Consider the following 46362-nt stretch of genomic DNA (forward strand, 5'->3'; position numbering starts at 1 on the left):
CAGGACCGGGATGCCGAGACCTGGAGAGTTGATGAAGGCCGCGATCGTGACCATCGACAGCGCCGCCATGATCGATTGGTTGATGCCGACGATGATCGTGCGACGCGCCATCGGCAGCTGCACGTACAGCAGACGCTGCCGCATCGTGACGCCCAGGGAGTGCGTCGCCTCGAGCACGCCCTCGTCGACGTTGCGCACGCCTTCGGCCGTGACACGGACGACTGGCGGGAAGGCATAGATGAAGGTGACGATGACGGCCGGCGCAGCCCCGATGCCGAAGAACAACGTGATCGGCGCGAGGTAGACGAATGCCGGGAAGGTCTGCATGACGTCCAGCACAGGAGTGAGGATGGTGGTGACGCGGCGGCTGTTGCCCATCCACAGGCCCAGCGGAATGCCCAGCAGCATGATGAAGAAGACCGCCACGAAGGCGATGATCAACGTGTCCATGCTCTCCTGCCAATAGCCGAAGGTGCCGAACAGCCCGAATGCGACAGCCGTCAGCGCGGCCATCTTCGGGCCCGAGACGCTCCAGACGATCCAGATCGCGACCGCGACCACACCGAGCCAGCCGACCTCGGGCACGGGTCGTCCGGCCGGTGCGTCACTGATGAGCCCCTGGAGATTCTCGACGACGGCGTTCAGGAAGGAGCTGATCGAGTTCAGCCCCCCCATGACGGCGTTGTCGCCATTGCGGGCGGTGTCGATGGTGTCCTTGAAGTCATTGCCCCACAACGCAAAGGCCGAGAGGTCAGCGCGACCCTGCGTCAGCGTCTGCTTGCCGTTGAGAACGAACGACAGCGCGATGTAGAGGACCAGGAATGCGCCCAGGATCGAGCCGCGTCCGGGCATCCGGCGGCGCCGGGCACCGGCAACCGGGGTCTTCGGAGGCGGGGACGTCGGGGTCGTCGGGGACGATTCCGCGGCAGCGGTGAGCGTGTCGGCCATCAGACGGCATCGTGGTCCTCGGCCACGATGACTCGCATGATGTCGTCCTCGGTGACCACTCCGAGCAGCGTGTCGCCGTCCATGACCCTGACCGGCTTGTCCGAGTCCATGACGGTGCGGGCCGCATGCTGCACGATGGTGTTGAACGAGAGCGCAGGCCCGTCGAGCACCTCACCGGGCCGTGCGTCACGCATGACCCACTTGAGCGTCAGGACGTGCGCCTTCGGGATGTCGCTGACGAAATCACGGACGTACTCGTCGGCCGGGGAGCCCACGACCTCGTCGGGCGTGCCGATCTGGACGACCTCGCCGTCGCGCATGTTCAGGATTCGGTCGCCGAGCTTGAGCGCCTCGGACAGGTCGTGGGTGATGAAGACCATCGTCTTGCCCAGGTCTTCGTGCAGGCGCATGACCTCGTTCTGCATGTCTCGACGGATCAACGGGTCCAGCGCAGAGAACGGCTCGTCGAACAGCAGGATCGACGGATCGACCGCGAGGGCTCGACCGAGACCGACCCGTTGCTGCATGCCGCCCGAGAGCTGCTCGGGATACGACGTCTCGAAACCGGTCAGGCCCACGAGGTCGACGACGACCTGCGCCCGAGCAAGACGCTCGGCCTTCTTCTCGCCGCGAACCTCCAACCCGTACGCGATGTTGTCGATGACCCGGCGGTGCGGCAGGAGGCCGAAGTGCTGGAAGACCATGGCGACGCTCTTGCGGCGCAGGTTGCGCAGCTTGCTCTCGGACATCTTCGACACGTCGTCGCCGTTGATCAGGACCTCGCCGGTCGTGGGCTCGATGAGACGCGTCAGGCACCGTACGAGCGTCGACTTGCCCGAGCCGGAGAGCCCCATGATGACGAAGACCTCACCCGTCTTGACCTCGAAGCTGACCGACCGGACCGCGGCCGTGCACCCGGTCTTCTTCATCAGGTCGACACGACTGAGTTCTGCCTCGGCGCTTCCGGGGATCTTGCTTGCCTTGGGCCCGAACACCTTCCAGAGGTCGCGGACCTCGACGGCTGTCGTCCCGGGCATCGGCCCTGCTGTGGTCTGGTCTGTGGTCTGGGTCGTGGTCTGGTTTGTGGTCTGGCTCATGAAGCGATCCCCTTCGTGGCGGCACCCTCGTTGCGAGGATCACCGGGCGGGTGGAGCGGGTCGTTGTCGCGATAGCGGTAGAACGGGACGTCGGTCTCCGGCTCGAGTGGTTCGACACCCAGGATCAGGTCGGCAGCCTTCTCGGCCAGCATCATGACGGGCGCGTAGATGTTGCCGTTGGGGATGTACGGCATGACGGAGGCGTCCACGACACGCAGGCCGTTGACCCCGTGGACGCGCATCGTCAGCGGGTCGACGACACTCATCGGGTCGGTGCCCATCCGGGCGGTGCACGAGGGGTGCAGCGCGGTCTCGGCGTCCTTGGCGACCCAGTCGAGAATCTCCTGGTCGGTCTCGACCGAGGCACCCGGTGACAGCTCGCCGTCGTTGTAGGGGGCGAACGCGGGCTGGGTCAGGATCGTGCGGGCCGCCCGCACCATCTCGATCCACTCCTGCCGGTCGTTCTCGGTCGACAGGTAGTTGAATCGCAGCGCGGGATGCTTCAGCGGGTCGGTCGACGTGATCTTGACCGAGCCGCGACAGTCGCTGTACATCGGGCCGATGTGCACCTGGTAGCCGTGACCGTCCGTGACCTGCTGGCCGTCGTACCGGATCGCGATCGGCAGGAAGTGGAACATCAGGTTGGGGTAGTCGACCCGCTCGTTGCTGCGGACGAAGCCGCCAGCCTCGAAATGGTTGCTGGCCCCGACGCCCTTGCGCAAAAACAGCCACTGAAAACCGATCAACGGCTTGTAGCGATGCTTGAGGTAGGGCGCAATCGAGACTGGCTGCTTGGACCCGTACTGGATGTAGACCTCGAGGTGGTCCTGCAGGTTCTCGCCGACGCCCGGCAGCTCGACGAGCGGTGTGATGCCGAGCGGTGCGAGCTCCTCGGCCCGGCCGATGCCCGCGAGCTGAAGCAGCTGGGGGCTGTTGACAGCGCCACCACAGAGGATGACCTCGGTGGCGGAGACACTCTTGCGGCGTCGGCCGAACCGCAGGTAGTCGACGCCGGTGATCGTCGTGCCGCTGTGACGGAGCCCCGTCACCATGGCGAGCGTCTCGACCCGCAGGTTCGGACGCTTCTTCACGGGATGGATGTAGGCCCGGGCTGCGCTCAGCCGGCGGCCGCGGAAGATGTTGCGGTCGAACTTCGCAAAACCTTCCTGGCGATAGCCGTTGACGTCATCGGTCGGGGGGTAGCCAGCCTGCTTCGTCGCGGCGAAGAAGGCCTGGAAGAGCGGGCTCGTCGCGGGGCCACGCTCGAGCTTGAGCGGACCGTCACCGCCACGCCACCGGTCGGCGCCAGCGAGGCAGTTCTCCATCTTCTTGAAGTACGGCAGGCAGTGCGCGTACGACCACGTCTCCATGCCCGGATCAGCCGCCCAGCGCTCGAAGTCGAGCGGGTTGCCGCGCTGGAAGATCATGCCGTTGATGCTGCTCGAACCGCCGAGGACCTTGCCGCGGGCGTGGTAGACCGTGCGGCCGCCCATGAACGGCTCCGGCTCGGACTCGTAGCGCCAGTCGTACAGCCGGCTGCCGATCGGGAACGGCAACGCCGCGGGCATGTGGATGAACGGGTCCCAGCGGAAGTCGCTGCGACCTGCTTCGAGGACCAGAACCGAATTGGCGGGGTCGGCGCTGAGCCGGTTGGCGAGCACCGCGCCGGCCGATCCGCCGCCGACGATGACGTAGTCGTAAGACTTCTTCATGACGCACCATCCTGGGTGGCGGCACTGTCCGCCGGACCGGAGAACCAGCGTTGCGGAGCGGGCGCGATGTTGTGCCACACGTGCTTGGTCTCGCGGTACTCGTCGAGGCCCGCGAGGCCCAGCTCGCGTCCGAAGCCGGACTGTTTGTAGCCGCCCCACTCGGCCTGCGGCACGTACGGGTGATAGTCGTTGATCCAGACCGTGCCCATGCGAAGCTGGGCCGTGACCCGCTCAGCGCGACCAGCGTTGCTGGTCCAGACGGCGCCGGCGAGGCCGAAGATGGAGTCGTTGGCTATCTCGACGGCCGCGGCCTCGAGCTCGGCATCGGTGTCGCCCGTGAACGTCTCGATCGTGAGCACAGGGCCGAACGACTCGTCGTGTACGACGCTCATGCCCCGATGACATCCGCCGAGGATCGTCGGCAGGTAGTAGTAGCCGTCGGCAAGCGTCGGGTCGTCGGGTCGGGCGCCACCGCACAACAGCTCGGCTCCCTCGGCCAGACCTGCGGCGACGTAGGCCTCGACCTTGTCGCGGTGTGCGGAGGAGATCAGCGGGCCGGTCTCGGCGTCGTCGTCGAACGGTCCGCCCAGTCGGATGGCTTTCGCTCCGTCGACGAGTCGCGCCACGAACTCATCAGCGATCGACTCCTCGATGACGAGGCGTGCGCCAGCCGAGCAGACCTGGCCAGAGTGCAGGAAGACCGCGGTCAGGGCGAAGTCGAGAGCCGTCTCGAGGTCTGCGTCGGCGAACACGATGTTGGGGTTCTTGCCGCCCAGCTCGAGCGCCACCTTCTTGACCGTCGCAGCCGCCGTGGCCATGATGACCCGCCCCGTGGCAAGGCCTCCGGTGAAAGAGACAAGGTCGACGTCCGTGTGCTCCGTCAACGGCGCACCGGCAGCCGGGCCGGCGCCGAGCACGAGGTTGGCGACACCCGCAGGCACCCCCGCTTCCGTGAGCGTGTCCATCAGGAGCACCGATGTCGACGGCGACAGCTCGCTGGGCTTGAGGATGAACGTGTTGCCGGCCGCCAGGGCGGGCGCGACCTTCCATGATGTCTGCAGCAGCGGGTAGTTCCACGGTGAGATGAGGGCGCAGACGCCGACCGGCTCGTGGACCACTCGGCTGACGACGTCAGCGCGACCGGTGTCGACGACTCGACCTGACTCGGCGGTGGCAAGCGACGCGAAGTGTCGGAACACGCCGACCACGTCGTCGATGTCGTACTCGGACTCCACCAGGCGCTTGCCGGTGTCGAGGCTCTCGGCACGGGCGTACGTCGCCTTGTCCCGCTCCAGCAAGGCGGCGACGCGGTGGAGCGTTGCTCCCCGTTCGAGGGAAGAGACGCCAGACCAGCGTCCGTCGTCGAACGCGGCGCGGGCTGAGGCGATCGCGAGGTCCGTGTCCTTTGACGTGGCTTCTGACACAGCGGCAACCAACGAACCGTCAGCCGGGCAGCGGATCTCGCGGGTCGCACCCTCGATCGCGTCGCACCACTGGCCTTCGATGAACAGTTCTGCCACTGTGCCTCATTCCCGTTGATCTGCAGGAGTTGCGAATCACGCAACTACGATGTGTCCCTCGCAACACACAATCCTGCGCCCTAGGGGCCGGCGTCAAGGTCCTTAGACAATTCTTCTACCGTTTAAACGGTACTGACGGCTACAAAACATGGTGTTACGGCGTTGCTCAGCGGTATCCGAGCCGGCGGGAGACGTCGGCTGCTGACAACAACGTCCGCTCGACTGCGGCGTCGACCTTATCACTGGCAAAGCGGAATGTTGGTCCTGAGACCGAGAGGGAGGCCACGACATCGCCATGCACGTTGCGGATCGGGGCGGCCACCGCAGTGAGTCCCATCTCGAGCTCATCAACGACGATGACGTAGCCCCGGCCGCGAATCTCCTCGACCTCGGCGACCAGCACATCGACATCGGTCACGGTCGCTGGTGTGAAGACAGTAAGGTCGACGCCGACCTCAGCACGGATCTGCTCCTCGCTCAGACCTGACAGCAGTACCTTGCCGTTGGAGGTGGCGTGCAGAGGGATCCACTGGCCGACCCAGTTGTTGGACTGAATCGCTGCGGTCGCAGCGATCTGGTCGAGGTACAGCGCTGCACCGTTGTTGAGCACGGCGATGTTGATCGTCTCCCCCGTGTCGGCGGCGAGCACTCGTGCGAAGGGACGTGCCTCCTGCACGACATCGAGGCGGGCCGTCGTTGCCGCGGCGAGTCGCAGGATGCCGACGCCGAGTCGATACTTTCCCCGGTCAGCGGTCTGTTCAACGAGGCCTCGACCCTCCAAGGAAGCCACGAGGCGGAAGGCCGTCGACTTGTGGACCCCGAGCGCTGTGCCGATCTCTGTCACGCCGGCCTCGCCCGCGTCAGCGATCAGCTCAAGGATCTGCAGCGCACGGTCTACCGATTGGACCGGACTGGCGCTAGACTGCGATTCCGCCCTTTTGTTGCTCATGACGCGACGCTACCGCACGATAAACAACAAATCACATTCGTTTACCCCAGGAGTGATGTGACCAGTCTGACAGGCGCCGATCTCACGACGTACGTCCTCACGCTGACGTGCGCCGATCGTCCAGGCCTCGTGCGCGCGGTCTCGTCATTCCTCGACGAGCACGGCTGCGACATCGTCGAGTCGCAGCAGTTCGACGACGTCACCGGCGAAGAGTTCTACATGCGCGTGCAGTTCCGTGCGGTCGACGGCAAGGTCGGGGCCCTGCGCGAGGGCTTCGCCGACGTGGCCGCCCGGCACGAGATGACGTGGGCGCTGGTCGACTCCACGGTGCCGTTCCGCACGTTGATCATGGTGTCGAAGTTCGGCCACTGCCTCAACGACCTGCTCTACCGGCACTCCACCGGGACGCTCAACATCGTCATCCCGGCCATCGTCTCCAACCACCGCGATCACGAGCGCCTTGCCGACGCCTTTGACGTGCCGTTCTTCCACGTTCCCGTGACGGCGGACACCAAGCCCGCCGCAGAGGCCGAGCTGCTGCGGCTGGTCGACGACCTCGAGATCGACCTCGTCGTGCTTGCCCGGTACATGCAAGTGCTCTCGGACGACCTGACCAAGCAGCTCGACGGTCGGGCGATCAACATCCACCACTCCTTCCTCCCGAGCTTCAAGGGCGCCAGGCCCTATCACCAGGCGTTCGATCGTGGGGTCAAGCTGATCGGCGCGACGGCCCACTACGTCACACCCGACCTCGACGAGGGGCCCATCATCGAGCAGGACGTTGCCCGCGTCGACCACCGCACCACCGCCGACCAGATGGTTCGGGCAGGCCGCGACGTCGAGGCGACCGTGCTCTCCCGTGCCGTGCGCTGGCACGCCGAGTCGCGCCTGCTGCACGGCCGCAACCGCGTCGTCGTCTTCCCCTAAGTCGTGCGGGACTTGACCCAGTCGTGAAAGAGGGCGATGTGATGCTCGCTCGGCACGTGCACTCCGCCATCTCGGTAGACCCGTGACGACATCGCGGGCTGACAGCGCTCGCACGCTGCAAAGTCCTGCCGGTTGACCAGGTCGAAGAGCTCGACGGATGCCGTCAGGTCGGCACCGGAGTCGACGACGTCGGGCAGGTAGAGCCAGTCGCACTCCACCACGGTCAGATCGGGGCCCATCGGGAACATCCGGTGCAGGATGACGTGATCGGGGACGAGATTGATGAACACCTGCGGCTTCACCGTGATGGCGTAGTACTTGCGGTCGCGGTCGTCACCGATGCCCGGAAGGCTGTCGAGGCCGACCGAACCGTCGACGGTGAAGCCCTTGATCTCTTCACCGAATGATGCTCCGTGGTTGACGAAGAACTGCGCAGCCAGCCCGTCGGCGAACTCTGGCAGGACCTCGGTCAGCTCGGGGTGGATCGTCGCGCAGTGGTAGCACTCCATGAAGTTCTCGACGATGAGCTTCCAGTTGGCCTTGACCTCGTACCTGATGCGGCGACCGATCTTCAACGACGAGAGGTCGTAGGCGTCGAGGTTCGACATCGCACCGAGTCGGTCGAGGATCTCTTGCTCGACGGTGTGCTCGAACGACTCGGGCTCGTCTGCCAACGAGACCCACACGTAGCCCAGCCACTCGCGCACGTGCACCTTCTTGAGGCCGTACTCCTCACGGCCGACGTCGGGCATGCTCGTCAGGTTGGGCGCGGCGATGAGCTTGCCGTCGAAATCGTACGTCCACGCGTGGTACGGGCACTGGAACGAGCGCTTGGCCTGGCCCGAGTCGTCGGTGCACAGCTGGGCCCCTCGGTGACGACAGACGTTGAAGAAGCCGCGCAGCTCGCCGCGCCGGGACCGCGTCAGAAGGATCGACTCGCGTCCGACCTGCACCGTGCGGAACGAACCGGGATCGGGGATGTCGCTGACGTGGATCGCGCAGAACCACATGCTCTCGAAGATGCCGTCGCACTCAGCGTCGAACACCGCCGGATCGACGTAGTCACGGCCGCCGAGGGTGCGCAGGAGGCTCTCGCTGACGCGGTGGTCGGCGTGCGCATCCATGGCTTCTGATGTCGCGGTCACGTGCTCTCCTCTGACGAACTGGCGATGACGAAGAACTGGCTATCAGGGGGTGGCGATGAGCGGTCAGGCAGCAACGGGGTCGGCCGACAGCGAGCGACGCCACCGGCCGAAGAGCCTGGGCTGGTCCATCCCGAGCACTGCGACGGGCTGGCCGTCGCGCCAGTAGACGGCGAGCAGATCGGAGTCGTCGACGCTGCCGGCCTCGAAGGTCACGGTCTCGTCGCCACGGCGCCGCCCGGCGAACTGCAGTCGGACGCCGTACTGGTCGGACCAGAAGTAGGGAGCCGCCAGGACCGCAGCGGTGCTCGGGTCGTAACCGTTCAGGAGCGCGTCGACCACGAGCTTGGGCCGGTCACGCGAGTCGGTCCAGTGCTCGACCCGGTGGTGGTGGCCACGCGCAGGATCGAACCACGAGGAGCAGTCGCCGACGCCGAAGACGTTGGGCGCCGCGGTGCCACCGTGCGAGTCGCACAGGAGCCCCCCGGTGACATCGAGCCCGCTGCCCTCCAGCCAGCTGGTCGCCGGGGTTGCGCCGATGCCGGCCACGACGACATCGGCCTCGATGACCCGACCGTCGGCAAGCTCGACTCCTGTGACGTGGCTCGTTCCGAGCAGTCGGGTCACGGCCACGCCGCAGTGCATCGGGACACCGTGCCTGGTGTGCAGGCCGGCCACAGCCGCGCCGAGGAGCACGCCGAGCGGACCCAGGAGCGGGGTGTCGGATGCCTCGACGACCGTGACGTCGAGGCCCAGGTCGACCGCGGTGGACGCCACCTCGGCGCCGACAAAACCTGCTCCGATGACACACAGCCGGGCGCCGGGCAACAGTTCTTTTCGCAGCGCCTCGGCGTCGTCGAGCGTGCGGAGAGTGTGGACGCCTCGCAGGGACGTCGGCATGCGCCTCGCCAGCGAGCCCGTGGCCACGACGACCGCGTCGCCACGCAGGAAACGACCGTCGGCCAGCGTGACGGTGGAGGTGCCGGGGTCGAGCGCGATCGCACGCGAGCCGAGCTCCCACTCGATGCGCAGGTTGTCGTCGGTCTCCAGCGAGAGGTCTGTCTCGGTCGCCCGGCCCGCGAGGAATTCCTTCGACAGGGGCGGACGGTCGTAGGGCCGACGGACCTCGTCGCCGATCAAAACGACGGTGCCGTCGAAGCCGCTACGACGCAGGGCCCGCGCGGTCGCATGACCCGCGAGCGAGGCGCCGACGACCAGCACGGTCCGGGTCACGCGTCCACCGTCGTGCCGGGGGGCAGGTTGGGCGCCTGGGACGAGAGGGTCACGAAGACCTCCCCATCCTTGACCTCGACGACGTGGGTGCGGACCGGTCGCTTGGCGGGGGGCTCGTCGACCTCGCCGGTGCGCAGGTCGAACCGGGAGGCGTGCAGCGGGCACTCGACCCAGCAGTCCTCGAGCCAGCCGTCGGCCAGCGAGGCGTCCTGGTGCGTGCAGGTGTCGTCGATCGCGTAGAAGTCGTCGGTCTCGGTACGGAAGATCGCGATGGGCGGCACCACCGTGGTGATGCGCAGTCCCTCGCCGATGGGGACATCGTCGGTGGAGCAGATGCGCAGCATGCCTCAAGCGTGAGGCCCGAGCCGCTCCGCGTCAATCCTTCTTCAGGGTCCAATCCAAAATTTCTCATTTTCACGAAGAAGCACGGATGCTTTGCGATGGCAGAAGGAATCAACTATTTCTGCATTGCTCTGACTTTCATCATGTGAAACACTACATCCATGTTGTGGATCTCAGGAATGCGCTGATGGCGGGCACTCAGGCTCTCGACCGTGCGACGTCGCTCCTCCGGCTCGTCGTCGAGGCGCAAGACACTCTCAGCCACACCGACCTCGTGGCGGAGACCGGACTGCCCGGACCCACCGTGTCCCGCGTCATGCGCGCGCTCGAGGACGGCGGCCTGGTCGAGCGCGACCACAGCGGCGCCTACCGGGGCGGAGAGCTGTTCGCCCGGTACGCCGAACGGTTCGACCACGTCGGTGCGATGGTCGCGATGGCCAACCCCTTCCTCGAGGACGTCGCCGATGCCACCGGCGAGACCATCAACCTCGCGGTCCCCCGCGGCGACGACGTCGTGCACGTGGCACAGATCGATGCGGACTTCGTCGTCGGCGCCATCAACTGGCTCAACGTCGACGTGCCCGGGCACTGCTCGTCACTCGGCAAGGTGCTCTACGCCTGGGGCACCGTCCGCCTTCCCCGCGGGCACCTCGAGATCCGCACCGAGCACACCATCCGTACGAGGGCTGCCCTCGAGCGTGACCTCGCCGGGGTACGCACCCGCGGCTATGCCGTCACCCGCAGCGAGCTGGAGGAGGGGCTGGTCGCACTCGCCGCCCCGGTACGCGATTCGGCCGGGCAGGTCATCGCTGCGATGAGCGTCTCGGGGCCGGAGTTCCGTATCGGGGGGCAGGTCGAGGAGATCGCCACCCGGCTCGTGCGCGACGCCGACCGCCTCAGCGCCGCGATCCGTCGCCGCTCTCGCGCCTGAACCCTCCCGGGCACCGATCAGGGGTGGGCGTGCTCGACGGCGGCATCCGTGAGCCATGCAGCGAGGTGCCGGGCGAAGGATGCACGCGGATAGACGCGCCACTCATCTTGCGCGACGCGACCGATCGCGACCTGGGTCTGCGCCAGCGCACCCTGCACGCACCCGCCGACCGCGACACTTTCGAGGTCGATGGAGCACCCGTACGACAAGACCATGAGGGCATCGGAGCCCGACAGCACGAACACCGTGCGGTGGCTCGACACGTCGACGACGCTGCAGCCGGCGCCCACCACCGAACGCAGCTCAGCCACGAGCGCAGCCTCCAGCGCAGGAGCCGAGTCCGGCTCGGCATCCACGAGCCACCAGTCGGGTCCGAGCTGCCACACGTGGGCGTCGGCCACTGCTGCACCCGCGCCACCCCGGACGTCGATGAGAGTGCGGAACGGCACGTCGTACAGCTCGAGATCGGGCCCTGAGACAGCCAGCCTCGCGGCGCCGAGGGGGCTCCTGCGCATTGCCATCACGTCAACCGTCACGTCGTTCTCCTTCGGGGTCGTAGGGCACCGGGGCGACGACCCTGACTCGCACAGGCACGAGGCCGTCGACTGCGTCGAGCTCGTGGCCCATCCGGTCACGTCCGCCGTCGAGCAGGGCCAGCGCAAATGGACCGTCCAGTGCTGCCGACGCGTAGGCCGAGGTGATGTGTCCGTGCATCGCCACGGGGAACACGGTCAGGTCGGCGCCGGCGGTGACGAGCTGGGCACCTTCGGCGAGCGCCGTGCCACCGTCGACAGGCACCAGGCCGACGAGCTGCCGGCGGTCGTCCCGCTGGGCCTCGGCTCGCACCAGCGAGCGACTGCCGATGAAGTCGATGCCCTCGCGGACCTTCTTGGGTGAGATGGCCCAGCCCATGCCGAGGTCGCCCGGGGTCACAGTTCCGTCAGTGTCCTGCCCGACGATCGGGGACCCCTTCTCGGCGCGCAGCACGTGCATCGTCTCGGTGCCGTACGCCGTGATGTCGAAGGGCTTCCCCGCCGCGGAGACCGCGTCCCACAGAGCCGCACCCCACCACGACGGGACGTCGATCTCGTAGGCCAGCTCGCCGGAGAAGGAGATCCGCATGATGCGAGCGGGAATGCCGCCCACCTCCGCGTCTCGCCACTCCATGAAGCCGAACGCCTCGTTCGACACGTCGAGAGTCGGCGCGAGCGCTGCCACGACCTCCCGCGACCGTGGCCCCGCAACCGCGACGACGGCCCACTGCTCAGTGACTGAGGTGAATCGCACGTCGAGCTCAGGCCATTCCGTCATGGCCCACTCCTCGAGGGTGTCGAGCACCGTGGCGGCGTTGCCCGTCGTGGTGGTCATGAGCCACTCGAGCTCGGAGATGCGGGCCACCGTCCCGTCGTCGATGACCATGCCGTCTGGCCCGCACATCACGCCGTAGCGGATCTTCCCCACCTTGAGGTTGGAGAACAGCCCCGTGTAGATGCGGTTGAGGAACGTCCCCACATCGGCTCCATGACACACGATCTTGCCAAGGGTCGAGGCGTCCATCATGCCGACGCCGGTGCGCACGGCACGACACTCCCGCAGCACTGCCGCGTGGATGTCCTCGCCGGGCAACGGGACGTACCACGGACGCTTCCACTGGCCGACATCTTCCAACGGCAGGTCTGCCTCGACGTGCCGGTCGTGCATCGCCGTCACGCGCACGGGATCGGAGAGCGCACCCCGGTGGCGTCCGGCGAGCAGCGCGAACGAGACCGGCGTGTACGGGGGCCGGTACGTCGTGGTGCCAACCTCGGTGACGGGACGGCCCAGCGCCTCCGCCAGGACGCCGACGGTCAAGACGCCGTAGCCGCGGCCCTGGTCAGCACCGGTGCCGATCGTGGTGAACCGCTTGACGTGCTCGACGCTCGTCAGACCGGCGCCCTGGGCGCGGTGCAGGTCGGCAAGCGTCGCGTCGCGCTGCGGGTCGAGGTAGACCCGTGCCGCATCCTCGACCGGGACGTCGCCGACGAACCACGTCGCAGGTCTGGTGAGCGGCTGCGCGACGTCGCCGGTTGCCGCGCCGACGACCCGCAACGGGTATGCCGCGTTGGGCGGTGGCGTGCCGGGCACGAAACCTGCCACGGCGTCGGACCACACGAGCCGACCGCCGACCTGGCTGAACAGGTGCGCGGCCGGGTTGACGCCCCCGCTGACGGCCAGCAGGTCGACGTCGTACGTGACCTCGCCCGAGGACGTCCGGGCGTGCACGGTGCTCAGGGATCCCGACATGTCGGCGTCGGTGCCGACGACCTCGGCGCCCGTCTGGACCGTCACGCCGAAGGCTTCGAACGAGTCGACGAAGGGCTCGGCGACGGTGTCGCGGACGTCAAGCACCGCTGCCAACGCCACTCCGGCGCCGGCCAGTGCGAGCGCCGCCCCGAGCCCCCCGTCGTGCGCGGTCCACACCACGGCACGCTCACCTGGCAGCACCCCGAACCGTCGGACGTATTCGGCGGCTGCGCCTGCCAGCATGATGCCGGGGCGGTCGTTGTCGGCGAACACCATCGGCCGCTCGTGGGATCCGGTCGCGACGACGACCTCGCCGGCAGTGACGTGCCACAGCCGGCGACGTGCGACGTCGGGGTTCGGGGCGGCGAGATGGTCGGTGCGCCGCTCGACCGCGATGGCGTGATGGTGGTCGTAAAGCCCTACCGCGGTCGTGCGCGTCAGGACACGGGCGTTCGACAGGGCCTCGAGCTCGCCGACCTGCTCGGCCATCGTCTGCGTCATGTCACCGGTGTGCCACCCACCCAGCGCAGGCTGCTCGTCGATCAGGACGACCCTGACCCCGGTGCGGGCGGCGTCGCGGGCGGCCTCGATGCCGGCAACACCTCCACCGACGACGAGCACCTCGACGTGTAGCCACCGGTGGTCGTATCGGGAGTCGTCCACGCCGGGCGACAGCCGTCCCCGACCGGCGAGGCTTTCGACGGTGAGCCCGTCGTGGACCCCGAGCTCGGTCGCGCGCACCATCGGTTCGCCGGGCCCCGACAGCACCTGGACGAAAGCGTTCGGCTCCTCGGCGCCGAGTCCGACGAGGCCCCGTGGACGTCCGCTGTAGATGCCGGTCGACACCCGGCGCAGGTCTGCGGCGAGCATCGCCGAAGCGAGCGTGTCACCGGCGTACGCCTCGACATCTCGGCCGTCGACGGTGATCGTGACGGGCCGCGAACGATCGATCAGGTGCCCGCCCTCGGCGAGCCGGTGGCTCATGAGGTGCGCCCGACCGGTGCGATCTCGTTGGTCGCGGTGTGGCGGGTCACGACGAACCACTGCCGGCAGCCTGCGCGGTGCACCCACCGCTCGCGGAACCAGCCGCGGGGGTTGTCACGGATGAACAGGTAGTCGGACCACGCCTCGTCGTCCAGATCAGCGGGACGCTCGGGATAGTCGACCCCGGCCTCGCCGCCATAACCGAACTCCGTCTCGTCCCGGGGCCCGCAGAAAGGACAAGGAATGGACATCATGAGCGGATCCTTCGTTGGGAGTACCGAGGCAGGGGGAGGCGGACGATGGGCATCAGTGGGCCACCGCGGCTGCACCGTGTTCATCGATGAGCCGGCCCGTGCGGAAGCGGTCGAGGGCGAACGGCCCAGCCAGCGGGTGCGGACGACCGTGCGCGATGGTGTCGGCGTAGACCGAGCCGATGCCCGGCGTTGCCTTGAAGCCACCGGTGCCCCAGCCGCAGTTGACGTAGGCGTTGTCGAACGGCAGGTGTCCCACGATCGGCGAGGCGTCCGGAGTCACGTCGACGATGCCGGCCCAGGTGCGCAGCACGTGCGCGCGGGCGAAGATCGGGAACAGCTCGACCGCTGCGGCCATCTGCTCCTCGATGACGTGGAACGACCCGCGTTGGCCATAGCCGACGTAGGAGTCGACACCGGCGCCCATGACCAGCTCGCCCTTGTGGGCCTGGCTGACGTAGACGTGCACGGCGTTCGACATCACGACGGTGTCGAGCACCTGCTCCAGCAGCTCGGACACGAGCGCCTGCAAGGGGTGGCTCTGCACCGGAAGGCGTACGCCGAGCTGACCCGCCAGCACCGAGGAATGCCCGGCTGCAGCGAGTGCGAGCGTGCCGCAGGCGATGCGACCCCGGGACGTACGCACCGCGGTGACGGTGTTGCCGTCTGTCTCGAAGCCCTCGACCTCACAGCCCTGGATGATGTCGACGCCCAGAGCATGAGCACCACGGGCATAGCCCCACGCGACGTAGTCGTGCTTCGCGATGCCGGCACGGGGCTGGAAGGTGCCACCCATGACGGGATGGCGCGGCCGGTCGGTGACGTCGAGGATCGGCACGATCTTGCCGATCTCGTCAGCGTCCAGCCACTCCGCGTCGAGTCCGTTGAGCTGGTTGGCGTTGACCCGCCGCTTGCCCTCGCGCACGTCGCCGAGCGAGTGGGCCAGGTTGAGCACGCCCCGCTGGCTGAACAGCACCTCGGTGTCGAGCTCGGCCTCGAGCCCCTCCCACAGCTTGAGCGAGTGCTCGTAGATGCCGGCGCTCTCGTCCCACAGGTAGTTGGAGCGGATGATCGTGGTGTTGCGCGCCATGTTGCCGCCGGCGAGCCACCCCTTCTCCACCACCGCGACATTGGTGATTCCGTGGTTCTTGGCGAGGTAGTAGGCCGTGGCGAGGCCGTGACCGCCACCGCCGACGATGACGACGTCGTACGACTTCTTGGGCTCGGCATCGCTCCAGAGGAAATCGGGGTGGTCGGGCAACGTCGGACTCGTGGAATTGCTCATGCCTCAGCCCCGCAGCCGGGTCATCGTGGGGTCGAACAGAGGCTCGGCCGTCACGACGTACGGGAGCCGCTGGTCGAAGTAGCCGATGTCGACCACGGTGCCCTCGACGGTGAGCTCGGCGGGTAGCCATGCGTAGGCGATGGCTTTGCCGATCGTGTGGCCCCATGCGGCGCTCGTGACGTAGCCGACCGGATCCGCTCCGTGGAACACCGGCTCCTTGCCCATGACCAGAGCCTGGGGGTCCTCCGATGTCAGGCACACGATCTTGCGACGAGGCGCCGCCGGGTCGAGGTCGGCGAGCGCCTCCTTGCCGATGAACGACTCCTTCTTCATGCGCACCGCGAAGCCGACTCCGGCTTCGTACGGGTCGTGGTCCTCGGTCATGTCTGCTCCGTACGAGCGGTAGCCCTTCTCGAGGCGCATGCTGTTGAACGCCCCACGGCCGCCGGCGATGACCCCGTGATCCTGTCCGGCCTGCCACAGCGTGTCCCAGAGCTTGGTGCCGAGGTCGGCGGTCGTGTAGAGCTCCCAGCCCAGCTCGCCGACGTACGACAGCCGCAGCGCGGTGACCGGCACCATCCCGATGTGGGCCTGGATGCCGCGGAAGTACTTGATGCCGTCGTTGCTGAAGTCGTCGTGCGAGAGGCTCTGCACGAGGTCGCGGGCGGCGGGCCCCCACACACCGATACAGCAGGTGCCCGACGTGATGTCGCGGACGAAGACGTCGTTGGGGGCATGCTTGCGCAGGCGGGCCAGGTCGAGCGGTCCGTTCGCGCCGATCTGGTAGTGGCTGGGGCCGATGCGCGCGACCGTGACGTCGCTGAGGATGCGGCCGCGCTCGTCGAGCATCAGGCAGTACGTCACGGATCCGACGGATGCGGCGACGTTGCCGGTGACCATCTCCTGCAGGAATGCCGTGGCACCGCGACCGACGACCTCGAGCCTGGTCAGTGCAGTCATGTCGTACATCGCGACGCGTTCGCGGGTGATCTGCGCCTCGGCACCGACGATGGGTGACCAGTAGCGTCCGGCCCACTCCCCCGGCAGTGCGATGTCACGGCCGGAGACGAGCGGGGCGTTGTCGCCGTACCACTGGGGACGTTCCCAGCCCGAGGCTTCAAGCATGTAGCCGCCCAGCGCTCGCTGGCGCTCGTGGAACGGCGGGAGCCGCAGCGGCCTGGGCGACTCCATGGGCTGCAACGGGTGCATCAGGTCGTAGACCTCGACGAAGTTCTGCTGGTCGCGCTCCAGCACATACGGCGGCGCGACCTGATGGGGCCAGAAGCGTGCCAGGTCGGCCTCGTGGAAGTCGATCGACGAGGCCCCGTCGACGAGAAGCTCGGCCACGGCACGACCGACCCCGGCGGAGTGGGTGACCCAGACGGCCTCGGCGACCCAGAACCCGGCCAGGTCTGGGTGCTCACCGACCAGCGGCGCGCCATCGGTGGTGAACGAGAAGATGCCGTTGATACCGTGCTCGACCTCGGTGTCCCGCAGTGAGGGCAGCAGCGACTGCGACTCCTTCCAGGCAGCGGCGAAGTCATCGGGGGTGAACGCGTTGACGCTGGGCATGTCCGGGCCATCGCCCCAGGCGCGGATGTCGCCCGCGGCAACCGGCATGGGCCGGTGGCCGTACCAGCCGATGACCTGACGGTCGTGGTCGTCGCGGTAGTAGAGGTCGGCGCCCTGGTGACGCAGGATCGGGCGGGCGACCTCGGTGGCCTGGCCCGCCTGGGCCGGGACGGGTGTCGTCGAGGCGAGCTGGTGCTCGAGCGGGGTGAGCGGCAGGGCGAGGCCGACCATCGCGGCGATCTTCTGCCCCCAGATGCCGGCGCAGCAGACCACCACATCGGCCAGGACGTCGCCGCGGGTCGTGCTGACACCCGAGACACGTCGGCCTCCCTCGGCCAGCTCCTCGGTGAGGATGTCGAGCACCTCGGTGTCCGGCATCAGCGTCGCCCCCGCCGCGGCAGCGCGGTTGGTCTGGGCCGACACGGCCCGCACAGCCTTGGCCAGCCCATCACTCGGGATGTGCAGGCCACCGAGCACCTGCTCAGGATCGAGGAGGTCGTGCAGCGCGACGCAGGTCTGCGGGTCGACGACCTCGGCGGGGATGCCCGAGGCGTGCAGCCAGCCGGCGCGGCGGTGCAGCTCGGCGAGGCGTTCGGGCGACGTCGCGATCTCGAGCCCACCGACCTGGAGGAAGCAGGGCTCGCCATCGTCGTCGAGACCGCAGAGCTTCTCGACGGTGTAGCGGGCGAGCTCGGTCATCATGCGCGAGGAGTTGGCCTGGTAGACCAGCCCCGGTGCGTGAGTGCTCGAGCCGCCTGTCAACGGCAGCGGCCCGGCATCGATCACGGTGACGTCGGTCCAGCCGCGCATGGTCAGCTCGTCCGCCACGGCAGCGCCGACCACACCCGCACCAATGATGATGACTGAACGACCCACGATATGTCTCCCCGTCGCTTGGCGGCTCTGTTGCGAATAACGCAACTGATTGCTCGCTTCGCAACAAGACTACGAGCAGCGGCCCATTCGGACAAGCCCTTCCCATGACTGTCGGGTGAAAAGACGTGACCGGATGAAACGACGCGACCCCCACTCCTCAACAGGTGTGGGGGTCGCGTCGGCAGCGGGCCAAATCAGCCGAGGCGCGCCGAGAGGCCTGCGAGGACCTCGGTGAAGGTCGTCGACGGACGCATGACCGCCGTCACCGTGGCGTCGTCGGGCCTGAAGTAGCCGCCGATGTCTGCTGGCGAGCCCTGCACGGCGAGCAGCTCGTCGTTGATCTTCTGCTCGTTCGAGGCCAGCCCGTCGGCGACCTCGGCGAACGCCGCGGCGAGGTCGGCGTCCTCGGTCTGTTTCGCCAGCTCCTGCGCCCAGTAGAGCGCGAGGTAGAAGTGACTGCCGCGGTTGTCGATCTCGCCCACCTTGCGGCTCGGTGACCTGTTCTCGCCGAGGAACGTCCCGGTGGCACGGTCGAGGGTGTCCGCCAGTATCTGCGCGCGGGCGTTGCCGGTCGTGACCGCCATGTGCTCGAAGCTCGACGCCAGTGCGAGGAACTCACCGAGGCTGTCCCACCGCAGGTGGTTCTCCTTGACGAGCTGCTGGACGTGCTTGGGCGCCGAACCGCCGGCACCGGTCTCGAACAGTCCGCCGCCCGCGATGAGCGGGACGATCGAGAGCATCTTGGCGCTCGTGCCCAGCTCGAGGATCGGGAACAGGTCGGTGTTGTAGTCGCGCAGGACGTTGCCGGTCACCGAGATCGTGTCCTCGCCGCGGCGGATGCGCTCGATCGAGAAGGCCGTGGCCTCCTCGGGCGACATGATCTGGATCTGCAGCCCATCCGTGTCGTGCTCGGACAGGTACTGCTCGACCTTGGCGGTCAGGTTGACATCGTGCGCGCGGGTCGGATCGAGCCAGAAGACAGCCGGGGTGTCTGAGGCGCGGGCGCGCGTGACGGCGAGCTTGACCCAGTCGCGGATCGGCACGTCCTTGGTCTGGCAGGCGCGCCAGATGTCACCCGGCTCCACGGAATGCTCGAGCAGGACGTCGCCGTTGCCGTCAACGACCTGGACGGTGCCCGCAGCCTTGATCTCGAAGGTCTTGTCGTGGCTGCCGTACTCCTCCGCGGCCTGCGCCATGAGTCCCACGTTGGGTACCGATCCCATCGTCGTGGGGTCGAAGGCGCCGTGGGCGCGGCAGTCGTCGAGCACCGTCTGGTAGACGCCCGCGTAGCTGCTGTCGGGGATGACGGCGAGGGTGTCGGCCTCAGCACCGTCGGGGCCCCACATGTGGCCCGACGAACGGATCATCGCTGGCATCGAGGCGTCGACGATGACGTCGCTCGGCACGTGCAGGTTGGTGATGCCCTTGTCGGAGTCGACCATCGCCAGCGCGGGTCCGTCGGCAATGCCCTTGTCGATGGCGGCCTTGATCTGCGCCCCGTTGGGGAGGGCGTCGAGGCCCGCCAGGATGCTCCCGAGACCGTTGCTGGGGTTGAGCCCGGCGGCGGCGAGGTCGTCGCCGTACTGCTCGAACACCGCTGGCAGGAAGGCCGTGACGACGTGACCGAAGATGACCGGGTCGGACACCTTCATCATCGTCGCCTTCAGGTGCACCGAGAAGAGGATGCCCTCGCGCTTTGCCCGTGCTATCTGGGCCGTGAGGAAGGCATCGAGCGCCGCGGCGCGCAGCACGGTGCCATCGATGAGCTCGCCGGCGAGCACCGGGAAAGGCTCCCTGAGCACCGTGACGTCGCCGCCGTCCTCGACGAGCCGGATCGTGATCGTCCCGTCGGCGCCGATGACGACCGACTTCTCGTTGTCGCGGAAGTCGTCGGCGTCCATCGTGGCGACGTTGGTCTTCGAGTCGCTGCTCCAGGCACCCATCGAGTGCGGGTGCTGACGGGCGTAGTTCTTGACCGAGGCCGGTGCACGTCGGTCGGAGTTGCCTTCACGCAGCACCGGGTTGACGGCGCTGCCCTTGACCTTGTCGTAGCGGGCGCGGACGTCCTTCTCCTCATCGGTCGAGGGCTCGTCGGGATAGTCCGGCAGCGCGTAGCCCTGGGTCTGCAGCTCGGCGATCGCGGCCTTGAGCTGGGAGTAGGAAGCGCTGATGTTGGGCAGCTTGATGATGTTGGCTTCGGGGCTCTTGGCCAGCTCACCCAGCTCGGCGAGAGCGTCGTCGACCTGTTGCTCTGCGGTGAGGTGGTCACCGAAGAGGGCGATGATGCGACCGGCGAGCGAGATGTCGCGGGTCTCGACCTCGACGCCGGCGGTCGAGGCGTAGGCCTCGATCACGGGGAGGAACGAGTAGGTGGCCAGCAGCGGTGCTTCGTCTGTGTGGGTGTAGATGATCTTGGCCATGGGTGCGGCGACTCCTACGTCTTCGTGCCTGGAGAACTGGTTCGACTTCAAGTTATCCCACCCGCTGACGGCGTCGACGGCGGCGTTTGCGAGCCGATTCCTCGGCGCCTCGCCCAAACGCGCGATGATCGCCGACGTGGTGCAATCGAGCATCCTCGACGAGGACAACGATTGAGGTTCTTCTACTCTTGACTCATTCAAGAGAATGATTAGAGTCGAAGTCATGTCCTCGAGCCAGCTCAGCGCCGATCCGGCGAGGCTGCTGCCAGCCCGTCGTCATCACGCCCGCCGGGCTGCTGCGTCGAGTCGAGCAAGCGGGGTACTCGACCAACACCGTGCCTGTCATCAACACCGTGCCTGTCATCAACACCGTGCCTGTCGCCGTCGCGGCCCCGAGTGCCAGCCCGGCCGAAACGCCACACCCACCGAAGGAGAATGAGATGGCCAAGACAGTCCCCCAGCCGAAGGACGGCGAATCCGTCGCCACCGCACCGACGCCTGAAGCCCAGCTGGGCTCCACCACGATCACCGGCGCGCCGGTCGTCTCCGACCGCAACTCCCTGACGGTGGGAGCCGACGGCCCGATCCTGCTGCACGACGTGCACTTCATCGAGCAGATGGCGCACTTCAACCGTGAGCGTGTCCCGGAGCGAAACGTCCACGCCAAGGGATCGGGTGCGTTCGGCACGTTCGAGACCACCGAGGACGTCAGCATGTACACGAAGGCGGCGCTCTTCCAGCCCGGTGTCACCACCGACATGCTCGCGCGCTTCTCGACCGTCGCCGGCGAGCAGGGCAGCCCCGACACCTGGCGCGACCCCCGCGGATTCTCGCTGAAGTTCTACACGACCGAGGGCAACTACGACCTCGACGGCAACAACACGCCGGTGTTCTTCGTGCGCGACACCATGAAGTTCCCGCACTTCATCCGCTCGCAGAAGCGTCGCGGCGGATCCGGCCTGCGCGACAACAACATGCAATGGGACTTCTGGACCCTCAACCCCGAGTCGGCCCACCAGGTCACTTACCTCATGGGCGATCGCGGCATCCCCAAGACGTGGCGCCACATGAACGGCTACGGCTCGCACACCTACCTCTGGTACAACGAGGCTGGCGAGAAGCACTGGATCAAGTACCACTTCCACAGCGAGCAGGGCGTCGAGGGCCTGACCGGCGCCGAGGCCGACACCATCGCGGGCAAGGATGCTGACTTCCACCGTCGCGACCTGCGTGAGGCCATCGACGCCGGTAACTTCCCGAAGTGGACGCTGTCGGTGCAGGTCATGCCCTACGAGGATGCCAAGACCTACCGGGTCAACCCGTTCGACGTGACGAAGACGTTGTCTCACCATGACTACCCGCTGATCAAGGTCGGCACGATGACGCTGAACAAGAACCCGGAGAACTTCTTCGCGCAGATCGAGCAGGCGGCGTTCGCGCCGTCGACCATCATCCCGGGCATCGGCTTCTCGCCCGACAAGATGCTGCTCGGCCGGGCGTTCGCCTATTCCGACACCCAGCGTTACCGCATCGGGCCCAACTACCTGCAGCTGCCAGTCAACCGTCCGCGCATCGAGGCCCCGAACACGTACGCGTTCGATGGTCCGATGGCCTACGAGCACACGGGCGACCAGCCCGTCTACGCGCCCAACAGCTTCGGCCGAGGATATGCCGACCTGACCGGCGCCGTCGACGACGGCTGGGAGACCGACGGAGACATGGTGCGCCAGGCGTACACGCTCCGTCCCGATGACGATGACTTCAGCCAGGCCGGCGCCCTCGTTCGTGAGGTGTGGAACGACGCCCAGCGTGAGGAATTCGTGCAGACCGTCGCCGGGCATCTGCTCGGTGGTGTCGAGGGCGACGTGCTGGAGCGGTCATTCGACTACTGGAAGAACGTCGACGCCGACTGCGGCAAGAAGATCGAGGAGCTCGTGCGCAGCGGCAGCGGCGCGCCCAACCCGGGCGGCGAGGACGACGCGGCGAAGGCCGAGGCGTCCGACCCGATCGTCGAGAGCAACACTCACGCAGGCTCCTGAGCCGAACGCGGGATGAACGTCACGCAGCCGCCCCCGGGGAGTATCCCGAGGGCGGCTGCGTTACTTTCGAAACTTGTGCCACGACATGAACGTGGCTTGTTTTGTTGATGCCGGGGGGCTCATGCGCACGTTACGCACACTTACGCCTGCAATTCTCATCCTTGTCGCGCTGTCGTCCTGCTCGGCGGGGCAGCCTGACCATCGCCCTCCGCCGAAACCAGCCGTCGAGAAGTTGGCAGCTGCCGAACACGAAGATGAGAGCGCCGCGCTCGTGGCAAAGGCAATCGCCCACGGCTACCAATGCGCAAATCAAGTCCGCGAGAAGTATCTGTATGACGTATGCGTCGGGACGATCGTCCGAAAGGACCACGGCGGAGCCCCTGACGTTCGCGGTCCGCTCGCACCGTCGTTCACCTCGGTGTCCGGACGCAACGGAGACATCGATGTCATCGGTCTGAGCACCGGCGAGAAGCAATCGTTCGTCAAGGACGACGAAGCGACGAAGGTGAAGAAGGAACTCGCACAGCTTCTTTCGTCCACGGTGATGTCCGAAGACGATGTCACCGCCTATCTCGCTGGAGGCACGACGTTGGAGTGGGGCGAGGTGCACGATGCCGGTTCCGGTGCCGCGGCACTCGTCAGGCACGGCTCGTCATCTGAGGATTTCGCTGTCGCCGCCAAGCCATACCTCAAGGTCGGGACACACCCGCTGTTGCCACGAATGGAGAAGCAGGGATTCACCTGCACACTCGGTTCTCCCATCAATGAGGAAGCGGCCGAGGGAATGTCCTGCGAGATCGAGCAGAAGGTCGGCGAGAACACGTTCGCTTTCGTGATCGACCTCGATGACTCGCAAGGAGGCGGAATCTTCAACTGGCAGTTCAGAGCTTCCTTGACAGACAAATGGTCGATCGATCTTGGCAGGCCGTCAGACATGCGGCCCCAGCTCGAAGCCGTCGCCTCATCACTTGAGGGTGTCGACGACACGATCGGTGCGACAGCGCGCTGGGCCGCCGAGAGTTTCGATGGCAAGGCGCACGTCGCGGTGGTCAGGGACTGGATCGTGTCGCTCGAGCCGGGCGCGGCAGTCAAGGTCGAACCCTTCTGACGCTCATCCGTCTGGTCACACGCAGCCGCCCCCGGGGAGTATCCCGGGGGCGGCTGCGTTACTTTCGAAAGGTATTCCGCCCGGACTTCCGCACTGCATAGGAGCGCTTTCGTGAGCACTACCCCCGTCAAGGTCGCCGTCACCGGCGCCGCCGGCCAGATCGGCTACAGCCTGCTGTTCCGCCTCGCGAGCGGTGCCCTGCTCGGCCCGGACACCCCGATCCAGCTCCAGCTGCTCGAGATCACCCCTGCGCTCAAGGCGCTCGAGGGTGTCGTCATGGAGCTCGACGACTGTGCATTCCCGACCCTCGCCGGTGTCGAGATCGGCGACGACGCCACCACGATCTTCGACGGCGTCAACCTCGCGCTGCTCGTCGGGGCACGCCCCCGCGGCCCCGGCATGGGGCGCGGAGACCTGCTCGAGGCCAATGGCGCGATCTTCACCGCCCAGGGCAAGGCGCTCAACGCCGTGGCGGCGTCCGACGTCCGCATCGGTGTGACCGGCAACCCTGCCAACACCAACGCGTTGATTGCCATGACCAATGCACCCGACATCCCGAAGGAGCGCTTCAGCGCCCTCACCCGGCTCGACCACAACCGGGCCATCTCGCAGCTCGCCGCCAAGACCGGGGCGAGCGTCACCGACATCAAGAAGATGACGATCTGGGGCAACCACTCGGCCACCCAGTACCCCGCCATCTTCCACGCCGAGATCTCCGGCAGCAACGCCGCCGAGAAGGTCGGAGACCAGGGCTGGATCGAGAAGGACTTCATCCCGACGGTCGCCAAGCGCGGCGCCGCCATCATCGAGGCGCGCGGCTCCTCGTCGGCCGCCTCCGCCGCGTCGGCAACGATCGACGCAGCTCACGACTGGCTGTTCGGCACACCCGAGGGCGACTGGGCATCGATGGCTGTCGTGTCCGACGGCTCCTACGGCATCCCCGAGGGACTCATCTACTCCTACCCCGTCACGACCAAGGGCGGCGACTGGGAGATCGTCCAGGGTCTGGAGATCGACGACTTCAGCCGCGCCCGGATGGACGCGACCGCGGCCGAGCTGGTCGAGGAGCGCGACGCGGTCAAGGACCTCGGCCTCATCTGACCGCCGACCAACCCCGAGATCTGCCGTCCAAGGCACCTTTTCCCTGGTTTTCCCCGGGACAAGGTGCCCTGGGCGGGGCTCAGGCGGACTGGTTGGGGATGATGACGGCGAGGACTATCAGTGCCACGCCGAGCGTCGCCATCCAGACCATGTCGAACGCCTTGCCGCGCACCCTGAGCATGCCGGTGTGGTCGATCGGCACGGCTGACCTGGCCACGGCGCCCACGACGAACGCCGCTCCGATCAGCACGATGCCGACGCGCCAGTGGTCGATGACGATGAGCAGAAGCCCCGTCGCGACACAGAGCAGCTGCAGCAGATACAGCTGCGAACCCCGGCTACGGGGAGGCTTCACGGATTGAGCCGCTCGGCGGTGTCGACGACATTGGCGAGCAGGAGGGCCCGGGTCATCGGCCCGACGCCACCGGGGTTGGGCGAGATCCAGCCCGCCACTTCGTACGCGGCTGGGTCGACGTCGCCGACGATGCCATTGGCGTCGCGGCTCACTCCTACGTCGAGCAGGGCAGCGCCGGGCTTGACCATGTCTGCGCGGATGATGCCCGGGACGCCCGCCGCGGCAATGACGATGTCGGCCCGGCGGACCTCGGCGGCGAGGTCACGGGTGCCGGTGTGGCACAGCGTGACGGTGGCGTTCTCGCTTCGCCGCGTCAGCAGCAGGCCCATGGGGCGCCCGACGGTGATGCCGCGGCCGACCACGACGACGTTCTGACCGGCGATCGGAACATCGTGGCGGCGGAGCAGCTCGATGATGCCGCGCGGGGTGCAGGGCAAAGGCGCCTCCTTGCCGAGCACGAGCCACCCGAGGTTGGTGGGGTGCAGGCCGTCGGCATCCTTGGCGGGATCGATGCGCCCGATGACCGCGTTCTCGTCGAGCCCTTTCGGCAGTGGCAGCTGCACGATGTAGCCCGTGCACGTCGGATCGGCGTTGAGCTCGTCGACGGCAGCCTCGACCTCGTGCTGCGTCGCAGTCTCGGGCAGGTCGATGCGTAGCGACTCAATGCCGACCTCGGCGCAGTCGCGGTGCTTGCCGGCGACGTACCAGAGGCTGCCCGGGTCGCTGCCGACCAGGATCGTGCCGAGCCCGGGCACGATGCCCTTGTCGCGGAGGGCGTCAACCCGCACGCGAAGCTCGGCCTTGATCGCGGCAGCGGCCGCCTTGCCGTCGAGGATCTGCGCTGTCACGGCACGATTCTGTCACGAACACCCCTGCTGCCCGATCGTGGGCGCCACGATCGGCGTGCGCGACTCGGGGCAGGCCTGATCACCGCGTGACTCACCGCGGCAGACCTGCCGGCGGCGACGAGGTGCCCACCAGCGCGACCCCTAGACTTCATCCGGGAGCAGTTCCGAAACATGGACCGAACGGTGCACGATCGTGTGGGCACGATCGTGTGGGAATAGGGAGATGCCATCAATGGTCACGCGCGCTCAGCTGTCGCAAGATCGCAGTCGGCAACGCCGCGACGAGCTGCTGAACGCAGCCATCGAGCTCTTCGCCGAGGGCGGCTCCCGGTCGATCACGCACCGTGCGGTTGCGGCGAAAGCGGGGCTCCCGCCGGCGACCACGACGTACTACTTCGAGTCCATCGACGACCTCATCAGGGAGGCGCTCGCCGCCCACATCCAGCAGTGGACGAACGATCTCGAGAACCTCGCGCAGGTCGAGGTCCGTGCTGATGTCAGCCTGGACGACGCCGCGGACTTCATCAACGCAGTGTTCGCCGCCCGTGGGCCGGAGGTCGCCGCGCTCGAGCTCTCGATCTTCCTCGCGGCCGCCCGCGTCCCTGAGCTTCGCGACAATGCCACCCGGGCGATGCGTGCTTTGGAGACCCTGGCCGTGCAGCTGCTTGCCCGCGTGGGGGTGGCCGACCCCGACCGCCTCGCGGGAATGACGGTCTCCCTCGTCGTCGGTACAGCCGTCCGGCGCCAGTCCGGTGTCTACTCCGAGCAGACGGAGGCCGCGCTGCTCACCGCGGCGATCCGCGACCTGGTCGCCGCACACCTCATCGGACCCGGCGCGGTGGCCGAGACCCTGACCTCGTTGGTGCGACCGTCCGCAGCCCAGAGCTGAAGGCCGACTCGCCTACCCCGTGCCCTGATCAGCGGTCCTGGCCAGTTCTGTCCCGCCTGACTGACGATGCCCCAAGGCGAGCCAGACCACGGCAGCCAGCACGAGTGCACCGCCGAGGACCTGGATGCCCGACAACGACTCGTCGAGGAGCCACGTCGCCAGCGCCACGGTGACGACTGGCTCCAGCGTTGACAGCACCGAGGTCGACGTCGGGCCGAGCCGCCGCAGTCCGGCGAAGAACGTGAGGATCGCCAGCACCGTCCCGATCAGCGCGATTGCCACCAGGGACGTCCATCCGCGCGTCGAGCCCGGGAACGTCGCCGGTCGTCCCGCCACAGCGAGCATCACGACGACGACACCGCTGGTGAAGGCCGCAGCGACGCAGACCACCGTTGCCACGACGACGGCGTCCAGCTCAGCCGTCACGACCGAGCCGACGGTGATGTAGACCGAGTAGATCACCGCGGCCCCTACCGCGAGAGCGATGCCGATCGGCCGACCCGACCCGCCGCCGACCACGAGACCCGTGCCGAGGAGTGCCAGCGCCAAGGCCAAGGCGGTCATCAGACCGATGCGCTCGCGCAGGAAGATCGCGGCGAGAATCGCCACGAAGGCCGGAAAGAGGTAGAGCAGCAGAGCGACGAGGCTGGCGTCGGCGTGCTCGAGCGCCGAGAAGTAGCAGTAGGCCTGCCCGACGTAACCGACGCCGCCCATCACCGCGATCGACAGGCAGCGACGGAACGAAGGCAACCGGGCTCGTCGAGCCCGCAGGACGCCGATGAGGATCACCGCTGCCAGCGCGAACCGGACGAAGATCAGCGCAGGCGTCGTCGTTCCGGACTCCTGCGCCCAGACGCCGAACAACGCCATCGACCCGAATGCGGCCGCCGACACCGCGACGAGTAGCGCGCCGGTCAACCGATCGGACATGAGTACATCAGTGGAAGAAGTGGCGCGTGCCGGTGAGGTACATCGTGACTCCAGCGGCCTCCGCCGCCTCGATCACCGCGTCGTCGCGGATCGAGCCGCCCGGCTGGACCACTGCGGCCACACCGGCCGAGAAGAGGATTTCGGCACCGTCGGGAAACGGGAAGAATGCATCGGACGCCGCGACAGACCCGGAGGCCCGCTCGGTGCCCGCGCGTTCGACCGCAAGGCGGCACGAGTCGACCCGGTTGACCTGGCCCATGCCGACGCCGACCGAGGCACCGTCCTTGGCCAACAGGATCGCGTTGGACTTGACGGCACGCACCGCGGTCCAGGCGAACACGAGATCAGCGAGGGTGTGCTCGTCGGCAGGTTTGCCAGCCACGAGCGTCCACGACGCGGGGTCATCGCCGGGGGCGTCGACGTGGTCGACCCGCTGCACCAGCACCCCGCCGCTGATTCCGTGGAGCTCGGTCGAGTCCGGCTGCTCATCGGCAGGCACGCGCAGGATGCGGATGTTCTTCTTTGCCTGCAGGACCTCGAGCGCACCGTCCTCGTAGTCGGGCGCGACGATGACTTCGGTGAACACATCGGCGACCTGTGTGGCCATCGCGGCGCTGACCGGGCGGTTGACTGCAATGACACCACCGTAGGCCGACACGGGGTCGCACGCGTGAGCCCGCGCGTGGGCCTCGGCGACGTCGGAGCCGACCGCGATACCGCACGGATTGGCGTGCTTGATGATCGCGACCGCCGGCCGCTGGAAGTCGTAGGCCGCCCGTCGTGCCGCGTCGGTGTCGACGTAGTTGTTGTAGGACATCTCCTTGCCGTGCAGCTGCTCGGCCGAGGCGAGCCCACCGCGCCCGTGCCGGTAGAGCGCAGCCGGCTGGTGCGGGTTCTCGCCGTAACGCAGGACGGCCGACTTGTCCCACGTCGCGCCCGTGAAGTCCGGCCATCCGTCGTCCGACGGGGAGTAGGTGCCCGCGAACCACGAGGCGACGGCGACGTCGTAGGACGCGGTGTGCGCGAACGCCTGGGCCGCGAGCCGCTTGCGCTGGTCGAGGGTGAACCCGCCTGCCGCGATGGCTGCACGCACCGAGTCATAGGCGGACGGTGAGACCACGACAGCCACGCTCGGGTGGTTCTTCGCCGCAGCACGGACCATCGAGGGCCCGCCGATGTCGATCTGCTCGACACACTCATCGGGCGTCGCACCCGACTCGACGGTCTCGCTGAAGGGATAGAGGTTGACGATCACGAGGTCGAACGGCTCGATCCCGAGATCGGCCAGCTGCGCAACGTGGTCGTCGAGCCGCAGGTCGGCGAGGATGCCGGCGTGCACCCGCGGGTGCAGCGTCTTGACCCGCCCGTCGAGGCACTCCGGGAATCCGGTGAGCTCCTCCACCGGGGTCACGGGGACTCCCGCAGCCTCGATCGTGCGGGCAGTCGAGCCCGTCGACACGATCGAGATGCCAGCGGCGTGGAGATCGCAGGCGAGGTCCTCGAGACCAGTCTTGTCGTAGACCGACACGAGGGCACGCTTCAGCGGACGGGCCGAGGCTGTGTCGCTGGTCGGGATGGGGCTAGTTGTCATCTGTTGCTCCTCCGAGCCGAACGGCCCGGTCATCGAGGTGGAAGTCTTCGCGCGCCAAGGTGCCGACCCATTCGACCAGCATGGCCCGTTCGCTGACCTTGATTCGTTCGTGCAGGGCGGCTTCGTCGTCGTCGTCGAGCACGGGCACGGCGACCTGCGCGACGATCGGCCCGGTGTCGACACCTTCATCGACGACGAACAGCGTCGCGCCCGTGACCTTGACACCGTAGGCGAGCGCCTCCCGCGGGCCGTGCATGCCGGGGAATGCCGGCGAGAGGGCCGGGTGCGTGTTGAGGGTGCGTCCACCGAACAGCGCGAGGAAGGCCGGGCCCGTGATCTTCATGAAACCGGCGAGGACCACCAGGTCAGGGTCGTACGACGCCACCGCCTCGGCCAGTGCAACGTCCCACGCTGGACGGTCGGGATGGGCGGAGACCGGCAGGACGAACGTCGGGATGCCGTGCCGCTCGGCCCGGGTCAACCCTTCGATTCCGTCGCGGTCGGCTCCGACAGCGACTATCTCGGCGCCGTAGTCAGGATGTGTCGACGCGTCGATCAGGGCCTGCAGGTTGGTTCCGCTTCCAGAGACGAGGACGACCAACCGCGTTGGCTGACGGGAGGTGCGGGAGGCTGAAGGCACGGCGACCACGATAGTGGCTCAGCACACCGCCGAGCGCGCCGCCCATGGCCATGACGGGCACCGCGACGAGCAGCGGGGTCAGCAGCGGAGGACCTGCGTCGACCATGCGACCGGGGCCGATCGCCCCGCCTGACACGCCCACGAGCATGCCGAGCACCAACCCGGCGACGCCACCCGCGGCCGCGCCGAGCGCGACGCGGGGCGCGAGCCCTTCACGCTCACCCGGATTGACGCTCCACCCCGCCAGCATGCCGGCGAGCAGAGGAACGAGGCCGAGCAGGAACACCCACTCCGGGAACTCACCCGGAGTGGGAAGTGCGGCGAGCAGCGGGAAGCCCGGCACCGCCCCGACCTGTGAGCCGGTGAGGTCGACGGAGGTGTTGGTGCCCAGGGCGAAGCCGGGCCCGATCAGTGCCGAGGTGATCCACAGGACGAGGGCCGGCACGGCGAGCAGGCTGCCCACTCCCAGTGCCGCGCCACCGCCCACGCCGGGGTTGAGCAGTGCCCACAGGTCGCCGGCACGGGAGAGGTGCAGCACCAGCGAGATGATCAGCAGCGTGCCCGACACCGCCAGCACCGCGAAGATCGCTGGCACAGCGGCCCGAGCGGCGGCGCGCACGTCGGCAGACTTCGTGAACCACCACCGCTCCGCGCCTCCGTGACGTCTCGTTGCGCCGAGGACGACACCGAGCCCGCCGACCACGAACGCCCCGGAAGCGGCCCTCACCACCGAGGTGTGCACGTCAGCGGACTGTGAGACGGTCGCCGCGAGGCCGGCAATGAGGCCGTATGCCCCGGCCGTCGTCGCAGCGAAGGCGACGATGTCGTCAATCGGGTCGGACACGACCCAGGCTGCCGTGCGGGTGACCACCGCGATGCAGACGAGGGTGGCGCCGATGGGTACCAGGCCGAGCGAGACATCGCCTGCGTCGAGCCCGGAACCGATCGAGAAAAGCCACGTTCGTACCGTCGTCCGAGCGAATCCTGCCCATGACACGTCGGCAGATCCGCTGGCGAGAAGCACGATCGTGGCAGCCACCACGAGGGAGAGTGCGGCGGCGAGGAGGGCGGTCAGGAAGGCCTGCCGGAAGTAGGACGTCTCGGGAGGGGCAGGCACCCGCCCAGCCTGCCTGTAAAGTTGCGGTGTTGCACACAGGCACGCCGAAGGCAAGAGGAGGCTGGTACATGACTCGCGTCGACGAGTTCAACAGCTTTTACAGCTCCACCTTCGCGCAGGCGGTCCAGGTCACGTACGCCGTGTGCGGCGATCGCCGGGTGGCCTTCGAAGCCACGGTTGACGCCTACCGGCGGGCCTGGCGCGACTGGTCGAAGATCCGCGACGGTCACCCGCTCGGCTATGTGCGCAGCGAAGCTTGGAAGCTCACGGCGTTCAGTCGCGGCACCCACCCGCTCAGACGGCGGCGCGAGGAGGACAGCGACACCGGTCTCCTCGAGGCGCTCGCCGGGCTTTCGACCGACGACCGCCGGCTGATCGTTCTCATGACGCTGGGCAACACCGACCTCGAAGAGGCCTCGCGCGAGGTCGGCGTACCCGCGGAGGAGGGCATCGAGAGCGTCACGACCGCTCTTGCCAGCCTCGAGTCCACGCTCGGCGAGAGCATCGACACGATCGAACGTCGGATGCACGCCCTCGCCAGCGCGACCAGCGCCCTCGACGTTCCCCCGGCGATCGCGGTCCGCACCGCTGCCAAGCGCGGTCGCCAGCGCAACACCGTCCTTCTCGTCGCTGTGGCCGTGGCTCTCATCCTCGGAGGCGGCTTCGTCGTCACCGACGGTGATGCGCTGGCCAGCGGATCTGCGCTCCCGAACCGCGAGAAGATCGGCGCCCAACGTAACGACATCCTGCTCGACTCGGAGAAGATCGACACGTCCGATCTCTTGTCCGCCAAGCAGGTCGGCCAGCTCGATCCATTACAGAAGTGGAAGGTCGATCAGACCGACCAGGACGTCAACAACACCATGCCGTACGCGACCTGCCCCACCAAGCGATTCGCCGACAAGGACCCCCTCAAGGTGTTCGTGCGCACCTTCGCCGCCGGCGGGGGCGGTACAGAGCGGGTGGCGCAGTCCATCGAGGTGTCGCACAGCGACAAGGTCGCTGCCCAGGCCTACAACCGGCTCGTGCGCTGGTACTCCGACTGCGAGCATCCACGGGTGCAGCTCGTGGATGCCTACACGGTGCGCCGGCCCTTCGGCGACTTCCAGATCCTGCGGCTACGTTCGCACCGGTCACCCGAGCGGACATTCACCGTCGGATTCAGCCACTCGGGCACCATCACGAGCACGCTGGTCCACGAGGCTGACGGTGCAGTCGGCCCCAGCATCGAGTCCTTCGCGCGCACCCTGAACGACTCGGTCGCGCGGGTTTGCGCCGACAGCGGCGGGGTGTGCACCGATTCGATCGAGGTCATGCGCACCGATCCGCCACGCACATCCATCGCGCCGCAATTCCTTGGGATCGTCGACCTCCCTCCGATCGGTGACATCGACAAGGTGTGGGCAGCTGCGCCGTTCTCCGCCGCCACCAACCCAGCGGCAACACAGTGCGACAACGCCGACTTCACCGGCAGGGACATCGAGTCGGCCGCGGCACGCGTCTACGTCCTCTATCAGGCCACCAACCTGCCCAAGGAGTTCGGTGTCGCCGAGACCGTGGCGCGATTCTCCTCGCCCGAGAAGGCCAAGTCGTACGTCGAGAAGACCAATGCCAAGGTCGAGGCCTGCGGCGACAAGAATCTCGCGGCCAAGATCGACCAGCGCGGGTCGTTCAAGTCTGCAGGCTTCTCCGGAAAAGTGTGGCGTGTCGGTCTCGAGGTCTCCAAGGGAACCAAGGCCTACTACCGGATGTCGCTCATGCGCCGAGGCTCCAACGTCGCCCAGGTGACGTTCACCCCAGCCGGCAAGCTCGACATCACCCAGAAGGAATTCACCATAGTCGCAACCCGCGCCGGCACCCGGCTCAGGTACGCCCCGCAGTAGAGAACGCCCCCTCCCGCCGGGGCGGAAGGGGGCGTTGCCTGACCCGGGTCAGGACCGGGTCGACCACGTGTTCAGGCGAGGTCCTTCATGATGTCCCGCATCAGCTGGGCCGTCTCGGACGGCGTCTTGCCGACCTTGACGCCCGCTGCCTCGAGGGCTTCCTTCTTGCCCTGCGCGGTGCCCGCGCCGTCGGCAACGATGGCGCCAGCATGGCCCATCGTCTTGCCCTCGGGGGCGGTGAATCCCGCGACGTAGCCCACGACCGGCTTGGTGACGTGCGCCTGGATGTAGGCCGCGGCCTTCTCCTCCGCGTCACCACCGATCTCGCCGATCATGACGATCGCCTTGGTGTCGGGGTCAGCCTCGAACGCCTCGAGGGCATCGATGTGCGTAGTGCCGATGATCGGGTCGCCGCCGATACCGATCGCGGTCGTGAAACCGAGGTCGCGCAGCTCGAACATCATCTGGTAGGTCAACGTCCCCGACTTCGACACGAGTCCGATCGGGCCAGGGCCCGAGATCGTCGCCGGCGTGATGCCCGCGAGCGCCTCGCCCGGCGTGATGATGCCGGGGCAGTTGGGGCCGATGATGCGCGTCTTCTTGCCTTGGGCGTAGGCCCAGAACTCGGCACTGTCCTGGATCGGCACACCCTCGGTGATGATGACGAGCAGACCGATCTCGGCATCGATGGCCTCGATGACGGCGTCCTTGGTGAACACCGGCGGGACGAACACGACCGACACGTCGGCGCCCGTCTTCTCGATGGCCTCGGCGACGGTGCCGAAGACGGGGAGCTCGATGCTTGCCCCGTCGGCGGTGTCGTGCGTGACCGTGGTGCCGGCCTTGCGGGCGTTGGCCCCGCCGACGACCTGGGTGCCGGCCTTGGGCATCAGCGCGGTGTGCTTGGTGCCTTCACCGCCGGTGATGCCCTGGACGATGACCTTGGAGTCCTTGTTCAGGAAGATCGACATGTCAGGCTCCTTCGATGTTCGCGAGGGCGGGGGGGCGGTCTGCCGCGCCGGCCATGGTGTCGACCAGGGTCACGAGCGGGTGGTTCCTGTCATTGAGGATCCGGCGACCCTCCTCGACGTTGTTGCCGTCGAGACGGACGACGAGCGGCTTCGAGGCCGTGTCGCCCAGCAGGTCGAGCCCACCGACGATGCCATTCGCGACGGCGTCGCACGACGTGATGCCACCGAAGACGTTGACGAAGACGGACCTGACCTGCTCGTCGCCGAGGATGACGTCGAGTCCGTCGGCCATGACCTGTGCCGAGGCTCCTCCGCCGATGTCCAGGAAGTTGGCCGGCTTGACGCCACCGTGGGCCTCGCCGGCGTACGCGACGACCTCCAGGGTCGACATGACGAGCCCGGCTCCGTTGCCGATGATGCCGACAGCGCCGTCGAGCTTGACGTAGTTGAGGCCCTTCGCCTTTGCCTTGGCCTCGAGAGGGTCGGCCGCCGCCTTGTCCTCAAATGCTGCGTGGTCCTCGTGGCGGAACTCGGCGTTCTCATCAAGCGAGACCTTGCCGTCGAGCGCCTCGAGGATGTCGCCCTCGAGACGGGCGAGCGGGTTGACCTCGACCAGCGTGGCGTCCTCCTCGACGAAGACCTTCCAGAGCGCCAGGACCGTCTGAACGGCCTGCTCCGTCAGGACCTCGGGGAATCCGGCGTCCGCGACGATCTCGCGGGCTTTCGCCTCGTCGACCCCGGTGCCGGCATCAATGGGGGTCTGCCGCACCGCGTCGGGGTTGGTCTTGGCGACCTCCTCGATCTCCACGCCACCCTCGACGCTGGCGATGCAGAGGTAGCTGCGGTTGGCGCGGTCGAGCAGGAAGGAGAAGTAGTACTCCTCCACGATGCTGGCGGCCGGAGCGATGAGGACACGGTTGACCGTGAGCCCCTTGATGTCCATGCCGAGGATGTTCGACGCATGCTCGAAGGCCTCGTCGGGTGTCTTGGCGAGCTTGACTCCGCCTGCTTTGCCCCGACCTCCGGCCTTGACCTGAGCCTTGACGACGACGACGCCGAGCTGCTCAGCAGCGACCTTCGCCTCGTCAGGAGTGGTGGCAACGATGCCGAGGGTGACCGGTACATCGTGCTTGGCGAAGAGTTCCTTCGCCTGGTATTCCATCAAGTCCACGGTGGTGTCCGTCCTTTGTTGACGTCCGATACGCTCTGGAGCCGGCCGAGAGGCCGCCATAAATGAGCCTTTTCGACTCTATCCGTTTACCACGTGTACAGGGGCGTTGGGGTGACGGGCGTTGTGTATGTCACACCTTCCAACGCCGGTCCGAAGCCCTGGTGCCCCGGAGGGACCACCATGAGCACTCAGATGATCGCCTCGGCAGATGTCAGCCTCCAGGTCCGTGTCACGGGCAACCAGTCCGGCCCGGTGGTCGTGCTCGTCCACGGGTTCCCTGACACCCAGCAGGTGTGGGACCGGGTCGTCCCGCTGCTGGAACCTGACTTCCGGGTCGTGACCTACGACGTTCGCGGAGCCGGGGCGTCGACCGCGCCCTCGTCACGCTCGGGCTACCGCATGAGCAAGCTGGTCGGCGACCTCGTGGCGGTCATCGAGCACGCCGTACCCGCGGGCGGGCCCGTGCACCTCATGGGCCACGACTGGGGGTCGGTACAGCTCTGGGGTGCGGTGATGCGCGCCGACAGCGACCCCCGGCTCTCTGGGCGCATCGCCTCGTACACGTCCATCAGCGGGCCGGGCCTCGACCTGTTCGGCCATTTCCTGCGCAGTGGCCTCACGAATCGGAGGCTCGTGGCCGTTGGACGCCAGATTGCCCACTCCTGGTACGTCCTGGCGTTCCAGACCCCGTGGCTCCCCGAGCTCGTCGCACGTCGGTTCGGCGATCGCATCCGCACCGGGCTCACCCGCAGCCAGCACCTCGACGAGAGCCACTGGGGCGACACCTTCGAGGACGACTTCAGCCACGGCATCAACCTCTACCGTGCCAACGGGCTGAGCTTCCGCCGCGGGACCACCTCGGTGCCGGTGCAGCTGATAGTGCCCACCAAGGACGCGTTCCTCTCCGCTGCCATCTACGCCGATGTGGCGGAGTTCGCGCCAGACGTCCGACGAGTCGACGTCGTGGCAGGGCACTGGGTCATCCAGACTCAGCCCTCGCTCGTCGCCGACACGCTCCGTGGCTTCATCGAGGAGATCGAGGATCGCGGCCGCGACCGTCAACAGGCGTGATGGTGATGTCGTGCGCGCCCAGTCCGTCGAGCAGCATCCGGATGAGCTCGAGCGCCTCGGCGTCACCGGCCACCACGATCTCGTCAGCGTCCTCCGCGATGGCGGCACCCACGAGCTGCTCAGGCGTCTGACCGCCCCCCACGAACACGATCTCGAAGCCGGTGTCGCGCAGGGTCCGCGCGACACCGGGCACGTCGTCGGCACACCCGACCGCCCCGACGATCACCCGTCTTCTGCCCATGCGGGGATGTTCCCACAAGCGTGAAGACCATCACACCAAGTCGGAGTTCCACGCTGTCTCGATTTGGGATCGACGCCAAACAACGAATCCGGTTTCTGCGCGTTGCCGTCGTCGGCTAGGATTGCGGGGTTCTGTCGTACCCATTGGGAGGTTCCTGCGTGCCGTCATCTGCGCCTAAACGCCGCCTGGACGTACGCAAGTCCTCCCCGCAGGGCTCTGGTGGCAAGCGCGCCGCGCCTCGTCGCCAGGCAGCGAGGCGCTCGATCCGACCTACTCCGGCCATGGCTGGTGCGTTCGTCCTGATCGTTGCGGGCTTCGGTTCCGCCGTCATCGGTGGCGCCACCGACACCGGAGCGCTCCGCGCGGACAAGTACCAGACCATCTCGCAGAACTATGTCGGGCCCGACATCAGCAGTGCTGCCAGTGAGGTTGACGTCAGCCGCAGCTTCGACAGATCAGTCGTCGAGAAGCAGGCCAAGGCGCAGGCGCAGCAGGTGCTGGTGGCTCAGGCCGACCTCGCCAAGAAGGTCGATGCCAAGGCAGCGGAGGTCAAGGCCAATCAGTGGGTGTTGCCGGTCACCGGTTATCAGATCACCGCCACGTTCGGACAGCGCAGCGGCCTCTGGGCGACGGTGCACACCGGCCTCGACTTCGCCGGCCCCTCTGGGTCGACCATCGTGTCGGTCGCGGCGGGCACCGTGAAGTCGGCGGGTTACGAAGGCGCCTACGGCAACCGCACGGTCGTGACTCTCCTCGACGGCACTGACATCTGGTACTGCCACCAGAGCCGTATCGCCGTCAAGCCCGGCGACAAGGTCGACCCGGGTCAGGTCATCGGCTACACCGGCTCCACCGGCAACGTCACCGGCCCCCACCTGCACCTCGAGGTACACCCGGGCGGCGGACCGGCGGTCGACCCGAAACCCGCGCTGATCCAGCACGGCGTCACGCCCTGACCCTCCCCCGTCCTCGCCTCAGCGTCCAGCTGTTCGCGCCGGCGGTGCCTGGGCGTCCGGCCCAGCACCGAACGTGAACGCCAGCCCGCTGCCCCTAGGGGCTAGAGCTTTTCGACCGGGGCGTAGCGCAGGAGGAGGCGCTTGACGCCTAGCGATCCGAAGTCGACCGAGGCCACCGACTTCTCGGCCTGACCCTCGACCGTGACGACCGTGCCCAGCCCGAAGCTGTCGTGGCTGACTCTGTCGCCCGGCGCGAGCGACAGCACCTCGACGTGTGCCCGCTTCGACCTCGCGGCGACGTTGGACGATCGGAAGGACGACTGCGCCGTGGCTGACGGGGTGGTCGGGGTCCATTGCGTCGGTGGTGTCGCAAGCCGGCGCCAGTCGACCAAGGCCTCGGGCAGCTCGTCGAGGAAACGTGAGGCGGGGTTGTAGGTGGGGGCTCCCCATGCCGCTCGGGTGGAGGCCCGCGTGACATAGAGCCGCGTCTGCGCACGGGTGATGCCGACGTAGGCGAGCCGGCGCTCTTCCTCGAGCTCCTTGGGGTCGCCCATCGACCGCATGTGGGGGAAGACGCCATCCTCGAGCCCCGTGAGGAAGACGACCGGGAACTCGAGCCCCTTGGCGGTGTGCAACGTCATGAGGGTGACGACCCCGTCGCCCTCGTCGGGGATCTGGTCGGCATCGGCAACCAGGGCAACCTGCTCGAGAAACGCCGCCAGCGAGCCCACCCCGAGTGACGGCTGGTCGGAGATGGCATCGACTGCCTCGTCGGGCTCCTCCTCGATCGTCTCAGCGTCGACGGGTTCGTCGTCGACCGTGCTGGCCCCCACCACGAACTCGCGCGCCACCGCGACGAGCTCGGCCAGGTTCTCGACCCGGGTCTCGTCCTGTGGATCGGTGCTCTGCTCGAGGGTCAAGAGGTAGCCACTGCGGGTCAGCGCGGCCTCGAGCACGGCATCTGCGGCGGCCCCGGTGTCGGCCATCGTCATGAGCTCGCTCATGACGGCAGTGAAGCCTTGGATCGCCTTGAGCGACCTCGTGGCGAGGTCGGTGGCCTCGGTCGCACGGGTCAGCGCCTCCCAGAAGCTGATCTCATGGAGGTTGGCGAGCCGCTGGATGGAGGCCTCGGCCCGGTCGCCGATGCCGCGCTTGGGCTCGTTGAGAATGCGGCGCAGTGAGACGGTGTCGCGGGGATTGACGAGCACCCGGACGTAGGCAAGGGCGTCCTTGATCTCCTTGCGCTCGTAGAACCGCACGCCCCCGACGACACGGTAGGGAAGACCGACCCGGATGAAGACCTCCTCGAACACCCGGCTCTGCGCGTTGGTGCGATAGAAGATGGCGACGTCCTTGGCCGCGGAGTCGCCGTCATCGGTGAGCCGGTCGATCTCGTCGGCGATGAACTGTGCCTCGTCGCGCTCGTCGTCGCCGACATAGCCGACGATCTTCTCGCCATCGCCCTCGGCCGACCAGAGCTGCTTGTCCTTGCGGCCCTCGTTACGGCTGATGACGGCGTTGGCCGCCGACAGGATGGTCTGGGTGGAGCGGTAGTTCTGCTCGAGCAGGATCGTGGTGGCGTTGGGGAAGTCGTCCTCGAACTCGAGGATGTTACGAATGTTGGCGCCGCGGAACGCGTAGATGGACTGGTCGGAGTCGCCCACGACCAGCAGGTCGGAGTCGGCGTCGGTGAGCTCACGGATCAGTGCGTACTGCGCGTGGTTGGTGTCCTGGTACTCGTCGATCAGGATGTGCCGGAACCGGCGACGATAGGTCTCGCAGACGTCGGGCCACGCCTGGAAGAGGTGGACGGTGTTCATGATGAGGTCGTCGAAGTCCATCGCGTTGGCCGCCTGCAGCCGCTGCTGATAGGTCTTGTAGGCCTCGGCGTAGATCTCCTCGGTGGGGTTGGTCGCCTTGCCCGCCGCCGCCTCGTGGTCGACCAGCTCGTTCTTGAGGTTGGAGATCCAGTTGAGCACCGCGCGCGGGTTGACCTTCTTGGGGTCAAGGTCCATGTCGCGGCAGATGAGGGTCATGAGCCGGCGCTGGTCGGCCGAGTCGTAGATCGTGAACGAAGACGTGAACCCGAACTTGGTGGCCTCACGACGCAGGATGCGCACGCACGCGGAGTGAAACGTGGACACCCACATCATGCGGGCGCGCGGGCCGACCAGCTCGGCGACTCGTTCGCGCATCTCCGCAGCGGCCTTGTTGGTGAAGGTGATGGCCAAGATAGACCCCGGGTGCGCGCCCCGCGACGCGATGAGCCACGCGATGCGCCGGGTGAGGACCCTGGTCTTGCCCGACCCTGCGCCGGCCACCACCAGCAAGGGACCGCCCGGGTGCGAGACGGCTTGGCGTTGCGCGTCGTTGAGACCCTCGAGCAGGGTGTCGGAGCGCGGACGCCTGATCGCGTCGGACTTCTTCGGGGCACGCTGGGGCACAGGGAACGGCAAAGTCATCGTGCCCCCAGCCTAGTTGGCAGGAGAGACACATCACGGGCTGGGCCAACAGGCGACAATGGCCGCATGACTTCCGTGACAGTGGATGCCGCGAGCGCCGAGCCGCCCTACGAGCAGGTGCGCCGCCAGCTCGCCGACGGGGCCGCGAGCGGCACGCTGGCCCCCGGCCACCGGCTCCCCACCGTGAGGCAGCTGGCCACCGACCTCGGCCTCGCCGCCAACACCATCGCGAAGGCCTATCGCGCGCTCGAAGTCGACGGTGTCGTCCAGACGCTCGGGCGCAAGGGGACGTTCGTGGCCAGCCGCAGGAGCGACGACGCAGAGGCGGGTGCGGGCGCCCAGACGTACGCGCGAACAGCCCGCCGGCGGGGTCTCTCGCTCGAGGAGGCGACCCGTCTCGTCGAGGACTGCTGGCACGTCTGAGCACCAGCGCTCCTGAGCACTGACCTGTTGAACCGTGGGGATACCGTGGCGACGTGTCGTTCCACATCGTGCTCGGACTCCTGTTCATCGCGGCCCTCGCCCTGCTCGCGCTCGCTCTCAGCGGTTACGGCAGCACCGACCGGTCGCACGAGGCCCCGCCGCGCCTGCCGGGGCACGACGTCCAGGACGAGCTCAAGCGCCGCGCCGACCCTGACCCCCCTGCCTGAGTCGCGGGCTACTCCGCCTGGGTGTTGGGCTTGCGCCAGCTGCGTTCGAAGGGCAGCCGCCACGCCCTCGGGGCGATGAGCTGGTGGATCGCGTTGGGCCCCCACGTTCCCTGTTGGTAGGGGCGCACCGGCGGGACGTCGACGAGCAACGGCTCGGACAGCTCCCACAGCCGCTCGATGCCCTCGGCCGTCGTGAACAGCGTCCGCTCGCCCCGCATCGCATCGTAGATGAGCCGCTCGTACGCCTCCAGCACCTCACCCAGACGGTCGTGCTCCTGCATCGCGAACTGCATGCTGAGCTTGTCGAGCCGCATGCCCGGTCCGGGTCGTTTGCCGTAGAACGACAGGGACATCCGCGAGGCATCCGCGAGGTCGAACGTCAGGTGGTCGGGGCCGGCCAGCCCGACACCCGAGCCCGTCGGGAACATGCTCTTGGGCGGCTCCCGGAACGCGATCGAGATGATCCGCGCACCCTCCGCGAGGCGCTTGCCGGTGCGCAGGTAGAACGGCACACCGGCCCAGCGCCAGTTGTCGATCTCAGCCCGGAGCGCCACGAAGGTGTCGGTCTCGGAGTCGGCCGCGATGCCGTCCTCGTCGCGGTAGCCCTGGTACTGACCGCGCACGACCTGCCTCGGATCGAGCGGGAGCATCGAGCGGAACACCTTGTTCTTCTCCTCACTGATCGAGTCGGAGTCAAGCGAGGTGGGTGGTTCCATCGCCATGAAGGCAAGCACCTGGAAGAGGTGTGTGACGACCATGTCCTTGAAGGCGCCGGTGCCCTCGTAGAAACCCGACCGTCCCGTGAGCGACAGGGTCTCGGGGACATCGATCTGCACGTGGTCGATGAAATTGCGGTTCCAGATCGGCTCGAACAGCCCGTTGGCGAAACGGAACGCCAGGATGTTGAGCGCCGCCTCCTTGCCCAGAAAGTGGTCGATGCGAAATATCTGCTCCTCGGCGAAGACCTCGTGCAGCTCGGCGTTCAGCGCCTTCGCACTCGCGAGATCGGTGCCGAACGGCTTCTCCATGATGATGCGGGCGCGCTGCACCAGCTTGGCTGCGTCGAGAGTGTGGACGACGTCGAGCGCCGCTTTCGGCGGGACACTCAGGTAGTGCAGGCGTGCCGGGGTGCCCCCGAGCTATGCCTCGAGCACGGCTGCCGCCTGAGCCAGTGCCTCGGGTCCGGCCTTGACGTTGACGTAGCTCAGCTTGGGCGCGAAATCTGCCCACTTGGCGTCGTCGATCGTGCGGGTGCTGAACTCGCGATAGGCCTTCTCGGCGAACTCGCGGAAGTCGTCGTCGCTGAAGTCGTCGAGCGAGACGCCGATGATGCGCGAGTCGGAGACGAGGCCCGACTGCAGGAGGTGCATGATGCCGGGCAGCAGCTTGCGGCGGGCCAGGTCTCCGGTGGCGCCGAACAGCACGATCAGATGGGGCTCGTTCATCACCTCAGGCTAGACCCGCGAGGGTGCCACCGAGCGAACTCCCGAGAGCATGTGTCAGCGCTCGGCACGGTGGCCGGGCGTGCTGGCGGCTAGGACGCCAGACGGACGTCGACGGGAACAGCCGAGCCCAGCGTGTGGCCGACCGGCGACGACGACAGCACCTTGGCATGCAGTGCCTCGACAGCCTCGCGCGGCGCCTCCGACAGGAGCGTGACGTCGGCGGTGATCGAGTCGAACCCCGCGTGCCCCTCGGCGACGCCGAGAAACACCCGGAGATCGATGTCGCCCCTGACATCGATCGTCAGCGCGTCGATCGTGATGCCTGCCACCGAGGCGTTCGCGGCGTAGCCCACCGCGAGGCAGTTGCCGAGCGCCGAGAGCAGCTGCTCGACGGGGTTGGCGGCCGTGTCTCCCCCGCCCATGGCCGGCGGCTCGTCGGAGGCGGTGGGGGCGAACGTGCGCACCCGGGCCTCCGAGGCGAACGCGTCCTTCCACGTCACGTGCGCGGCCCAGGTGGTCTGCGCCGACGTGGCGTCGTCGGTGACGGCCCGCACCAGACCACCGACAGCCTCGAGGTCTACGCCGTTGCGCCGGGTTCCTGATTCGACAGTCATGACTGCTCCTCCGATGGGGTCTGGTGGCTCCATCCTCGGGTCTTCGCCGGCTCGGATGCCGTCCGGTCACGGGGTGAGACGGTCGCCACGCGGGCTCGATCCGTGCATGCAGCCCAGCATGTTCCGCCAGGGGCGCGTTTGCTCGGTGTCAGATCAGTCGGCGGTCATTGGCCCAGCGGGTCAGCTCGTGCCGACTCGAGAGCTGCAGCTTGCGCAGAACGTTGGAGACATGCGTCTCGACGGTCTTGATCGAGATGAACAGCTCCTTCGCGACCTCCTTGTACGCATAACCGCGGGCGATCAGACGCATGACCTCACGCTCGCGCTCGGTGAGCCGGTCGAGGTCCTCGTCGATCTGCGCGATCTCGATCGTCCCGGCGAAGGCGTCCAGGACGAATCCGGCGAGCCGCGGCGAGAACACCGCGTCACCCGCAGCCACCCGGTTGATGGCGTCGAGAAGCTCGGGACCGGAGATGTTCTTCGTGACATAGCCCCGAGCACCGGCGCGGATGATGCCGATGACGTCCTCTGCGGCATCGCTGACCGACAGGGCGAGGTACTTCGTGTCGGGGTGCCGCAGGTGCAGCCGGCGCATGACCTCAAGGCCACCGCCGCCGGGCATGTGCACGTCGAGCAGCACGACGTCCGGCACCACGTCGGCTATCACCTTGACGGCGCTGTCGACGTCAGCCGCCTCGCCGACGATGTCGACGGGGCCGTCGATCTCGGTGCGGACCCCGGAGCGGAACATCGCGTGGTCGTCGACGACCACGATGCGCAAGATGGAGGGGGTGACCGTCATGAGGAGCTCTCTGTTGTCGTGGGGGCGGTTGTCGTGGGGGCGGTCTGCGGGGTGTCGACAGGCCGCAAGGGGACGCTCAGCGCGACTTCGGTGCCCTCGCCCGGGCCGCTGCGGATCGTGGCGGTGCCACCATGTCGCTCGACGCGGTCGATGATGGAGCCTCGCACACCCATGCGGTCGTCGGCGATGACGTCGGGCTCGAATCCGACACCGCGGTCGCGGATGAACACCTCGACGGTGCGCCCATCGGCCTCGGCGTAGACGTCGATGCGGTCGACGCCCGCGTGCTTCGCGGCATTGATCATTGCCTCCCGCGCGGCTTTCGCGATGGCGGCGACGTCCGCGTCCAGCGCTGCATCACCCACGGCGATGACCTCGACCGACACGTGGTGAACATCCTCGACGTCGGCCGCGGCCGCTCGCAGCGCCGCGACGAGGGAGTCGCCCGACTGCTCGTCGTTGCCATAGAGCCAGGCACGCAGCTCGCGCTCCTGGCGCCGCGCAAGGGTGGCGACCGCAGCGGAGTCGCCGGCATTCTTCTGCAGGAGGGCGAGGGTCTGCAGGACGGAGTCGTGCAGGTGCGCTGCGACGTCAGCGCGCTCCTGCGACCGCACCCGCGCGCGCCGCTCGTCGGACAGGTCACCGAGCAGCGTGATGATCCACGGCCCAAGTACCAGCGCCAGCCCGAGCAGGGCGATCCCCACTGCGGACGCGAGGTCGACGATCGCGCCCCAGCCTCGCTCCTGGGTCAGGAAGTAGATGCCGGACAGCGCAACGAGCACCACCCCGGCCGCGACGCGGGTGGCGAAGGCGAACCCGCGGGTCTGTCGCATCCATCGGCCCCACGCGGCGTCGTCGAACTGGCGCCAGATGACGGCGACGCCGATGACACCGAACAGGAGTGGCCCGAAGAGCCCTTCGGCGATGCCGCGCCCGGTCGACTGGATCAACAGCAGGACACCGACTCCCACGGCACCGAGTGCGATGGTCTGGGTGATCTCGACAGGACTCGGCCGCGTGCTGGTGCGCAGCCCGCGCCGCGTCGCCGACTCCAGGCCCGGCGACAGGTCGGGCTCGCGCAGCGGCAGGAACCGCCACAGCAGGAGGTAGATGATGACACCGACGCCGTGGAACCAGGTGGCCACGATGAAGACAAGGCGAACGTAGAGAACCGGGACCCCGAAGTGCTCCGCCACGCCGGTGGCGACACCGCCGACGACCCGACGATCGGCCGGGCGGTGGGCGCGACGGTACGGGCGCACCTCGCGCCTGGTCACACCGTGGTCGATCACACTCCAGATCGTCACACGTACGCGCGTGCTTGCACCACCCGGAACGACCCCCGTCGACCCTGACTGTCCCGGAGCGTGGTTCAGGGTCGTACCCGATGGATTCTGCCGTCGACCTGGGTCACGATGGAAACATGAACGGCACGCAAGAAACACCGAGGACCGAGGGCCCTGACGGCTCCTTCGATCCGCAACGACTGCGCACCATCACCGACATGAGACGGTCCAAGGACGACCGGCTCTTGGGCGGCGTCTGCGCCGGCGCTGCGAGGTACCTCAACATCGACCCCGTCATCGTGCGCGTCGTCATCGCGGCCCTCACGATCATCGGGTTCGCCGGCATCATCATCTATGCCTCTGCCTGGTTCCTCCTTCCCGCCGAGGGCGACGACAAGAGCACCGCGGCCGACTGGTTCAACCTCGGCAAGAACGAGGAGAAGATCCGGGTGATCGGCCTCGCGGTCGCCGGGGTGCTCGCAGCGGTCGCGGTCATCGGCAACAACGGGACCCCATGGGGAATCCCATGGTTCCTCGTTCCGCTGGGCGCGCTGTACTACCTGTTCGTCGTCCGTCCGCGTCGCCGTCGCGAAGGCAGCGACGCCGTCGACCATCCGTACGACCCAGCCCTGGGCCCCGCCGCCGACACGGCCGTCATCACGAAGGTCCCGGCCAGCACCGCTCCTCGACAGCGCGGGTCGTGGGCGCTGACGGTCCTCACGCTCTCGATCGCCGCCATCGCCGTCGCGGCCACCCGCATCTATGGCGACCTCCACGGCGACACGTCGTGGACCAATCTCATCGCCGTCATGCTCGGTGTCGTCGCGGTGGGTCTGCTCGTCGGCACCGTCGTCGGTCACGGGAGTCCGCTCATCGCCCTTGGCATCGTGCTCGCCCTTGCCCTCGCCGTCAGCTCGCTCCTCCCTGCCGCCTCCCTCGGCACACAGCAGCGCGTTCCGTCCGATGCCGCCCAGGTCGACCGCACCTACCGACACGGCATCGGCCTCCTCACGATCGACCTGACCGACGTGAGCGACCCCGACCAGCTCCTCGGACGGACCGTGCGGCTCAGGTCGGGAATCGGCCAGACCAAGGTCCTCGTGCCTACCGGCCTCGATGTCGAGATCGACTCGCGTCTCGACGCCGGTCAGATCTCGGTCTTCGGGCGCCAGGTCGACGGCACCGACAACGAGCTGGACGTCAGCGCAGCCACCGGCAGACCCGCTCTCACGGTCGACATACGTCAGCGTGTCGGCACCATCGAGGTGGTCCGGCAATGAGCCGACACCCGATCCGCTGGAACAGCCTCCTCTTCGGACTGCTCTTCCTCGCCGTCCTGGGCAACTGGATGGTGCGCACACAGGATCTCCTGACGACGCGGCAGCTCAGCCTCACCGTGTCCGGCGTGCTGATCCTGCTGGGCCTCGCCGGCGTCGCCGCAACCATCCTCAAGGCGCGGCCGGCACGCCCGCATGCCCCGCCTGAGCGCAAGACCTCGACCTCCACCCCAACCCCGGAAGGACATCATGATGAAGCAGCTGACTCGAAGCCGTGACGACAAGTGGCTCGGAGGTGTGTGCGGAGGCCTCAGCACCTACACCGGCATTGACGCCAACCTGATCCGCCTGGTCGTCGCCGTCGGCACGATCCTCGGCGCCGGGTCGCTCATCGTGGCGTACGTCGTCGCGTGGGTCCTGATGCCGTCGCGCACGGATGGCCC

The 46362-nt window shown here is 67.6% G+C and carries 43 protein-coding genes and 1 pseudogene; 15 read left to right on the plus strand and 29 right to left on the minus strand.

Translation table 11 applies throughout. The features are described from left to right. The 5 genes from H7290_RS06805 to H7290_RS06825 all read right to left on the minus strand — a co-directional run. Positions 1-948 (minus strand): proline/glycine betaine ABC transporter permease (locus tag H7290_RS06805; RefSeq protein ID WP_290513266.1); only part of this gene is annotated, 948 nt, incomplete at its 3' end. Next, positions 948-2045 carry a glycine betaine/L-proline ABC transporter ATP-binding protein gene (locus H7290_RS06810; RefSeq protein WP_290513267.1) on the minus strand — a complete coding sequence of 366 codons (1098 nt, stop codon included), beginning with the start codon at positions 2043-2045 and terminating at the stop codon, positions 948-950. The genes H7290_RS06805 and H7290_RS06810, both read right to left, overlap by 1 nt. Further along, on the minus strand, positions 2042-3757 hold the full coding sequence (gene betA, locus H7290_RS06815) for a choline dehydrogenase (RefSeq protein WP_290513268.1): 1716 nt from the start codon (positions 3755-3757) through the stop codon (positions 2042-2044). Before betA ends, H7290_RS06810 begins: the two co-directional genes overlap by 4 nt. After that, entirely contained in the window at positions 3754-5277 is a 1524-nt protein-coding gene (locus H7290_RS06820; protein WP_290513269.1) for an aldehyde dehydrogenase family protein, read from the minus strand. The genes betA and H7290_RS06820 overlap by 4 nt, the downstream gene beginning before the upstream one ends. Before the next feature lie 166 nt (positions 5278-5443). Then, a complete protein-coding gene (locus H7290_RS06825; RefSeq protein ID WP_290513270.1) occupies positions 5444-6226 on the minus strand; it encodes an IclR family transcriptional regulator in 783 nt (260 codons plus the stop codon). A gap of 57 nt (positions 6227-6283) precedes the next feature. Between H7290_RS06825 and purU the strand changes: the two genes are divergently transcribed. After that, positions 6284-7153 (plus strand): formyltetrahydrofolate deformylase, encoded by an 870-nt coding sequence (gene purU / locus H7290_RS06830; RefSeq protein WP_290513271.1) that lies wholly within the window; start codon positions 6284-6286, stop codon positions 7151-7153. Here purU and H7290_RS06835 read toward each other — a convergent pair. The 3 genes from H7290_RS06835 to H7290_RS06845 all read right to left on the minus strand — a co-directional run bounded on the left by H7290_RS06835 (position 7150) and on the right by H7290_RS06845 (position 9872). Further along, the gene (locus tag H7290_RS06835; RefSeq protein WP_290513272.1) at positions 7150-8298 is read right to left on the minus strand and encodes an aromatic ring-hydroxylating dioxygenase subunit alpha; all 1149 of its coding nucleotides are present in this window, start codon (positions 8296-8298) and stop codon (positions 7150-7152) included. The genes purU and H7290_RS06835 overlap by 4 nt on opposite strands. A gap of 63 nt (positions 8299-8361) precedes the next feature. After that, on the minus strand, positions 8362-9528 hold the full coding sequence (locus H7290_RS06840; RefSeq protein WP_290513273.1) for an FAD-dependent oxidoreductase: 1167 nt from the start codon (positions 9526-9528) through the stop codon (positions 8362-8364). Beyond that, on the minus strand, positions 9525-9872 hold the full coding sequence (locus tag H7290_RS06845) for a bifunctional 3-phenylpropionate/cinnamic acid dioxygenase ferredoxin subunit (protein WP_290513274.1): 348 nt from the start codon (positions 9870-9872) through the stop codon (positions 9525-9527). Before H7290_RS06845 ends, H7290_RS06840 begins: the two co-directional genes overlap by 4 nt. A 185-nt stretch (positions 9873-10057) precedes the next feature. On the opposite strand from H7290_RS06845, the gene H7290_RS06850 reads away from it, so the two are divergent. Beyond that, complete coding sequence (locus H7290_RS06850) at positions 10058-10801, plus strand: IclR family transcriptional regulator (protein ID WP_290513275.1); 744 nt, start codon at positions 10058-10060, stop codon at positions 10799-10801. A 17-nt stretch (positions 10802-10818) separates the two neighbouring features. On the opposite strand, the gene H7290_RS06855 is transcribed toward H7290_RS06850, so the two are convergent. From H7290_RS06855 to H7290_RS06880, 6 genes are all read right to left on the minus strand, one after another. After that, a complete protein-coding gene (locus tag H7290_RS06855) occupies positions 10819-11337 on the minus strand; it encodes a sarcosine oxidase subunit gamma (protein WP_290513276.1) in 519 nt (172 codons plus the stop codon). Next, positions 11327-14068 carry a 2Fe-2S iron-sulfur cluster-binding protein gene (locus H7290_RS06860; RefSeq protein ID WP_290513277.1) on the minus strand — a complete coding sequence of 914 codons (2742 nt, stop codon included), beginning with the start codon at positions 14066-14068 and terminating at the stop codon, positions 11327-11329. The genes H7290_RS06855 and H7290_RS06860 overlap by 11 nt, the downstream gene beginning before the upstream one ends. Beyond that, positions 14065-14322 carry a sarcosine oxidase subunit delta gene (locus H7290_RS06865; protein ID WP_290513278.1) on the minus strand — a complete coding sequence of 86 codons (258 nt, stop codon included), beginning with the start codon at positions 14320-14322 and terminating at the stop codon, positions 14065-14067. Before H7290_RS06865 ends, H7290_RS06860 begins: the two co-directional genes overlap by 4 nt. Positions 14323-14374: 52 nt before the next feature. Then, complete coding sequence (locus tag H7290_RS06870; protein ID WP_290513279.1) at positions 14375-15604, minus strand: sarcosine oxidase subunit beta family protein; 1230 nt, start codon at positions 15602-15604, stop codon at positions 14375-14377. A 3-nt stretch (positions 15605-15607) separates the two neighbouring features. Continuing rightward, the gene (locus tag H7290_RS06875; protein WP_290513280.1) at positions 15608-18052 is read right to left on the minus strand and encodes an FAD-dependent oxidoreductase; all 2445 of its coding nucleotides are present in this window, start codon (positions 18050-18052) and stop codon (positions 15608-15610) included. 194 nt (positions 18053-18246) lie between these two features. Continuing rightward, on the minus strand, positions 18247-20472 hold the full coding sequence (locus H7290_RS06880) for an NADP-dependent isocitrate dehydrogenase (protein WP_290513281.1): 2226 nt from the start codon (positions 20470-20472) through the stop codon (positions 18247-18249). Between H7290_RS06880 and H7290_RS06885 the strand changes: the two genes are divergently transcribed. From H7290_RS06885 to H7290_RS06900, 4 genes are all read left to right on the plus strand, one after another. Beyond that, entirely contained in the window at positions 20471-20647 is a 177-nt protein-coding gene (locus tag H7290_RS06885) for a hypothetical protein (protein ID WP_290513282.1), read from the plus strand. The two genes, H7290_RS06880 and H7290_RS06885, sit on opposite strands and share 2 nt — an antisense overlap. Positions 20648-20912: 265 nt before the next feature. After that, entirely contained in the window at positions 20913-22511 is a 1599-nt protein-coding gene (locus H7290_RS06890; protein WP_290513283.1) for a catalase, read from the plus strand. 271 nt (positions 22512-22782) lie between these two features. Next, a complete protein-coding gene (locus H7290_RS06895) occupies positions 22783-23619 on the plus strand; it encodes a hypothetical protein (RefSeq protein ID WP_290513284.1) in 837 nt (278 codons plus the stop codon). 111 nt (positions 23620-23730) lie between these two features. Further along, positions 23731-24720, plus strand: coding sequence for a malate dehydrogenase (locus H7290_RS06900; protein WP_290513285.1), 990 nt, complete (start codon positions 23731-23733; stop codon positions 24718-24720). Positions 24721-24799: 79 nt separating this feature from the next. Here the strand turns inward: H7290_RS06900 and H7290_RS06905 are convergent, their stop codons facing one another. Both H7290_RS06905 and H7290_RS06910 read right to left on the minus strand, forming a co-directional pair. Then, a complete protein-coding gene (locus tag H7290_RS06905) occupies positions 24800-25075 on the minus strand; it encodes a DUF3017 domain-containing protein (protein ID WP_290513286.1) in 276 nt (91 codons plus the stop codon). Further along, positions 25072-25923: a bifunctional methylenetetrahydrofolate dehydrogenase/methenyltetrahydrofolate cyclohydrolase gene (locus tag H7290_RS06910; protein ID WP_290513287.1), complete on the minus strand. Its 852-nt coding sequence runs from the start codon at positions 25921-25923 to the stop codon at positions 25072-25074. Before H7290_RS06910 ends, H7290_RS06905 begins: the two co-directional genes overlap by 4 nt. 232 nt (positions 25924-26155) lie before the next feature. Here H7290_RS06910 and H7290_RS06915 point away from each other — a divergent pair, with 232 nt between their 5' ends. Continuing rightward, positions 26156-26812, plus strand: a complete 657-nt coding sequence (locus H7290_RS06915) for a TetR family transcriptional regulator (RefSeq protein ID WP_290513288.1) — start codon at positions 26156-26158, stop codon at positions 26810-26812. Between the two features lie 12 nt (positions 26813-26824). Here H7290_RS06915 and H7290_RS06920 read toward each other — a convergent pair whose 3' ends face one another. Genes H7290_RS06920 through H7290_RS06935 form a run of 4 tightly spaced genes read right to left on the minus strand, consistent with a single transcriptional unit; the run spans position 26825 to position 31090 of the window. Continuing rightward, positions 26825-27742, minus strand: a complete 918-nt coding sequence (locus H7290_RS06920; protein ID WP_290513289.1) for a DMT family transporter — start codon at positions 27740-27742, stop codon at positions 26825-26827. A 7-nt stretch (positions 27743-27749) separates the two neighbouring features. Next, entirely contained in the window at positions 27750-29333 is a 1584-nt protein-coding gene (purH, locus tag H7290_RS06925; RefSeq protein ID WP_290513290.1) for a bifunctional phosphoribosylaminoimidazolecarboxamide formyltransferase/IMP cyclohydrolase, read from the minus strand. Next, a complete protein-coding gene (gene purN, locus H7290_RS06930) occupies positions 29323-29934 on the minus strand; it encodes a phosphoribosylglycinamide formyltransferase (RefSeq protein ID WP_290513291.1) in 612 nt (203 codons plus the stop codon). Before purN ends, purH begins: the two co-directional genes overlap by 11 nt. After that, on the minus strand, positions 29867-31090 hold the full coding sequence (locus H7290_RS06935; RefSeq protein WP_290513292.1) for a DUF6350 family protein: 1224 nt from the start codon (positions 31088-31090) through the stop codon (positions 29867-29869). The genes purN and H7290_RS06935 overlap by 68 nt, the downstream gene beginning before the upstream one ends. A 68-nt stretch (positions 31091-31158) precedes the next feature. Here H7290_RS06935 and H7290_RS06940 point away from each other — a divergent pair, with 68 nt between their 5' ends. After that, positions 31159-32973: a hypothetical protein gene (locus H7290_RS06940; protein WP_290513293.1), complete on the plus strand. Its 1815-nt coding sequence runs from the start codon at positions 31159-31161 to the stop codon at positions 32971-32973. Between the two features lie 71 nt (positions 32974-33044). Here the strand turns inward: H7290_RS06940 and sucD are convergent, their stop codons facing one another. Beyond that, positions 33045-33944, minus strand: a complete 900-nt coding sequence (gene sucD, locus H7290_RS06945; protein WP_290513294.1) for a succinate--CoA ligase subunit alpha — start codon at positions 33942-33944, stop codon at positions 33045-33047. Position 33945: 1 nt separating this feature from the next. Next, a complete protein-coding gene (gene sucC / locus H7290_RS06950; RefSeq protein WP_290513295.1) occupies positions 33946-35115 on the minus strand; it encodes an ADP-forming succinate--CoA ligase subunit beta in 1170 nt (389 codons plus the stop codon). A 180-nt stretch (positions 35116-35295) separates the two neighbouring features. Between sucC and H7290_RS06955 the strand changes: the two genes are divergently transcribed. Continuing rightward, complete coding sequence (locus H7290_RS06955) at positions 35296-36186, plus strand: alpha/beta fold hydrolase (protein WP_290513296.1); 891 nt, start codon at positions 35296-35298, stop codon at positions 36184-36186. Here the strand turns inward: H7290_RS06955 and H7290_RS06960 are convergent. Next, entirely contained in the window at positions 36140-36427 is a 288-nt protein-coding gene (locus H7290_RS06960; protein WP_290513297.1) for a hypothetical protein, read from the minus strand. The two genes, H7290_RS06955 and H7290_RS06960, sit on opposite strands and share 47 nt — an antisense overlap. Positions 36428-36708: 281 nt before the next feature. Between H7290_RS06960 and H7290_RS06965 the strand changes: the two genes are divergently transcribed. Next, a complete protein-coding gene (locus H7290_RS06965; RefSeq protein ID WP_290513298.1) occupies positions 36709-37383 on the plus strand; it encodes a M23 family metallopeptidase in 675 nt (224 codons plus the stop codon). A gap of 101 nt (positions 37384-37484) precedes the next feature. Here the strand turns inward: H7290_RS06965 and pcrA are convergent, their stop codons facing one another. Beyond that, positions 37485-39845, minus strand: a complete 2361-nt coding sequence (gene pcrA, locus H7290_RS06970; RefSeq protein ID WP_290513299.1) for a DNA helicase PcrA — start codon at positions 39843-39845, stop codon at positions 37485-37487. 66 nt (positions 39846-39911) lie between these two features. Between pcrA and H7290_RS06975 the strand changes: the two genes are divergently transcribed. Next, positions 39912-40268, plus strand: coding sequence for a GntR family transcriptional regulator (locus H7290_RS06975; protein ID WP_290513300.1), 357 nt, complete (start codon positions 39912-39914; stop codon positions 40266-40268). Positions 40269-40321: 53 nt separating this feature from the next. Next, on the plus strand, positions 40322-40495 hold the full coding sequence (locus H7290_RS06980) for a hypothetical protein (RefSeq protein ID WP_290513301.1): 174 nt from the start codon (positions 40322-40324) through the stop codon (positions 40493-40495). 8 nt (positions 40496-40503) lie between these two features. On the opposite strand, the gene H7290_RS06985 is transcribed toward H7290_RS06980, so the two are convergent. The 5 genes and pseudogenes from H7290_RS06985 to H7290_RS07005 form a co-directional block, all read right to left on the minus strand. Continuing rightward, complete coding sequence (locus tag H7290_RS06985) at positions 40504-41433, minus strand: hypothetical protein (protein WP_290513308.1); 930 nt, start codon at positions 41431-41433, stop codon at positions 40504-40506. Further along, positions 41410-41940, minus strand: a pseudogene (locus tag H7290_RS06990) (glucose-6-phosphate dehydrogenase); the annotation flags it as partial. The gene H7290_RS06985 and the pseudogene H7290_RS06990, both read right to left, overlap by 24 nt. Positions 41941-42029: 89 nt before the next feature. Beyond that, a complete protein-coding gene (locus H7290_RS06995; protein WP_290513302.1) occupies positions 42030-42554 on the minus strand; it encodes an OsmC family protein in 525 nt (174 codons plus the stop codon). Between the two features lie 148 nt (positions 42555-42702). Continuing rightward, a complete protein-coding gene (locus tag H7290_RS07000; protein WP_290513303.1) occupies positions 42703-43356 on the minus strand; it encodes a response regulator transcription factor in 654 nt (217 codons plus the stop codon). Further along, a complete protein-coding gene (locus H7290_RS07005; RefSeq protein ID WP_290513304.1) occupies positions 43353-44648 on the minus strand; it encodes an ATP-binding protein in 1296 nt (431 codons plus the stop codon). The genes H7290_RS07000 and H7290_RS07005 overlap by 4 nt, the downstream gene beginning before the upstream one ends. A gap of 131 nt (positions 44649-44779) precedes the next feature. Here H7290_RS07005 and H7290_RS07010 point away from each other — a divergent pair, with 131 nt between their 5' ends. From H7290_RS07010 to H7290_RS07020, 3 genes are all read left to right on the plus strand, one after another. Then, positions 44780-45922, plus strand: a complete 1143-nt coding sequence (locus H7290_RS07010) for a PspC domain-containing protein (protein WP_290513305.1) — start codon at positions 44780-44782, stop codon at positions 45920-45922. Next, the gene (locus H7290_RS07015) at positions 45919-46197 is read left to right on the plus strand and encodes a hypothetical protein (protein ID WP_290513306.1); all 279 of its coding nucleotides are present in this window, start codon (positions 45919-45921) and stop codon (positions 46195-46197) included. The genes H7290_RS07010 and H7290_RS07015 overlap by 4 nt, the downstream gene beginning before the upstream one ends. After that, positions 46172-46362 (plus strand): PspC domain-containing protein (locus H7290_RS07020; protein WP_290513307.1); only part of this gene is annotated, 191 nt, incomplete at its 3' end. The genes H7290_RS07015 and H7290_RS07020, both read left to right, overlap by 26 nt.

Origin of the sequence: Aeromicrobium sp., assembly GCF_014378035.1 — a bacterium.
Lineage (GTDB): Bacteria > Actinomycetota > Actinomycetes > Propionibacteriales > Nocardioidaceae > Aeromicrobium.

Bases quoted from the DNA above. Each gene is read 5' to 3' on its own strand.
- H7290_RS06965 (WP_290513298.1), top strand. From the start codon at position 36,709: ATGGCTGGTGCGTTCGTCCTGATCGTTGCGGGCTTCGGTTCCGCCGTC.
- H7290_RS06995 (WP_290513302.1), bottom strand. From the start codon at position 42,554: ATGACTGTCGAATCAGGAACCCGGCGCAACGGCGTAGACCTCGAGGCT.
- H7290_RS06865 (WP_290513278.1), bottom strand. From the start codon at position 14,322: ATGATGTCCATTCCTTGTCCTTTCTGCGGGCCCCGGGACGAGACGGAG.
- betA (WP_290513268.1), bottom strand. From the start codon at position 3,757: ATGAAGAAGTCTTACGACTACGTCATCGTCGGCGGCGGATCGGCCGGC.
- H7290_RS07015 (WP_290513306.1), top strand. From the start codon at position 45,919: ATGAGCCGACACCCGATCCGCTGGAACAGCCTCCTCTTCGGACTGCTC.
- H7290_RS06880 (WP_290513281.1), bottom strand. From the start codon at position 20,472: ATGGCCAAGATCATCTACACCCACACAGACGAAGCACCGCTGCTGGCC.
- H7290_RS06825 (WP_290513270.1), bottom strand. From the start codon at position 6,226: ATGAGCAACAAAAGGGCGGAATCGCAGTCTAGCGCCAGTCCGGTCCAA.
- H7290_RS06915 (WP_290513288.1), top strand. From the start codon at position 26,156: ATGGTCACGCGCGCTCAGCTGTCGCAAGATCGCAGTCGGCAACGCCGC.
- H7290_RS06885 (WP_290513282.1), top strand. From the start codon at position 20,471: ATGGGTGCGGCGACTCCTACGTCTTCGTGCCTGGAGAACTGGTTCGAC.
- H7290_RS06940 (WP_290513293.1), top strand. From the start codon at position 31,159: ATGACTCGCGTCGACGAGTTCAACAGCTTTTACAGCTCCACCTTCGCG.
- H7290_RS06920 (WP_290513289.1), bottom strand. From the start codon at position 27,742: ATGTCCGATCGGTTGACCGGCGCGCTACTCGTCGCGGTGTCGGCGGCC.
- H7290_RS06890 (WP_290513283.1), top strand. From the start codon at position 20,913: ATGGCCAAGACAGTCCCCCAGCCGAAGGACGGCGAATCCGTCGCCACC.
- H7290_RS06860 (WP_290513277.1), bottom strand. From the start codon at position 14,068: ATGAGCCACCGGCTCGCCGAGGGCGGGCACCTGATCGATCGTTCGCGG.
- H7290_RS06975 (WP_290513300.1), top strand. From the start codon at position 39,912: ATGACTTCCGTGACAGTGGATGCCGCGAGCGCCGAGCCGCCCTACGAG.
- H7290_RS07000 (WP_290513303.1), bottom strand. From the start codon at position 43,356: ATGACGGTCACCCCCTCCATCTTGCGCATCGTGGTCGTCGACGACCAC.
- H7290_RS06850 (WP_290513275.1), top strand. From the start codon at position 10,058: ATGGCGGGCACTCAGGCTCTCGACCGTGCGACGTCGCTCCTCCGGCTC.
- H7290_RS06810 (WP_290513267.1), bottom strand. From the start codon at position 2,045: ATGAGCCAGACCACAAACCAGACCACGACCCAGACCACAGACCAGACC.
- H7290_RS06955 (WP_290513296.1), top strand. From the start codon at position 35,296: ATGAGCACTCAGATGATCGCCTCGGCAGATGTCAGCCTCCAGGTCCGT.
- H7290_RS06960 (WP_290513297.1), bottom strand. From the start codon at position 36,427: ATGGGCAGAAGACGGGTGATCGTCGGGGCGGTCGGGTGTGCCGACGAC.
- sucD (WP_290513294.1), bottom strand. From the start codon at position 33,944: ATGTCGATCTTCCTGAACAAGGACTCCAAGGTCATCGTCCAGGGCATC.
- purH (WP_290513290.1), bottom strand. From the start codon at position 29,333: ATGACAACTAGCCCCATCCCGACCAGCGACACAGCCTCGGCCCGTCCG.
- H7290_RS06870 (WP_290513279.1), bottom strand. From the start codon at position 15,604: ATGAGCAATTCCACGAGTCCGACGTTGCCCGACCACCCCGATTTCCTC.
- H7290_RS07010 (WP_290513305.1), top strand. From the start codon at position 44,780: ATGAACGGCACGCAAGAAACACCGAGGACCGAGGGCCCTGACGGCTCC.
- pcrA (WP_290513299.1), bottom strand. From the start codon at position 39,845: ATGACTTTGCCGTTCCCTGTGCCCCAGCGTGCCCCGAAGAAGTCCGAC.
- H7290_RS06845 (WP_290513274.1), bottom strand. From the start codon at position 9,872: ATGCTGCGCATCTGCTCCACCGACGATGTCCCCATCGGCGAGGGACTG.